The organism is Corynebacterium sp. 13CS0277 (genome assembly GCF_002994655.1).
Lineage (GTDB): Bacteria > Actinomycetota > Actinomycetes > Mycobacteriales > Mycobacteriaceae > Corynebacterium.
In genome coordinates this window covers 1-57,671 of sequence record NZ_PPDL01000012.1, presented here as the reverse complement: position 1 = coordinate 57,671, position 57,671 = coordinate 1, and the positions used below count along the sequence as shown (strand labels likewise).

The following is a 57,671-nucleotide window of genomic DNA, read 5'->3' as shown; positions in this document are numbered from 1 at the left end:
CGACCCGCGGGCGCTCACCGGGGTGACGCAGGTGCCCGATTTTTCCGAGCCGGTGCCCGTGGCGGACAACCCCTCCCCGCAGCTGCCGGTGGAGCTTGTCGACGCTGACGGCTTTGATGTGACGGTGACGGATGCGTCCCGCATCGTGGCGTTGGACATCTACGGCACGTATACGAAGACGCTCATTGGTTTGGGTCTCGGCGGCAACATTGTGGGCCGCACGGTGTCGTCGACGGAGCCGTCGCTCGCGCAACTGCCGGTGGTGACCCAGGGTGGGCACACCATCAACGTGGAATCGATTCTGCAGCTGCAGCCGACGCTGGTGCTGGTGGATCACTCCATTGGCCCGGCGGATGCGATCGATCAGATTCGTGACGCCGGTGTCACGGTCGTCGTCATGGAGCCGCGCCGCACGCTCGACTCGGTGGCCGAGGACATTGAGGCCGTCGCCGGTGTCGTGGGCCTGCCGAGCGAGGGCGAAGCCTTGGCGGCCCGCTCCGTGGCGGACCTTGAGGCCGACCAGGAGGCCATTGCGGCTCTGGTGCCGCAGGAGAATCCGTTGCGAATGGCGTTCCTCTACGCCCGCGGCAACGGCGGGGTGTTCTTCATCCTGGGCCGCGGCAGCGGTGCCACCGACCTCATTGAGGGCGTGGGTGGCGTCGATGTGGCAGCCGAGGCGGGCTTGTCGGATACCACTCCCGCCACCGCGGAGGCGTTGGCCCGACTCAACCCGGACGTGTTCATCATGATGCGCGACGGGCTGGAATCCACCGGCGGATTGGAGGGCCTGCTGCAGCGCCCCGGGATCGCGCAGACGACCGCCGGCATGAACGAGCGCGTCGTCTCCCTGCCGGACGGCCAGTCCCTGGCCTACGGGCCGCTCACGGGTGAGGTGCTGCTGCGCACGGCGCAGGCCATCTACGCCCCGGAGCAGCTCGCCGGCAGCTAGCCCGGGTACCCCGTACCCCGCGCCCCGCGCGGGGCGCGCGTGTGCCGCTGGCCGCCGCCGACTCGTTGTTGATTGTGTGTCACCCCTCGTGGAAAGAAAACCCCCTATGAGCGCACCCGCCCGCGCCGCAGGCGCACCCGCAACCCCGCACGCAGCCGTGGACACGGAGGTGTTCCGCCGCCGCGCCACCCGCCGGGTGGTGCTCTTCGTGGTGCTGGCGGTGCTGCTCGTCGGCACGTGCCTGGCCAGTATCCTGCTCGGGCAATACCAGCTGCCCGCCCGGGAACTGCTGCACCTGGTGACCATCGGGCCTGACGCACAGCTGCCCGCCGGCGCGGCGAAGATTGCGCACTCCGTGGTGTGGAACATTCGCCTGCCGCGTTTGCTGCTCGGCCTCGTTGTGGGGGCGGCACTCGGGGTGGCGGGCGCGCTCATGCAGGCGGTGTTCGCCAACCCCTTGGCGGAGCCCTCCGTCATCGGGGTGACCAGTGGCGCGGGCGTGGGCGCGGCGTTGGCGATCGTCTTCGGCTGGAGTGTGCTGGGTGCCTCCACGGTGCCGGCGGTGGCGTTCGTCTCCGCGGTGGTGGTCACCGCCGCCGTGTACCGCATGGCCCGCTTCGGTGGGCGAGTCCAAGTCGTCAACCTCATCCTCACGGGCATCGCGATCAATGCGGTGTGTGCCGCGCTCATCTCCTTCCTCGTGTACCTGGCGCCGACGACCTCCCGGGAGCAGATCATCTTCTGGCAGATGGGGTCGCTCAACGGCACCCAGTGGAAGCACGTCGCCGTCGTCGTTCCCATCGTCGTTGTCGGCTGCGCTGTGAGTTTTACTCTCGGGGGCCGGTTGGATGTGTTGGCCCTCGGGGAGCGGGCCGCCGGCCACATCGGCATCCACGTGCCCAGGCTGCGGATCCTGGCGATCGGCGCGGCCACCCTGCTCACTGCCGGTGCGGTGGCCTATGCGGGCCTCATTGGCTTCGTCGGCCTCATCGTGCCGCACCTGCTGCGGGGGATCACCGGCCCCAGCAACACGGTGCTGCTGCCGGCCAGTGCCCTGTCGGGGGCGGTGCTCATCGGGCTGGCGGATATCGCGGCACGCACGGTGATCCCGTACGCGGATCTGCCGATCGGTATTTTCACGGCCCTGGTGGGCGGCCCGACGTTCTTCGTGCTGCTGCGCCGCATGATGCGGAAAGGAACCCACGCCTGATGGTGGACCACAACTCCCACGCCCCCGCGCACCCCGCACCCGCCGGGCAGTCCGCTGCGGACGCCACCGACGTCGTCGTGGTCGACCACCTCGCCGTCCGCGCCGGGGAGCGCCTGCTGCTGCAGGACGTGAGCTTTACTGCCCGGCGGGGCCGTGTTGTGGGCCTCATCGGACCCAATGGTGCCGGCAAGTCCACCCTGTTGGCGGCGTTGGCGGGCGATAACCCGCCCGCGGCGGGGCAGGTGCGGCTCGCGGGCGTTGACCCGTACGCCACCTCCCCGAAGCAGCTGGCCCGCACCCGTGCGGTCATGCTGCAGGACGTCGGCGTGAGCTTCGCGTTCCTCGTGCGCGACGTCGTCGACATGGGCCGCCGCCCCTGGGCGGGGGATGAGCGCGCCGCCCACGACGACCAGGTCGTCGCGGCAGCCATGCACGCCACGGAGGTAGCCCACCTTGCCGACCGGGACGTGATGACCCTGTCTGGCGGGGAGCGGGCCCGCGTCGCCTTGGCCCGGGTGCTGGCGCAGCAAACGCCTGTGGTGTTCCTCGACGAGCCGACGGCGGCCCTCGACATCGGGCACCAGGAGCAAGCGCTCGGACTCATGCGCGCCATGGCGCGCGCCGGCGCCACCGTTGTGGTGGTGCTCCACGACCTCACCGCAGCGGCCAGCTACTGCGACGACATTGTGTGCCTCGGGCAGGGCGGCATCGTCGCCCAGGGGCCCGTGGCCGAGGTGTACACCTCCGAGACACTGAGCACCGTCTACGGCTGGCCCATCGAGGTCGCCACCACGACCGACGCGGATGGCACCACCCGCGTCCACGTGCTGCCGGCCCGCGGCCACGTCTCCCGGGAGCACACCGCGGGCTTGCACGCCGGCTTCGCCCCGGCAGGTCAGTAGCGCAGTGGAGCCGGTGGGGGAGGGGCCGCGGGCGCGCTCACATCGCAGATTGTGCTGAGCGCGCCGGGAAAGTCGGCGCCCTGGAGGCGCGCCGGCGCCGAAGGGTGCACACCGATGAGTGTTTTGTCACGCTCACACACAGTGGGATATGCCACTTAGGCAACGCTTGACTTTGCGGGGTGCCGTCGTGGAGACTAGGCCCACATGCCCCCGCTACGATGCGTGCTCTCATCCGCACAGCCATCCCCCGGTGGGGGTGCACCCGGCCCTTTGTGAACACATTGGAGTGTTTCTTTTATGACCTCTCGTTTGACCCGCACCCTGGCTGCCGCCAGTGTCCTCGCCCTCGCGGGCGCAGCTGCCCCGCAGGCGTTCGCCGCCGACGCTGCCACTGAGTGCTCCGGCACCGTGTCCTGGAAGGTGACGAAGTCCTACGTCGGTTACCTCACCAAGCGCGATGATGTGAAGGTCGAGACCTTCGACGGCGTCGAGGTCGGCGACACGATCACCTTCCCGATCGACGGTGAGAAGACCTTGGCTGCCACCAAGGGCGGCAAGATGACCATCGTGACCGCCGGCGGCTACCACGCCACCGGACACGGTGGCGTTATGGACACCACGGTGAAGAACCTGCGTGTCGACGTCGACAACAACCGCACCGCAGGCAAGGTCAGCATCGACTTCGCGTCCAAGCCGCGCACCGGTGCGACCACCGTCGGCGACATGGTGGAAGGCTCCGGCGAGGTTGTCTCCCTGAAGTTCGACAAGGCCTTTGACGACGCCTCTGCTGCTGCCGGGGTGAGCGCTGCAGCGACCTACGTCGAGTCTGCTGCGAAGGCTGCGCTGCCGTACCCCGCAGGCAAGGAGATGGCTCCGGTGGAGATCAAGGCCACCGGCTGCGGCTTCGGTGAGGCCAAGGGCACCAGCGACAACACTGGTGGTGGCGACGGTTCCTCCAACGGCCTGCTGCCGATCCTCGGCGTGCTGGCCATCCTCGGCGCTGTCCTGGCTGGTGCTTTCCAGTGGGCAGTCTCCCAGGGTCTGCTGCCCGCACCCCGCTAAGCAGTAGCGAGCGACCCCGCGCCAGCGCCTGGAGCTGGACGCTCAAAGCCGCTGGCTTCTCCCGGGCCCGGTGCCTTCCCCCCGTCGGGGAGGCCCGGGCCCGTTGTCGTGTGTGGGGGTGGTCCGTGGGGGTGGTTTCGGGGGCGCTGAATATTTTTCCTTGACAGGCATACCTGGGGTGCTTAGGTTGGAACCAGTCGCATACGCATCATTCGTCACTCGTGGGGCGACCTACAGTGAATTGTGAGCTTCCCGTGGTGTCACAACAGTGCAACGCCTGCCGTTCCTGGGTAAACCACCTGCTCTTCTTCATCACCCTGTGCGTCGAACACGATGCGATGTGACTGCATCGCGCACCAGCCCGCGATGCTGTGGTCTATCTCACCGTAACGCTTGCGTTGCGGCGGGCGACCATAGAGACAGTGGACGCGCGCACGCGCCCCACGCTTCACCGCCAACACCTGGTGGGCCGCACCGAATTAGTGCGGCGCGAGCCAGTGGCGATGAGGCACTTACCCAAGAACAACAAACTCTAGGAGTTTTTTCATGACTCGTCGCTTCGCACGCGTTTCTACCGCCGTTGCTGCTGCCGCTCTGGGTGGCGCACTGTTCGCCGGCCCGGCTTTCGCTGAGGACGCCTCCGCTGGCTCCTTCGACAAGCTGCAGAACCAGGTCACCGGTTCCATCGACCGCCTGACCGGCAAGGCTCCGGCCTCCTCCTCCGCTGCAAAGCCGGCCGCTCCGGCTTCCGCCGCCAACAGCGCTGACCAGGGCTCCGCTGCTGCTTCCAAGGCTCCGGGCTCCAACGACCAGGGTTCCTCCGCCAACGCTTCCAAGGCTGCTAACCCCTCCCAGGCTCCGGGCTCCTCCATCAACATCGACAACCAGTTCTCCTCCAACAAGAAGCCGGGCGTCCTGGGCATCCTCGCCATCCTGGCCGTCGTTGCTGCTGCTCTGGGTGGCCTGTACCAGTGGGCCGTCACCCAGGGTCTGGTTCCGAAGTTCCCGGCCTAAGGTTCTTCCCCGGCCGACTTCTTCGGCCACCACACCCGCCGCTGCGCGCGGCATGTGTACTCGACACCCCCGTTGTCCCCGACCGCTGTTGCGGTGGGGCGGCGGGGGTGTTCTGCATGCGGGGTGCGCGGATGTGCTGACGGGGGTGTGCTTTTCCCACTACAGTGGGAACACGACTGCTGTCGCACCCTTCTCGGGTGTGGCTCTGTCGCCGCTTGACCTTGTTTCTCTTGCTATCTTCTTCGTCCCCCGCTGGCGTGCACGCTTCGTGAAGTGTTGTGTGGTGCGCTGGTGCGTAAAGGGGCGTTGTTCAAGGAGTTTGTGCCCATGCTGTCTGTCCGTTCTCGCCGTCTGGCCCCCGCCGCCTTGGCCCTGTCTGTCTCCCTGGGGGCTGCTGCTCTGAGCGCGCCCGCCGCCGTTGCTGCGGAGGCGCCGAAGGGCTGCACGGATGCTGCCCAGATCACCACTACCCCGGTGGCGCTCAAGTGGAACATTAAGGACAGCTACATCTCCTACGTGCAGGGCCTGATCGCCCAGGGCACCGTCACCGCCGGCGAGGGTGCAACCTTTAACGCCCCGTTCGGCCCGGCCACCTACCCGGCGACCTCCGGCGCGGGCGCCTACTGGAACACCCCGGGGACGGAACTCGACTTTGGCGGCAGCCTTCACCTGCAGGGCCACGGTGGCGACATGGATGTCACCGTGAAGAACCTCAAGGTGAAGGTCACTAAGGACAACGCGGGCGAACTGCTCGGGTCCTATGTCGTCAAGGGGAAGGATGGCGCGGGCAAGGACCAGGGCGCGACCGCCACGGATGCGGTGCTGGCGAAGGTGACCTTTGATGCGCCCGTGGCCAAGGCTGCGGCCGCCCAGTCTGTCACCATGAAGACGGTCGCCACCGAGGAGATCACCAAGCTGTCCTCCGGGCAGTACAGGGCGGGCGAGGAACTTGCCGAGGCGGTCCTGCGGGTCACCAACGCGGGCGACTGCGTGCTGCCCGAGCAGTCCGAGCAGGATCCCCAGCGGGAGCCGGGCTTCTTCGACTTCTCCGCCGAGCAGCGCGCCGAGGGCTCCCTCGGCTCCGGGGAAGCACAGTCCCCGTTCAGTGGCCTGCTGCTGGGGTTGGTGGCAGCCGGTGTGGGCCTGGCAGCCCTGACGAATGCGATGGTCGCCATGGGCATTGTGAAGCCGAGCGTGCTGCCGCAGCTGCCGCCGCTGCCCGCGGAGCTGCAAAACCTCCTGCCGCGCTAAGCGCGCCCAGCCGAAAACACGCTCGTGCGCGCCGTGCGCGCACGCCATCATCCACGCCCCACCCTCGCGCGCCCGCGGCGCGCAGGGTGGGGCGTTGGCGTGCTCCTGCGGGCGGGTACGACAAAGCCCCCACGGAAGCGGGGGACGCGTGCCGATGGCTGACGAGCGTGATGCGGCTGTCGCGTGCCCCGCCCGTGGGGCAGTGCGTGAAAAACCTCTCAGAGCCGGCGGCGGTGCCTCGGATGAGGGGGAGGGGGAAGAAGAGAAAAGTCTGGGGGATTCCATGTCGCGGGGGCGGTGTGCTACCCCGCGGATGGTGGTTACTTCTTGACGGCGGAGCCTTCGATCTCGAGGGTGATGTCCTCGCTGAGCAGCAGGCCGCCGGACTCCAGCGGGGCGTTGAAGTCGACGCCGAAGTCGGTGCGGTTGAGCTTGCCGGTGGCGGTGAAGCCGAGGCGGGTTTCGCCCTCCGGGCCGGTGGCGGCGCCGTCGACGGTGACGTCGAGGGTGACCTTCTTGGTCACGCCCTTGAGGGTGAGGTCGCCGGTGACGGGGAAGGTGGTGCCGTCGAGGTCGTCGACGGAGGATGCGCCCGGCACGGAGAAGTCAGCGACGAAGGTCATGTCCGGGTACTTCTCGGAGGCGAAGAAGTCGTCGGAGCGCACGTGCTCGTCACGCTCGTCGTTGTCGGTGTCGACGGAGGCGGTCTTGATGGTGGCCTTGACGCTGCCGGAGCCGTCCTTGTCCAGGGTGAAGCCGGCGTCGAACTCGTTGAAGTGGCCGCGCACCTTGGAGACCATGGCGTGCTTGACGACGAAGCCGACCTCGGAATGGGCGTTGTCGAGGGTGTAGTCGCCGGCGACGTCGGCGGGCACCTCGCCCTGGGCGACGGCGGCCGCGCTGCTGCCGGCGGCGGCGGTGGAGCCGTCGGTGCTGGAGGCGCTGTCGCTGCCGCAGGCCACGAGTGCGAAGGCGGTGAGTGCTGCGGTGGCGGCGAGGGCGGGGCGGAGGAACGTGCGGGAGGAAGTCATGGTGGTGTCCTTCGTTGGGGAGGTCAGATTCATTGGGTGCGAGTCGCGGGGGAGTCGCGGGTGTCTCCAGCGGTGCGGCAGGGCATGGCCGTGGAGTCTGCCCACCACCGTAGCTAACGGGGACGCGTCACTTAAAATCCGTTTAGGTGTGCGCGCACCTATCCTGTGGGGCCGCTGCCGCCTTTCCTGACAGTCGCCTGGGAGCGCTTGAGCGCTGCAGGGGCGCTACCGCAGCTCAGATGGGGGACGCGTCATTCATTCACAGGTTGTCTCCAGGAAGGGGTGCTGTCGAGAAGCGTGGAAAAAAGTGCGTATGACCCTGCTCACATGCAGGTGGTGGGTTCCATGCGCTGGGTGCGGGTACCTCCCGGCATATCGGCACCCGATATTCCTGCCGCCGCCGGTGGGATCGGACGCGTGCGTCGCACAGGTGGTAGCGCCCGCCGTGGCATGCCCCGCCCTGGTGCGCGCCCCACGCACGATTCCGGGTACCTGGTAGGGGTGTCCCCGCGTGGCATTCCTGCAGCTGATGGCCCACACGCCGTGGCGGCCGCGAGCGCTACCAACTCGCCGGAATGACCGCTACCAACTACCCGGACCGGCCCTACCCGGATCGCTACCAACTACCCGGAATCGGCACGCTCCGGCACCCTGCCAACCACCTGGACAACGCGAACACTCCGCCCGCAACGCACATGCACCACGGTGGCGGGAAGCCGGGCGGGTGCGCAGCGCTGCGGACGGAGTGTGTGTCAGGAGGAGGTGGAAGAAGAGAAAAGAGAAGAGAAAGAAGAGAAAGGAGGAAGGGAGGGGCGCGTTAGCTGATGGCGTCGAAGCCGGCGCGCAGGTCGGCGAGGATGTCCTCGATGTTCTCAATGCCGATCGACAGGCGGATCGTCGACTGGTTAATGCCAGCGCGCGCCAGGCCGTGCTCATCCGACTGGGAGTGGGTCGTCGTTGCCGGGTGCACCACGAGGGAGCGCACGTCGCCGACGTTCGCCAGGTTGGAGAACAGCTTGAGGGCATCAATGAACGCCCAGGCTTCCTCCTTGCCGCCGGCAATGTCGAAGGAGAACACGCTGCCGGTGTGGGTCAGGCCCAGCTTCTCCTTGGTGGCGTACCACGGGGAGTCCGGCAGCCCGGCGTAGTTCACGCGAGTCACCTTGGGGTGGTTCGCCAAGAACTCGGCGACCTGGCGGGCGTTGGTGTTGTGGCGCTCCACGCGGAGGCTCAACGTATCCAGGCCCTGGGCGGTCACCCACGCGTTGAAGGGGGAGGGGGCGGCGCCGGTGTCGCGCAGCAAACCCACCCGGGCCTTCAGGCCGAAGGCCGCCGGGCCCAGGTCGGCGTACTTGAGGCCGTGGTACGCCGGGTCCGGGGTAACGAAGTCGGGGAACACCGGCTTGCCGTTGCGTTCCACAGTCCAGTCGAAGGAGCCGCCGTCGACGAGGATGCCGCCCAGCCCGGAGCCGTTGCCCGTGTAGAACTTCGTCACCGAGGCCACCACAATATCCGCACCCAACTCCAGGGGCCGCACCAGGGCGGCCGTGGCCAGGGTGTTGTCCACGATGAGCGGCACCTGGTTGGCGTGGGCGACCTCCGCGACGGCGGGGATATCCAGCACGTCGGCCTGCGGGTTGGCGAAGGTCTCCCCGTAGAAGGCGACCGTGTTGTCCTGCACCGCAGCCTGCCAGGAGGCCGGGTCGTCGGGGTTGTCGACGAAGGTGGTCTCAATGCCCAGGCGCGCCAACGTCACCGCGAACAGCGTCTCCGTGCCGCCGTAGAGGCGCGGGGAGGACACGATGTGATCGCCCGCCTTCGCCAGGTTGAGGATCGCGGCGGTCTCCGCAGCCATCCCGGACGCAAACAACACGGCGTGGACGCCGCCCTCGAGGGAACAAATGCGGTTCTCCACGGCCTCCACCGTCGGGTTCGTCAGGCGGGAGTACACCGGACCTAAATCCTCCAGGGCGAAGCGCTGCTTCGCGTGCTCCGCGGAGTCGAACACGTAGGAAGAAGTGAGGTAGATCGGGAGGTTGCGGGCGCCGGTGTCGGAATCGACGGGCTGGCCCGCGTGGATGGCGCGGGTCTCGAGGCCCCAGTCGGCGGCGTTGGAGTTGTCGTACTTCGGCATGGTTGCTGTCCTAATCAAAGAAGAGGGGATGTGTGAGAGAAAGACGCTGTGAAGAATCTTGAGGGGCGGATAGGGTGCGCCCCGCAGGCCTTCATGGCGTTGCTGCACGACAGTAATGGACAGCTTGGTCTAGCGCAAACCGCTTAGTCTAGAAAAATGGCATCGCCGCAGCTCAAGACATCAAAAAAATTTAGACAGCTTGGTTCATAACTCCCCCTGTGTGGGGGTAGTGGGCCCGCAACGCGTGCCGGCGCACCCGCGCCACAACAGCGCGCGCCACAAGGAAAGAGGTTGTGCTGTACGCCGGCAGGGTCCTGCTTAGCTGCGGCGGGCGTGCCGGCTGGGGCGGCGGACGTTGTACACCACCCGCGCCAGCACCCCGAGCGCGACCACGATGCCCCCGATGAGCAGCATCCCTTGCGGGGTCTGCCACAGGGCCGGCCGGGTGGCGTCCTCCACCTCGTCGGCGCAGGAGTTCAACGCGTCCCGCAGCGCAAACTGGGTGCCCTCGTATTCGGCGTGACGCTGCCGGAAGATGTCTGCCGTGATCTCATCGAGCCGCAAATGCGAGGTCCGGGCTTGGGTGTCGAGGGCATCCTGCGGGGCGTTCGCCGGATGATCGCCGATGGCGCGCGCAGCCGCCCGCGCTTCGGTCGGGGTGTAGGTCGTCTTATCGCCCGCCTGGTCGCCGATACCGTCCTCGGCCTGGGTGCGGTGGGGGATGAACATGCCCAACCCCTCAGAGGTGCCGGTGGCGGCGATGCGCTCCTGCAACTCCCCGGGCAGGCTCGCCCCCGGCCGGTCGAGGTCGTAGTCCTCAATCGCTTGCTTGAGCCCCGGGTCGGCCGCATCCATCTCGTCGAGCCTTTGGGCAACCGCATCCTGGCGCAGCTGCGTCCAGAATTGGCTCACCGCCGAGTCTTTTTGCCGCGGATCCACCCGGCACACAGCGGCATCCGCATCGGGGACAACATCGTAAGCCCAGGCGGCAGGGAGGCCCACCCCCTGAAGCAGTACACCCGACAGTGCGCAGGACAAGGCGGTGGTGCGGGCACGGCGCGAGAACATCATGCCCCACATTCTAAAAGGGCACGCCCCCACCCCGGCGGGTACGGGTACGGGCACGGGCACGGAGCGGGAGCGAGTGCTGATCCTGATGCAGGTGCTGGTGCCCAGCCCGAGCGGCGGGGCAGCGCGATGAGTGGGGCAGCGCGAGGGGCGTGCCCGCGTGCGGGGAGTGCGTGAAGAGACAGTCCCCTGTGGGGTGTGCGGGCGTACACTGTCTGCTCATGCGAGCAGTCATCATGAACCGTCCCGGCGTGGTCTCCATCGGGGAGCGCCCCATGCCCGTCCTGGAAGACCCCCGGGACGCCATCATCAAAATCATCGCCACCTGCGTGTGCGGCTCCGACCTGTGGCCCTACCGGGGGATTGGGTCCGATCCCGTGGATGCTGACATGGGCCACGAGTACGTCGGCGAAGTCGTGGAGGTCGGCGACGCGGTGCGCACCGTCGCCCCGGGCGACATCGTGGTCGGCTCGTTCTGCTACTCCTGCGGCGAGTGCGAGATCTGCCAGGCGGGGTATCAGAGCCGCTGCCCGAATGGTGGCTTTACCAGCGCTGTGGGCGGCACCCAGGCAGAATATGCCCGCATCCCGCTGGCCGACGGCACCCTGGTGGCCACCCCGGGCCGCCCCACCGAGGAACAACTCGCCTCCTTGCTGGCGGCCAGTGACGTGCTGGGCACCGGGTGGTTCGCCGCCGACGCGGCGGGCGCGAAGCCCGGGGCCACGATCGCCGTTGTCGGCGACGGCGCCGTCGGCTTGTGCGCGGTGTTGGCGGCGAAGCAGCTCGGCGCGGAGCGCATTATCGCGTTTTCCTCCCACCCCGACCGTGCCGCCCTGGCCCGCGAGTTCGGTGCCACCGACATCATCACCACCCGCGGTGACGAAGGCGTAGCAGAGCTCAAGGCCCTCACCGAGGGCTTGGGCGCGCACGGCACCGCCGAGTGCGTGGGCACCGAATCCGCTATGCAGCAGGCCATGGCTGCCACCCGCCCCGGCGGCTACGTCGGCTTCGTCGGTGTTCCCCACGGCGGCAGCCTCGACATGGGGAAGCTGTTTTTCTCCGAGCTGCACCTCCACGGCGGGCCGGCCCCGGTGCGCCGCTACCTGCCGACGCTCATCGACCTCATCTACGCGAACGCGATCAACCCGGGCAAGGTCTTCGACCTCACCGTGAGCCTTGACGATGCGGCCGAGGCCTACCGCGCCATGGATGAGCGCACCGCCATCAAGGCGATGCTGCTGCCCTAAACCCCCCGCGCACGCACACAGCGCCCCAAGCGCCCGCTGCGGCCGCTGCGCTCACAGCGTCAGGTGCAGGGATGCCCCGCCCCTGAGAGACTGGGCGGCCCGACGATCTGTCCGGCTGCTCGTGGCGGCTACCGCCGCGTCGTGCGCTGCTGCGCGCCCTTGCGAACGCCAACACCCCCGGCCCGCAGCGTGATGTGGTGCGAACCGGGGGTGTTGTCACGCCGGGGGTGTGCCCCGGCGAGTGGGGCGGATAGAAGAAGGGTTACTTCTTCAGGCCGTCGATGATCTCGTTGAACTTCGCAGACGGGCGCATCGCAGCCGCAGCCTTCGCATCGTCCGGGCTGTAGTAGCCGCCGAGGTCCACGGCGGAACCCTGCACGGCGAGCAGCTCCGCGGCAATGGCGTCGGCGTTGCTGTTGAGCTCCGCGGCGACGGGGGCAAACACGGCCGCCAGCTCCGCGTCCTCGGTCTGCTGGGCGAGCTCATCGGCCCAGTAGGTGGCGAGGTAGAAGTGGGAGCCACGGTTGTCGATCTCGCCGGCCTTGCGGGACGGGGACTTGCCGTCGTTGAGCAGGCGCTCGGTGGCGCGGTCGAGGGCGTCCGCCAGGACGGCGGCGCGGGCGTTGCCGTCGGTGTTGGCGAAGTGGCGCAGCGACTCGCCCAGGGCGAGGAACTCGCCGAGGGAATCCCAGCGGAGGTGGTTTTCCTCCACCAGCTGCTGCACGTGCTTCGGGGCGGAGCCGCCCGCACCGGTCTCGAAGAGGCCGCCGCCGGCCATGAGCGGCACGACGGAGAGCATCTTGGCAGAGGTGCCGAGCTCGAGGATCGGGAACAGGTCGGTCAGGTAGTCGCGCAGCACGTTACCGGTGACGGAGATGGTGTCCTCGCCACGGCGGATGCGGTCGATGGAGAACTGGGTGGCCTCCACCGGGGACATGATGCGGATGTCCAGGCCCTCGGTGTCGTGCTCCGGGAGGTACTTCTCCACGAGGGTGATGAGGTTGCGGTCGTGGGCGCGCTCCGGGTCGAGCCAGAACACGGCCGGCATGCCGGACAGGCGGGCGCGGGTGACGGCCAGCTTCACCCAATCGCGGATCGGGGCGTCCTTGGCCTGGCAGGCGCGCCAGATGTCGCCGGCGGCAACCTGGTGCTCCATGAGGGTCTCGCCGGCGGCGTTGGTGACCTTGACGACACCATCGGCCGGGATCTTGAAGGTCTTGTCGTGGGAGCCGTACTCCTCAGCCTTCTGCGCCATGAGGCCCACGTTCGGCACGGTGCCCATGGTGGCCGGGTCGAACGCGCCGTTGGCGCGGCAGTCCTCGATGACGGTCTGGTACACGCCAGCGTAGGAGGAGTCCGGCAGCACGGCGAGGGTGTCCTGCTCCTCACCGGCGGCGTTCCACATGTGGCCGGAGGTGCGGATCATGGCCGGCATGGAGGCGTCGACGATGACGTCGGAGGGGACGTGCAGGTTGGTGATGCCCTTGTCGGAGTTCACCATCGCCACGGCCGGGCCCTCGGCGAGAGCCTTGTCGAAAGCAGCCTTGATCTCGGCGCCGTTGTCGAGGTCCTCGAGGCCGGCGTACACGGCAGCCAGGCCGTTTTCGCCGTTGAGGCCGGCGGCGAGCAGCTGCTCACCGTACTGGGCGTAGACGTCGGCGAAGAAGGCGCGGACGACGTGGCCGAAGATGATCGGGTCGGAGACCTTCATCATGGTGGCCTTGAGGTGGGTGGAGAACAGCACACCCTCCTCCTTGGCGCGGGCCACCTGGGCGGCGAGGAACTCGTCGAGGGCTGCCGCACGCATGACGGTGGAGTCCACGACCTCGCCGGCCAGGACCTTGAGACCGTCCTTGAGGACGGTCTCGGAGCCGTCGGCACCGACCAGGGTGATGGTGAGGGTGTCGTCGGCCGGCATGATGACGGACTGCTCGTTGTGGCGGAAGTCGTCGTCCGACATGGTGGCCACGTTGGTCTTGGAATCAGCAGTCCAGGCACCCATGCGGTGCGGGTGGGCCTTCGCGAAGTTCTTCACCGCGATGGGGGCGCGGCGGTCGGAGTTACCCTCACGCAGCACCGGGTTGACGGCGGAACCCTTGACGGCGTCGTAGCGGGCGCGGATGTCGCGCTCCTCATCGGTGGCCGGCGCATCCGGGTAATCCGGCAGTGCGAAGCCCTGGGCCTGCAGCTCAGCGATCGCGGCCTTGAGCTGCGGGACGGAGGCCGAAATGTTCGGCAGCTTGATGATGTTGGCGTCCGGGGTCTTGGCCAGCTCGCCCAGCTCGGCAAGAGCGTCGGCGACCTTCTGATCCTCTGCCAGGTAGTCCGGGAACTGGCTCAGGATGCGGCCGGCCAGCGAAATGTCGCGGGTCTCGACGGCAATGCCGGCGGTGGAGGCGAAAGCCTCCACGATCGGCTTGAGCGAGTAGGTGGCGAGAAGCGGAGCCTCGTCAGTGCGGGTGTAGATAATCTTGGCCAAAACAACTCCCAAAGGTGGTTGGATATACGGCCATTCAGAATACCCGGACAGTCTCCCGCGTGCGCCATAAAGGGGTGCCATGTGACAAAGACTGCATACCGGCCGACCATGACGGCAAGCCTGACCTTGCCCGCTGACCTGCGGTTTTCTCCCTCGCCTGCCCCCGTGGTTGCCCCCGCCCTGCCGGTCGCGCGCCACCCCCGATGGGGAACTCACGCCCCTCACGGCGGCGCGTTGGCGAGCCATACCTCAACGCGTCGCGCCGTGGTGGTGCTGCCGCTGCTGCGGGGGTGCATGGCTGCCTGCGGGTGCCCACAACCGGGCATCCCCGGTTGCCGCAGGTGTGGCGTTTACGAAACCGCTGTTGGGGGAGTAGCCTGCCCGGGTGGATCATTCAGCAGTACCGCCCAACAGCACCCCCGCCCGCAGCGCGCAGACGCCCCCGCAGGGCCGCGCCCGCGTCGTCGTCGACACCCCGCCGACCGCCGGCGGCTCCGGTGACCCGGCGGGAACGGCACCCCGCCCCCGGGTGCCCCGCCAGACGGAGATCAGCGACACCCGCCGCACGATCGTCATGCTGGCGCTCGCGCTCGGCGGCTTTGGTATCGGCATTACTGAGTTCGTCTCCATGGGCCTGCTGTCGATGATCGCCGGCGACTTCCACATCTCGGAGGACCAGGCCGGCGGCATCATCGCCGCCTACGCCATGGGCGTGGTCATCGGCGCCCCGCTCGTCGCCGTCCTCACCGGCCACATTCCGCGCCGCCGGCTGCTCATCATTCTCATGGCGGCGTTCGTCGCCGGCAATGGGCTCAGTGCCCTGGCGGGCAGCTACCACCTGCTGCTGGGCGCCCGCTTCCTCGCTGGTCTGCCGCACGGCGCCTACTTCTCCGTCTCCGGGCTGGCCGCCGCCAGCATGGTTGCCGACGGCAAGCGCGGCCGCGCCATCGCCTTCCTCGGCTATGGCTTCGCCATCGCGACCGTCGCCGGCGTGCCCGCCGCCCAGGCCCTTGGCGCCGCCTTCGGGTGGCAGTGGGCCTACGTCATCGTCACCGTCATCGGTGTCGCCACGCTGGCCGCTCTGGTGCTGCTCATGCCGCACATGACCCGCATGAAGCCCACCAGCCCCATGACGGAACTCTCCGCCTTCACCCGCCCCCAGGTGCTGCTCACGCTGCTGACCGGCGTGGTGGGCTTCGGCGGCATGTTCGCCGTCTACACCTACATTTCCTGGACCATGACCGACCACGCCCACCTCCCGGAGAGCCTCATGTGGATCGTGCTCATGGCCTACGGCATCGGCATGCTCATCGGCAACGGTGTCGGCGGCCGGCTCGCCGACATCAACGTCGAACGCGCCATTATTTTTAGCCTCGCGATGATCGCCCTCATGCTCGTCGGGTTCTACTTCACCTCCAGCAACGCGATCCTCGGCACCCTCAACTTCGGGCTCATCGGCATGTTTGGCTCTACCCTCATCCCGAGCCTCCAGATCCGGCTCATGGACACCGCTGGTGACGCCCAAACACTGGCCGCAGCACTCAACCACTCGGCGCTCAACCTCGCCAACGCTGGGGGTGCCGCCCTCGGTGGCGCTGTCATCGCCCACGGCTTCGGCTACCAGGCCCCGGCCCTGGCGGGCGCCGCGATGGCCGCCACCGCGATCTGCGTGTTCGTGCCCAGCGCCCTGGTCCGCCGCCGCAGCGCCACCCGCGCCGCAGCCACCGTAGCCCCCGCCGAGGCGTAACCCCGGGGACACTGCACCGGGGCCTTGCATCGGGGCGCTGCATCGGGGCGCTGGCCCCACCATCCTGCAGGCACGGCGCATCGCCGCCCCGCGGCCTGCGCGGATGAGCCTCGCACAGCTACAATCCTGCGCACCGCACCCCGCCCACCTGGGCCGGGTGCGGTTTTTGCTGCGCGGGTGAGGCTGCGGTGGCGGCATGGGTTGCTGCTATCGCAGTCATCACGAGCTGTGTTGTCTGCTGGTGGCGGCGGGCGGTTCAGCCGGTAGCCTGGGGGACATGTCTTTTCACGTCGCGAGCGTCAATGTCAACGGGATCCGGGCTGCGGTCAAGCACCGCAGCGAGACCAACCGGGGGATGCTGCAGTGGTTGGAGGAGGACCCGCAGGACGTGGTCCTCATGCAGGAGGTGCGCGCCAACGACACCCAGACCCGTGCGGCCCTGGCCCCGCTGCTGGAGGAGGGCTGGCATTACGTCGGCGCTGAGGCGGCGGCGAAGGGGCGTGCGGGTGTTGGCATCTTGTCGCGGCACGCTCTGCGGGATGTGCGCATCGGTATTGAGGGCTTTGAGGATGCGGGCCGTTTCATCCAGGCCACCATCGATGAGGGTCCCGCGGAAGGTCTCGTCGTCGCGAGCCTCTATTTGCCCTCCGGGTCCGCAGGTACGGACAAGCAGGACGAGAAGTATGCCTTCCTCGATTCTTTTGGCCCGCACCTGGATCGCCTCGCTGAGGAGCACCCCCTCATGGTGGTGGCCGGTGACTGGAACATTTGCCACCGCCGGGAGGACCTGAAAAACGATAAGGCGAACATGAAGAAGTCCGGCTTCCTCGCCGATGAGCGGGTGTTCATGGATTCTGTCTTCGGCACCTTCCCTGAGGATGCCCCGCAGATCACCGGCGGTGAGTTCCTCGGTGCGGTGGACTATGTGCCCACGGAGATCGCCCGTGCCCGCGCGGCTGCGGTGGAGCCGAAGTGGTTCGATGTGGCGCGGAGGCTTCAGCCGGAGGGCGACGGCCCGTACACCTGGTGGACCTACCGGGGGCAGGCCTTCGACACGAACGCCGGGTGGCGGATTGACTACCAGGCGGTGACGAAGGGGTTGCTCGAGAAGGTGGAGTCCTCCCGGGTTGCCAAGGCTGAAGCCTACGACTTGCGGTGGTCGGATCACTCGCCGCTCATCGTCGCCTACGACTTCTAAGATCTCGTCGCCTCTCGTCCCTTGTTGTCTGCGCGGTTTCCCGCCTGTGGATCGTGTGGACGTGGTGTTCGCCCCCGCCCCGGCCGGTATGGTCCTGCGACCGTGCCCGTCGGGGCGGTGGTGTGTGCGGTCGGCGGCGCACGTGTGGGGGAGTTGTCGGCCGCGTGTGGCAGGGGTGGGCCCGTGCGCGGGGGTAGGCGACGGCCGCTGTGAGGCGATTCATAAGATGCGTCGTCGCGGTGAAGAGGGTGGGGGATTGCGTGGCTTGCTCTATGGCAGCAATTCGGAGAACCTCACCCGCATCGATTTCCGTTTGTGGTTTATTTGTGACCCATTTGTGACCATCCTGCGCTTAAGAATTTCCTGAGAGTCCCAGCGCATGCCCGCTGCGCGGACGGGCGAGAACTCTCACCCGTTTGGGTGAAATGTCGTGTGTGATGTATGTCGCTGCTGGTGTAGGGGTGGGGGAGTAATTTTTGGGCCCCGTTGCAGCATCTGTGCAGCGTGTCGCAGTCGGCGTCGCGCGCGGGCTGCGCGGGGCGGGGGTAGTGCAGGTCGGGGCGGTGGTTCGGGGAGAACTACCTGAGTAATATCTGTGAGGCTCATGCCGTTGGGTGCATGAACGGCTGCACATCTCGTGCATCCGGCGTCGTCACCCACAGTGCGCTAGGTCTCTTTCAGACCTGCGCTTTGCTCCACGGCACCCGCCCACAGTCCTGACGAGGGGCCGTGCGGGGGCGTGCGTCCGCGGGCATTTTATGCCCCGCCGCGCATCACGAACGCCCCGCACATCCACCCCCGTCATTCCTCACGTGCGCGGTGCGTGGTGCGCGGCATGGTGAGCGTCCTCGGCGGGAGGAGTTCCTCGTCGTCTACCCACCGCAACCCGCGGCAGCCTTCTCCGAGAAGGCGCGCGGCGCGTGTGCCGGCAGCATCCATCCTGTGTGGTGTGTGCCCTGTCCCGGTGTGTGGGTACGTGACGAGGGTCTTCACCCGGTGCCCCGGGCTGAGCGTCCCCATCAGCGTGATGCGTGGTGGTCGTGCGTCCGTGGTGCTGGAGAGCGTGTTTTCTCTTCTCGTCTCCCCGCACGAGCACCCCTCTTGTTCTGTGGCGTGCACACCTCTCGGCGTGCGCGTCCCCCGTGGGTGTGTTCGTGCGTGATGTCCCTCCCCGCCCCGCGCGGGCTCACTGTGTCCATGTCCATCTCTTCCTGTCCCCCTTGGGGCCGCGCCGACGCGCCGCCTGCGGGCGGGTGCCGGGGGATGGGTGCGGGTGGTGCGCCGCGTGGTTTTCGTGGCGGGGTTTGTCACCGACTATGGAAAGGCCTTCGATGACCTCGATGACCTCTACGGCGCAGGCGCGCGGCGCCCGCCGCCGCACGCGCGTCGCCGCCCTGGTGGCGGCGCTGGCGACTGGCGCGTCCCTGACTGCGCTGCCGGCCGCCCACCAGGCGCTGGCCGCCGACGCCCCGGGCGTGGATACCGCCCACGCGGAAGCCAACCTGGCTGCCCACAGCACTGAGCCGAAGAAGAACCAAGGCGTCGACCGCTTCATCGTCGCCGTCAAGGACGAGGCCGCACCCCGCGCCGAGACCGACCCCGAGGGCACCCTCGAGGACGTCCTCGAGGCCGCGGAGGAAAACAACAACGTCACCGCCGAGGACGTGAGCTCCACCGCGACGGGCGACATTGTGGTCTCCACCGACAAGAAGCTGTCGGAGAAGGAAGCCCGCGAGTTCATGGAAGACCTCGCCCAGGGCGACAACGTCGAGTACATCGAGCCCGACGTCACCCTCACCATCGCGGAAACCAACGACACCTACTGGGACAAGCTGTGGGGCTTCCACGCCGAGGACGGCGCCCGCGTCGACCGCGCCTGGGACTACGGGGTCAGCGGCGACGGCCAGGTCGTCGCCATCGTCGACTCCGGTATCCTGCCCCACCCGGACCTGGACGCCCACGTCCTGCCCGGCTACGACTTCATCTCCGACCCGCGGGTCTCCCGCGACGGCAGCGGCCGCGACTCCGACCCCACCGACGAGGGTGACTGGTTCCGTCGCGGCGAGTGCGGCAAGGACCAGAACGCCGACTCCTCCTGGCACGGCACCCACGTCGCCGGCACCATCGCCGCCATCGGCGACAACAACGAAGGCGTGGTCGGCGTGGCCCCCGACGCGCAGATCATCCCCGTGCGCGCCCTCGGCAAGTGCGGCGGCAGCCTCTCCGACATCGCGGACGCTGTCGTGTGGGCCGCCGGCGGCCACGTCCCCGGCGTGCCGGATAACCCGCACCCCGCCGACGTCATCAACATGAGCCTCGGCGGCCGCGGCCAGTGCTCCCGCACCTACCAGAAGGCCATCGACAAGGCCGTCGCCTACGGCGCGACCGTCGTGGCTGCCGCCGGCAACGACAACCGCAACGCCGGCGCCTACCAGCCCGCCTCCTGCAACAACGTCATCACCGTCGCCGCCACCGGCGAGACCGGCTCCAAGGCCTACTACTCCAACTACGGCGACGTCGTCGACCTGGCCGCCCCGGGCGGCGACCGCAGCGTCGGCGACACCATCCTGTCGACCCTGAACACCGGCCGCACCACCCCCGGCACCGCCTCCTACGGCACCATGCAGGGCACCTCCATGGCCACCCCGCTCGTCGCCGGTGTCGCGGCCCTCCTCCACGAGGCTGACCCGGCCCTGCGCCACGACGACATCGAACGCATCCTCACCGAGACCGCCCGCGAACTGCCCGGCCACTGCAACGGCGGCTGCGGCGCCGGCCTCATCAACGCCGAACGCGCCGTCCAGGTCGCCCTCGGCGAGGACGCCACCGTCAACCCGAAGCCCACCACCAGCGAGGCCACCCCGACCGCGGAGCCCACCCCGGCAAAGCCCACCGCAAAGCCCACCGCGGAGCCCACCCCGGATCGGCCGACCGCGCAGCCGACGCCCACGGCGGAACCCACCACCACTCCCGCCCAGCCGGAGCCCACCAAGCCGGAGACCACCACCCCGGCACCCACCACCCGGCCGGTGACGACCCCGCCGACCACGACGAGCGCCTACCGCCCGCCGTACTACTACAACCCCAGCAACCCCTACTACCCGTACTACCCGCGCCGGAACTACAACCGCCGCTACTGGGACCCGTACTGGTACCTCTACCGCTACGGCGGCAACCGCTACGTGTACACCCCCGTCCGCTACGTGTACTCCTGGTTCCGCTAAGCACCCCTACCGCCACCCGCCCCAGCGCGCCCACCCGTGACGCCGCTGGGGGCGTGGTGATACCACCGGCGCCGCACCCGTGACCTGCACCCCGTGCAGCGGGGTGCGGCGCTGCTGCATCATCGGGTGGTGGCGCAGCACAGCGCGTCCACCCCGCCCCACATGCTGAGCTCAGCGTCGGTCGCTGTTGTTCTCTTCTCTTTTCTTCTCGTCTCTTCTTCTGTTCTTTATTTCTTGCTTATTTCTTGATTCATTCCTGATTCCTCCCTTCTCGCCCCACCCCAAGGAGCGCCCACGATGACCACCACCATCCGTTTACGCACCACCGCCCAGCGTCGTGCGGCCGCCCTGGCCGGCACCGGCCTGCTGCTGGCCACGGTGGCCTGCAGTCCGAACGATGCCCCGAGCACCCCGACCAGCACCCCCGCCGCCACTGCGACGGCCGCGGCTACGAGCGCGGTGGCCGCTGTGACCAGCAGCAGCACGAGCACCAGCGCCGTGGCGCCCACCCCTGGAGAGACCTCTGCCGCGCCGGCAGCCCCGGAGACCACCATGACCCAGCCTGCATCTGACACTCCCGCGACTACGGCACCTGCGGGCGATGCTGCGGCGCCTGCGGGCGCGGCGGCTGACGCCCAGCCCGGTGCGGACACCGCCCACGTCCGCGAGGACGCCCCCGGCCCCCTACCCGACGATGGGCTGGGCGCCCCGGCCACCTCGTTCATCGTCTACCCCAGTGACGAGGACAATCCCCAGCCCACCGTGGACGCCGTCCGCCAGGCCGCCGCCACCGCCGGCATTACCTTGAGTGACGTCCGGATCAACGGGGTGGGGGATGTCGTCGCCCACGCCGACCAGCAGCTCACCCGCGCCCAAGCAGACGCCTTCATGGGTGCCCTGCGGGGCGTGCCGGCGGTCGCCGACGTCGCCCCGGATGGGCTGCTGGGCACCGCGGGCTAGCCCGGGCAGCCCCGGCCGGGGTGGGGTGCGCGCGGTGGGCGGCGGCTATGCTTATCCCTCATGAGCGACCAAGCCAGCACCCCGACGACCGCCACCGACACCTCTGCCGCGCACACCACCCGCGCGAAGCAGCGTGTGGTCAGTGGCCTGCAGCCCACCAGCGACTCCTACCACCTGGGCAACTACCTGGGTGCGGTGCGGCAGTTCATCGGCCTGCAGGACGACTACGACGCGTTCTACTTCATCCCGGACCTCCACGCCATCACGGTCGACCAGGACCCCAAGGAGCTGCGCCACCGCACCCTGGCGGGCGTGGCCCAGCTGCTTGCGCTGGGTATCGACCCGGAGAAGTCCACCCTGTTCGTGCAGTCGCACGTCCCGGAGCACGCCGAACTCGGCTGGGTGCTCACCTGCATGACGGGTTTCGGTGAGGCCTCCCGCATGACCCAGTTCAAAGACAAGTCCGCCAAGCGTGGTGCCGACCGCACCGGCGCGGGCCTGTTCGCCTACCCCATGCTCATGGCGGCGGATATTTTGCTCTACCGCCCGCAGCTCGTGCCGGTGGGGGAGGACCAGCGGCAGCACATTGAGCTGACCCGCAACCTCGCGGAGCGTTTCAACTCCCGCTACAAGAAGACCTTCGTCGTCCCCGAGGGGTTCATCCCGCAGGGCGCGGCGAAGATTTACGACCTGCAGGACCCGACGTCGAAGATGAGCAAGTCGGGCTCGAACCCGAAGGGCATCATTAACCTGCTCGATGACCCGAAGGTGTCCGCGAAGCGCATCAAGTCCGCCGTCACCGACAACGATGGGGTCATCGCCTACGACAAGGACGCCAAGCCGGGTGTGTCGAATCTGCTGGTGATCCAGTCGGCGCTCACCGGCACCTCCATCGATGAGCTGGTCGCCGGCTACGAGGGCCAGGGCTACGGTGCCCTGAAGACGGATACCGCCGACGCGCTCGAGGCGTTCACCACCCCGCTGAAGTCCGCCTTCGACGAGTACATGGCGGACACCGCGGAGCTGGAGCGAGTGCTGGCCCGGGGCGCCGAGCGCGCCCGCGAGATCGCCTCCCGCACCCTGGCGGACGTGTACGACCGGGTCGGTTTCTTGCCGCGCCCCACCGTGTAAGCACACCGCACAGTTCCCGGACAGTTCCCGCACTGTGCCCGGACAGCTCCCACATTGTCACGGCACTGCCACCGCAGTGTGATGGCTGCGTCAGGGGAGTATCCCTGCGCGCGGGCCGCATCCTCCTCGATGCGTCCCGCGCGCAGCCATCTTTTGGGGTGGTGTGGCGGCAGGGTGAGGCGAGTCGTTACTCTGTGAGTCGACCGACAACACCCCGCCACACCTCCACCCGCGCACCTCATGCGCCGTGGGCGGCAGCGCCTGCTGCCTTGACCGCCCATGCGGTGGAGGGTGTGGTGTTTGTTTCCAAGGAGTTCTGATCCCGCGTATGTCCCGCACCGACGAGTACGGCATTGAACGAGCACGCTCCGACGAGCCGGGCTTCATCGAGAAGTACCGCCAGAAGTGGGGCTGGTTCGACCACCTCATGCTGATGCAGGAACGCTACGCCACCATGGGCGGCAACCAATACTCCGCCGGCATCACCTACTTCTCCGTGCTGTCGATGTTCCCCATCCTCATGCTGCTGTTCGCGGCCGCCGGTTTCGTGCTGGCCGCCCGCCCCGAAGCGCTCGCCGACCTCCAGCAGCTCGTCACCGAGCACATCGACGGCGACATTGGCACCCAAGTCAACGCCGTCATCGACACCGCCATCCACCAGCGTGGCGCGGTGGCCGGCATCGGTGCCCTCACCGCGCTGTGGTCGGGACTCAACTGGATGAACCACCTGCGCTACGGGGTGTCGAAAATCTGGAAATATGACCCCACCGGCGGCAACTTCGTCATGAACAAGCTGCGCGACCTGCTGGCACTGCTCAGCCTCCTCGTCGCGATGATCATCGCCTTCGGTGTCACCGCCGTCGGTTCCTCCGGGCTCACCGACAACCTCATCGCCTGGGCGCACCTGGACGACGTGCCCGGCATCGAGTGGCTCACCCGCCTCGTGGCGATCGCTGTCGGTCTGCTGGCGAACTACATCGTGTTCTTTTGGCTCATTGTGTCCCTGCCGCGCGGGGTCGTGCCGAAGAAGTCTGCCGCCCAGGCCGCCATCATCGGTGCCGTCGCCTTCGAAGCTTTCAAACAGCTGGGTAGCATGTTTTTCTCCTCCGCGGTGAAAAACCCTGCGGGCGCGACCTTCGGCCCCATCATCGGCGTCATGGTGCTGTTGTACTTCATCTGGCGGATCCTGTTGTACTGCTCCGCGTGGGCGGCCACCACGAAGCAGTCCCTGGCGGAAGCACAGCTGCCGGCCCCGGAGCCGGCCGTCATCCAGATCCGCGCCGACGTCACCCCGGCACCGACGAAACGCGTCGCGGGGGCCGCGATGGGCATCGGTGCCGCCGCGGGTGCCGTGGCCGCACTTGTGGGCCGCAAGCTCAGCAAGTAGCCCCGCAGGGGTCCCCACCACCACACACCGCCGCCGCAGGCCTGCACAGCTCATCTGTGCGCGCCTGCGGCGGTGGTGTGTGTGGGGTTCACCGACACACTGGGTGCCTGGTAGGGGTGGCCCGGGGGAGGGGCCGTCGGCGTCGGGCCCTTTTTAGGCTTCGTAGGAACCGCGCTCCGCGCGGCGGCGACGGGCATGCCGCAGATTCACCACCGCCGCCGGCACGGCGACCACCACAATGAGCACCGGCAGCAGCCAGGCGAACACCGGAATCCGGTGGGCGGGCTCCGGGTCGCGGGCGACCGCCACCCCGGGGGCGCGCCGAGCGGAGGCCTCAGCATCGCCTGCCACCGCCAGCGGCTCGACCACGCCGACACTGGCGCCGGGGCGGGTCGCGAAGCCGGCGTCGATGAGGCGGCCCGCCTGCTCCCAGGCGCGCCCCCGATCAATAGTCGTGTCGAGCACCACCGCCGCCAGGCGGCGGCCCCCACGATCCACCGCCCCGACGAAGGTGTGCTTCGCATCATCGGTGTAGCCCGTCTTGCCGCCGATGGAATCCGGGTAGTTCATCAACAGGCCATTGTCGTTCCACAGCTCATAGCCGGGCAGGTCGTCGTAGCCGGGGAAGTCGTATTTCTCCGTGGCGACGATGCGGGCAAACGTCGGGTTCATCCAGGCGTGGCGGTAGATGAGCGCCATATCAAACGCAGAGGTCGACATCCCCGGGGCGTCGAGGCCCGAATAGGAGGCCGCCCGGGTGTCCTGCGTGCCGAGCGACTGGGCGAGCTCGTTGACTTTCTTCACGGTGGCCTCATCCCCGCCGAGGAGTTGCGCCAGCGCGTGGGCCGCGTCGTTACCGCTGGCCAACAGCAGGCCGTGCAGCAGATCCGTGACCGTGTACTCGCCGCCCGCACCTAAGCCCACCGCGGAGCCTTCCTGCCCGGCGGATTCCGCAGACACCCGCACAACGCGGGCGGGGTCGAGTTCCTCGATCGCGGTGAGCGCGAGCAGCACCTTGATGATGGAGGCCGGCCGGTAGCGGCCGTGCGGATCCTTCGCGGCGATGATGTCGCCGGAGTCGATGTCGAACACGATGAACGACGACGCGGTGTATTCCTCCGGGGTGTGAAAACCGGGGGCGGCGATGATGCCGCAGGCGTTTTGCAGCTGCGGGCCGCCGGTGCGCACCTGCGGGATCGGCAGCGGCGCGGGGCTCGTGGAGCCAGGCCGCGGCACCTCGGAGGTGTCCACCGGTGCCGGCGGCAGGAGCGACTGGGGGCAGTCGCGGGTATCCGGCGCCTCCGAGCGGGGTGCCGGATCCAGTGCCGCCGCCCGCGGCAACGCCCACACCCCACTGCCCGTGGCGCTGCCGCCGTGCGTGTCGAGCACCGCCGGTGCGGCTTGCAGGGCCAGGCCCGCGCACAGTGCCCACCCGGCCAGCCGGCGCGCGGCGGGGCGCGCCGCAGTCAGCGTCGGCGGGGTCGGGGCGTGGGGCAGAGTGTGCATGGGCGGTAAGTCTACTCCCCATACGAATGTCAATTGTGATGAATTCGCAATCTTTCCGCGTCAGCTTCTCTGGGCACCCACAGGGCGCGCCGGTGGGGTGGGCGGGGCGGGGTATTCTGTGAGCCATCATGAGCACCACGGACAGCCCCCAGCACGCCACCGACGATCACACCCACGCCGACCACGGACACGCCCACGCCCACCACGGACACACCCATGCTGACCACGTGGAGACCCGTGAGCAGGAAGTCGCCCACGTCACCAGCCACCTGACCCCGGGCGCGCCCCTGGACGAGGCCATCGTGCACGCCCTGCCGAAGGTGGTGCTCCACGACCACCTCGACGGCGGGCTGCGGCCCGCCACCATCGTGGAACTCGCCGCTGCCTGCGGCTACGAGGGGCTCCCCACCACCGACCCGGAGGAACTCGGCCGCTGGTTCGTCGAGGCCGCGAACTCGGGCTCGCTGCCCAGCTACCTGGAGTGCTTCGACCACACCACCGCCGTCATGCAGACCGCCGACGCCCTGGAGCGGGTCGCCCGCGAAGCGGTGGCCGACCTGGCCGCCGACAACGTCGTCTACGCGGAACTCCGCTTCGCCCCGGAGCAGCACCAAGCCCAGGGTATGTCCCTGCAGGAGGTTATGGACGCCGTCATCCGGGGCCTGGCCGCCGGCGAGGAGGCCGCCGCCGCGGCCGGCCGGCCCATCGTGGCTCGGCTCATTGTGTGCGGCATGCGGCACGCCGACCGCACGAAGGAGATCGCGCAGCTCACCATCGATAATTACGGTGCCGATTCCCCGGGCCGCGGCTACGTCGTCGCCTTTGATATCGCCGGCGCGGAAGACGGCTTCCCCGCCACCCGCCACAAGGAGGCCTTCGACCTGCTGCGGGCCGCCTATGTGCCCTTCACCGTCCACGCCGGCGAAGCCGCCGGCATCGACTCCCTGGCCGGTGCCCTTGAGGTCGGGGCGGCGCGCCTCGGGCACGGCGCCCGGCTCTACGAGGACTTCTCGGCCTCCCTCGACGGCATTGACCCCGGCCGCCTGTCCTCCTACGTGCGCGACCGCCGCCTCGCCCTGGAACTCTGCCCGACCTCCAACACGCAGACCGGCGTCGTCGACGACATGGCCGACCACCCGTTGCCGCTGTTGCACCAGCTGGGCTTCGCCGTCACCGTCAACACCGACAACCGGCTGTTGGGCGACACCACCATGACCGGGGAAATGATGGTGCTGGTGCGCTACTTCGACTACACCCTCGGCTCCTTGTACACGCTCACGCTCAACGCGATCAGCCAGGCCTTCATCAGCGAGCTGCAGCGCGAAGAGATCAGCGCCACCCTCATCGAACCGACCTACGCCCGCATCGGTGCCGCCCTCCAGGGGGACCTCAGCGACGACACCCAGGACACCCCCACCGGGCCCGAGCTGGCGCAACAGATGCAGCTGAGCGAGGAAGAACTCGCCGGCATTGACCCCGCCATCCTCGAGGAGCTCGGCATCAGCCTGGACGACCTTGGCATCACCGGCGGCACCACCCCGGAGAACTCCTAGCTGGACCTCCGCGCGCGGTTGTGCGTGTTGCGCGAAGGACGAATAAGAACACAACACAGCACTGCACCGCGCTGAAGCACACAGACACAAACGCAGCCCACCTTCCATCGGCACCTAAGGCCGGCGGGCGGTGGGCTGCGTTGCATCCAGCACGTGCGTGCTGCAAGGAGCATCGGGGGACACCCCGTGCACAGCACTGCCCCGGGCCGAGGCCCAGGGCAGGGGAGAGGCAGGCGCGCGGTTGGGGCTACTTGGTGTTTTGCTCCGGGAGGAAGTACCAGGCCACGCCGTAGAGGATCAGCGTCGCCATCGAGATGTTCGTCAGCAGGGCCAGGGCCACCACACCGAAACGCACGAGCGCGGGATCCAGGCCATAGCGGTGGGCGATGCCGCCGCACACGCCGGCGATCATCTTGTCATCCGAGGAGCGGTACCAGGTGTCGAACGGGGAGGGCAGGGAAGAGGAAGACATGAGGGGTTCTCCTTAAGAAGAAAAATGAGGTGCCGGCACACTCCGTTCCCGCTGTGCCCCGCGTGTACCCGGTGCCACGGGCACCACAGGGGCGGGGGAGAAGGATCGGGTCTGCGTCGGCAGATGGATGAAGAGGAAGAGAAGAAAAGAAAGGTGAGAAGGGATGAGAAGGGAAAGGACGCGGGCGGCTTCTGTGTGCCGCTGCGCCGGTGGCGGTGCCTAGTAGCGCGGCTCGCGGGGCATGACCATCGCGGCCACGAGGTACAGGAAGGGGCTGACGACGTTGAAGACGAACGCCAGAAGGACGGTGACGATGCGGACCATCGCCGGATCCCAACCGAAGTACTGGGCGACACCGCCGCACACGCCGAGCAGCATTTTGTCGGTGGAGGAGCGGTAGAGGCGACGCTGGGGAAGATTCATGTTGTTGTAGGTCATGGTTTCTACAGTAGGCCCGGACGCAGTGGCCCACATCGGGGAGCGCCCTGATCTTTCCCCTGATTCGCGCCCGCCTGCAGGCCCCACGCCACACGCGTGGCCGCGGTGGTGGTGTGTGCGCTGGTGGTGGGGCTGCGGGCACGGTGGCGGTGCATGGTGGCGCAGCTTCACGGGCACGTGTGGGCGTTTCAGGGGCGCTGGCGAACCCTGTCAGGGCACCTGGGGAAACCCGCGGGGAAGCGCAGACGGCGCCCTCCTGCTGTGCACCAGCCCCACAGACGACGACACCCACGCCGGCGCAGATGCGCGCAGGGCGTGGGTGTCGGGCAGGCGGTGACCCACCGGAAGATGCGGCGGGACTTTCGCCGGGGTGAGGTGGCGGTTTAGAACTTGGTGAACCGGGCGATGAGAGTGTTCTCCAGGTCCTTCCAGCCCTCCACCTCAGAGGTGTACGGGGCGGACGGCACATAGCCAGACGGCGCACCACCGACGTAGGCGATGAACTCCTGGATGGAGGGGTTCGCCACCAGGATGGAGGACACCGAGTCGTCCTTCGCCCAGTCAGCCGCATCCGCCAGCACGCTGTAGGCCTGCAGCAGCTGCTCCTTGTCGACCTTCGCCGGGCCCGAGTTGATGGCCTCCGCCAGGCCGGTGAACACGTAGGTGTTGTCCGGGTGGACGGTGATCTCCAGGGTGCCGCCGTTGGCAGCGTCCATGATCTCCGGCCAGGTCGACAGGTTCGCCATGTTGTGGTCCTTGTGCTCCACGAGCCAGCGGACAAACGCCTTGCGGTTGTTGAAGGACGTGATCTGGCCGTAGGAGCCCAGGAACACCGGCTGGTCGTTCAAGTAGGTGCGCAGGGTGTACAGGGTGCGGCCATCGATGACGATCTTCACCGGGTCGATGCCGGCCTGGCCCCACACCGACAGGTCGTAGGGGTCGGCCGCCTGCAGGGTCTTCTTGGCGTCCTCTTCCTCCTGCTTCGCGCGCTGCTCAGCGGCAGCCTGCGCGGCGGCGATCGCCTCGGTGGCGGCCTTCTCCGCGTCGGCATCCACGTCCTGCAGCACGATGGCGGCGTCCATGGACTCCACCACGGCACGCCAGCCGCCCAGCACGATGCGGCCCACGCCACTCCACTCGGAGGAACCACCCTCGCCGGCGTAGTGATCGCTGCCGCGATCCACGTTCGCCAGCAGCGAGTGGGAGGAGAAGAACGACTGCACCGGCAGCTCCTGTGCCACATCACCCAAGGAGCGGGCGAAACGGAACGCGCGCGCCACGGAGGTGACGTTGCTGTGGCTGGGGCGCTCCGCCAACCAGGCGGGCAGCTCCACCATGTCGAACTGCTCACGGGCAGCCGGCACGACGCGCAGCGGGGAGGAATCCGCGGCAAACGCACCCCACTTGGGGTGGTCGGTCAGATCGTGCGGTGCGCCGGAGTCCAGGAAGGCCAGCAGCGCGCCGGGGGTGGCGAAACCGTAGACGTCATCGCCGTAACCGAGAAGTGCCTGCCACTCGGAGCCGTGCTCACGAAACAGGGGTGCCCAGAGGGTATAAACGTCGCCCTGGGGCAGAGAAATCTTGACGGGAACAATGCCGTTGGTAGCCATGGCGGCTCATTCTACCCTGTGGGACGAAAGTAGCCCTGAAAAGGCATCCCCAGGTTCGTCACGCGCAGCGGGGAGACAGACACCGGATTGCCGGCTTCCACGATCTGGCCATCGCCGATATACATCGCCACGTGTCCGTCCCACACCAGCAAGTCGCCCTCGGCGAGCTCGCTGGCGGAGATCTGCCGGCCGATGCTCTGGTGCTCCGCGAGGCGGGGCAACTCCACCCCGGCCTGCCGCCACGCCCACTGGGTGAGCCCCGAGCAGTCGAAGCCGACGCCCGGGGTGGTGCCACCCCACACGTACGGCGTGCCCACCTGGGACAGTGCCGCCGCGACGGCCTTCTTGCCCGCCTCCGTCGGCGCGCCCCCGCCGGTGGCGCCGGGGACCGGCGTGGTCTGCTGGATGGGCTGCATCCCAGCGCCCCCGCCCCGCGGGGAGGGCCCCTTGGGCACGCTGCGCGCCACCGCGCCACCCAGGCGCGAGGTGCCACTCATCCCGCGCGGCGTGGTCGGCAGCGGATGCGGCTCCTGCGCCACCGCCACAAGACTGCGCGTCGCCGGCAGCAACTCCACGGCGAGTTGTTCCGCGCGGGCCTGCGCGGCCGCCAGGGTGCGCGCCCCCAGCACCTCCAATTCGAGGCGGGCCGGCAACCCAATCGCCGGGTCGGGGCTCAGCGCCAAGGGCAGCAGCCCGGCGGCCTCCGTCAGCGCCTGCTGCAGCAGCCGCCCCACGTCCACCGCCGCCCGCAGCAGCGGGCCTTCGGCCGCGTGAAACGCCTCCACCAGCTGCTGCTGTTGGCGGTCAAGAACCTCCAGGTGCTCCACCGGCACCTCCGTCGCCGCACCCGTGGCGGCGGCCACCGCCTCCACCAGGTGCAGGGTGTCGGCCACCCCGCCGGCGAACGCCGCATCCAGCTGCGGCGGGCCACCCGGGATGAGGGCCGCGGCGGTGGCAATGATGCGGGGCAGATCAAACACGGCCGACTCCTCCCTCGTCGGTCACCGACAATGCCTGCGACAACTCCTCGTCGGCGCGCTCGTAGGCATCAATGGTGTCGAAGGCGGCAGCCGCCAACTGGCGGGTGTACTCGCGCATCGCCTCCCCGCGCAGCGCCACCGCGGCAGTGGCGTCACTCAACGCGGCGAGGAAGTCAGCCGCCACAGAGCCCGCGCCATCAACACCACCGAGGAAAGGAATCTCGATGGCGGCGGCGCTGCGCTCCAGGCGGCCGGCGCGCCGGCGGGCCTCGTCGATGTCGAATTCGACGCGGACGCCAGCTGCCGTGTTCGCCGCCGCGGCAGACGAGGACGGGGAAGGGGACCAAGGATCGGGAGAATGCGTAGTGCTCATGCCCGTCGAGATACGCCCGCGCCCACAAATGGTGCGCCCCGGTGCCGCGGCGGCTTCACCTACCCCCGCTGGCGCGCCCGACAGGCGGCGCCCAGCACCCCGACGACGGCTGCGCGCCGGGCGTCGACGGCACGGGGCGGCAGGCACCGATGCCCCCAAGGTGCGCCCCCTGCCGCCTGCGCCGTGGCCAGCGCCCGTGCAGGCCACAGTCATTTTTTCAGGCCCGGAGTACGTGTTGCGCCGGGGCGCGTGCCGCGGCTGGCGGGGTGGGTGCCTGCCGCTGTCGGCCCGTGATTCGGGCCGGATGTGCGGCCACTGTGAAACTGGTGACATGAGGCCCCGGGGGTACGTCCTGCGGGTGAGGATCGGGTGCCGCGCGGGTGGGCGTGTGGCGGGGTCGTGTGGGGCGCGGCACTGCTGTTGGCTCCGCCGGGTTGGGCGGACCTAGGATGAGACACATGGACATCACCGTCGTTGATCACCCCTTGGCCGCCTCCCGACTGACCATCATGCGCGACGCACGCAGCGATAACGCCGCCTTCCGCGCCGCGCTGAAGGACCTCGGCGCGATGCTCATCTACGAAGCATCCCGCGACCTGCCGGTCGAAAACTTTGACGTGGCCACCCCGGTGGCCACCGCCGAAGGCACCCGCCTGGAGAACCCGCCGATCATCGTGCCCGTCATCCGCGCAGGCCTCGGCATGATCGACCCGGCGCTGTCGATGATCCCCGACGCCCAGGTGGGCTTCATCGGCCTGGCCCGCAATGAGGAAACCCACGAGCCGGTGCCCTACCTTGAGGCCCTCCCGGAGGACCTCACTGGCCAGCCGGTGTTCGTCGTCGACCCGATGCTCGCCACTGGTGGTTCCCTGCTCTACGCCATCCGTCTCCTCGCGGAGCGTGGCGCCACCGACATCACTGCGGTGTGCATGGTCTCCGCGCAGCCGGGCGTGGACGCCCTGGCGAACTCTGGCCTGCCGGTCCGTCTCGTGACGGCCACCATCGATCCGGAGCTCAACGACGACGCCTACATCGTCCCCGGCCTGGGCGATGCGGGCGACCGCCTCTACGGCCCCCGCAACATCGACTTCTAAACCCCTTGCGTGTGGCGGGCGCTGCCCGCACGCGAGAGGAACACTTACAGCCAGGCTTCGGCCTGGCTGTTGTCGTTGGGGCACTGTGGGGCGATGGTGCCGCGGGCGGTGGCAGCGGATGTGGTGCCGGGCGCGACTAGTGATTATGACAGTCGGATAGGTAGCAAATGTGCATGTCATGTGTGTTGTGCTTTTGCCCAACGTGTTGTGCAGACAGTGCCGTAGTCCTCCGCCACAGTGGAGGCCATGAGTGTTTCAGACAAGGGACTTGACCTTCACCTCGACAGCTACGGGCTGGCGTTCTCCGCACGGCTCCGACTACTGCGCAGCATGCGCAACCTCACCCAAGAGGAACTGGCCCACCTCGCGGGAGTCCACCGCAATCAGATCGTCAACCTGGAGCGCAACGAAACCCGCCCGGGAAAACCTGCGAACCCGACCTTCTACACGATTTACAGCCTGGCGCGGGCACTCAATGTGCCGGTGGCGGTGCTGCTGCCGGGGGCGACGACAGCGGTGACAACAACCTGCGACTATCACGTGGCCGCAGACCTGCATATCGACGTGGTGTGGCCCGTTGCGGAGGAGGACACCGCCCCCTTCGGCCCCGCGGAAGTCCGCGGGGAGCGACGCATCGACGAACACCTCCTGCCAGGCCACAGCATGGTGGACCGCACGGCCCGCGCGGCACATCTGCCGCAGGCGGAAGAGGTGGTGGAGTTGCTGCGGCGCACCCGGGATGCCCTCCACGAGCAGGTGGCCGCACTCCCGGAAGGTCAGGTGCCCGAGGATCTGCGGGCGGCGCTGGACGATCTCGACGCCCAATTGGACGCGCACGACACTGCGCAGGCCCCGGCCGACGAGCCGGAGGCATCCCCGGAAGTAGTGGATGCAGTGGATGCTGCCGCCGAGGAGGCCACCCCGGCGGCAGCCCAGTAGCGGGCGGCTGTAGCCCCCACGCCCACACAGGGGCCTGGGGTGTCGGGGGTGACTGCTACATGTGGTCGAGGAGTTCCTCGAGTTCCACGAGCACCCGGGCCAGCAGGGCTTCCGCTTCCTGGGTGCTGCTGGTGCGGGAGATCTCCACATAGAACTTGGCCTTCGGCTCCGTGCCGGAGGCGCGGCCAATGATCCGGCAGCGCGGGCCCGCCGCCGTGTCTTCTGTCGTGTCTGCCGGCTGCAGCCGCAGCACCACACCCTGGTTGCTGCGCAGCGGGGAGGAGGTGATCTCCATGCCCGCGAGCGTGGCCGGCGCGTGGTGCGCGAGCGCATCCACGAGGTCGGCGGCATCCGCGGTGCGGATGGAGACCTGCGCGCCGCTGAAGTAGCCGTGGGTGCGGTAGATGGCATCCAGCTCGTCGAGCAGCCCCCGGCCCTGGGCTTTGAGCTCCGCAGCCCACGCGCACACCAGCAGGGCGGTGGCGATGCCATCCTTATCCGGCACGAGGTCGGGCAGCGGGCAGGTGCCGATGGCTTCCTCGTAGGCGTAGACCAACTCGCCGGGCGCATCATCGGCGGCCCGGGCGAGGTTTTTGAACCCGGTGAGGGTTTCCCGGTAGTCCCAGCCCTTGTCGGCGGCGATGAGCCCCAGCAGTTCCGAGGACACCACCGTCGTGGCGACGACCGGTGCCGGGGTGGTGGCGTGCGCCGGGTGGGCGGGCACGACCCGCGTCGCCAGCAGCGGGCCGAGCTCGTCGCCGCGCAGCATCCGAAACTGCGTCTGATCGGTGGTGGGGTCGTGGTAGGGCACGCCCACCGCGCAGCGGTCGGCATCCGGGTCGAGAGCGATGAGCAGGTCCGCCCCCTGGGCGGCGCCCTCAGCGAGGAGCAGGTCCGTCGCCCCGGGTTCCTCCGGGTTGGGGAAACTCACCGTGGGGAACGTGGGGTCGGGGTACTGCTGGGCGGCGACCGGTTGGCTGCGGGCAAAGCCGGCGGCCTGGAGGACCTGGTTGAGGGCGCGACCGCCCACACCGTGCATGGCGGTAAACGTCACCGCGAGGGCGGCGCGTTCCCCGACGACGCGGAGCTTGTCGCCCTCCGGCGGGGCGACGCGTTCCACAATGTCGTCGATGTAGCGGCGCAGCGGGTCCGCGCCCGGTCGCACCGGCACCCGGGGCACTGCGAGCGGATCGGTGACGTGGGCGATGTGCGCCTCAATGGCCCGGTCGTCGGGGCTGACGAGCTGGGCGCCGCCGGCCAGGAAGACTTTGTAGCCGTTGTCGGAGGCCGGGTTGTGGGAGGCCGTGATCTGCACGCCGGCGTCCAGCCCGCGGCTGCGGACCAGCCACGGCATCACGGGCGTCGGCGTCGGGGTCGGCAGGAGGAACACCTCAAAGCCAGCGCCGGCGAAGACTTCCGCCGCGCAGGCGGCGAAGGTGTGGGAGCCGTAGCGGGCGTCGTAGCCGACGGCGACCCGCAGCGGCCCGTTCTGCCCGTACATGGTGGCCCCGATGTGGCCGGCGGTTTCCTCGTCGAGGACCGCCGGGTGGGGGATGTGCAGGGAGGCGGAGCGCTCCACCAGCCACGCCGCCAGCCCCGCGGTGGCGCGGGTGACCTGGGTGACGTTCATGTGGTCGGCCCCGGGGCCGACGGGGGCGCGCAGCCCGGCGGTACCAAACGTCAGCGTCACAGCCCACGCACCACCTTCGCCAGCAGGGCCCCGCAGTCGGCGGCCGCGGCGGCGCCCGCCGCGAGCACCTCCTCGTGGTTGAGCGGCTCGCCGGTTACCCCGGCGGCGAGGTTCGTCACCAGCGACAGGCCGAGGACCTCCAGGCCGGCGGCGCGGGCCGCGATCGTTTCGTACACCGTCGACATGCCCACCAGGCCCGCCCCCATGATCGACAGCATGCGGATCTCCGCGGGGGTTTCGTATTGCGGACCCGGCATCATTGCGTAGACCGCTTCCCGGGTGCCCGGGCGCAGCTGCTGCACCCGCTGCCGCAGCCGCGGCGAGTAGGCGTCCACCAGGTTGACGAACGTCGCCCCGACGAGCGGGGTTTTCCCAGTGCAGTTGATGTGGTCGGCGATGAGCACCGGCTCGCCGACGCGCATGCCGTCGACGATGCCGCCGGCCGCGTTCGTGAGCACCACCGTGTGGGCGCCCGCCGCCGCGAGGGTGCGCACGCCGTGCACCGTGCGCCACATCGGCACGCCCTCGTAGGCGTGGGTACGCCCCGTAAGCAAGGCCACGATGACCCGCCCATCGGCTGCGCCTGCGGCAGGTGCCTCCCCGTCCGCGAGGTGCTGCTCATCCGCGGCGAGCTCCACGACGAGGATGTCGCTGCCGTGCCCCTCGGCCGTCGGCGGCAGGAACCCCGGCAGGCTGGCCGCGGGGATCCGGGCCCGCAGCTCACCTGCCGTGCACAGGTGCTCCGCCGCGGGCTTCCATCCCGAGCCCAGCACCACGCCCACGTCGATGCGCGGCACGCCGGCCGCCTGGCAGAGTGCGGCGGCCGCCGCGGAGGCGACCTCCTCCGGGGTGTGCGGCTCGGCGGGGTGCGTGTGCCCGTCCTGCGGCTGCGCCCCCTGCGGGAGGGGGACGGTGAGCACCGGCTGCCGCGGGGAGGTGGCAGCAGTCGTGGGTTCCTGCGCGGGCAGCGGGAAGATGCTGGGGTAGGTGGGGTCCGACATAGTGCCCCAGCGTACTAGCGAAGACCGACACCAGGACGGCGAAAAGTACCCCCTGTGTTCGAACGCCGCAGCCGGCGCACCCCACGCGGCCTGCAACAAGAGCAGGCGCCGCTCGCACCTGGCCGCGCGGGCCGGCCACGCACCCCAGCAGCTACCACAGTCGCCCAGCAGGTGAATCACCGACCTGAGCAGCACAAAGGCCAACACAGTGGCCGCCGTGAGCGCCCGCAGCCTGTCCGCATCGTGGGGCGCGTGCGCGGTGGTGCGCGTCGAGGGGCTGCCCTGTGGATAATCCGCAGGTGCTGGGGTGGTGTGTGGATGCGCCGTCTGGGCTTGGTGGGGCGGGGATGGGCCTTTCGCCAAGCGCCGCACCCGCGGCGCGCTATCGTGTGGAGAGGTCCTACCTCTGGCGGGGTGCGCTGCAGCAGCGGGGTGCCTCGCACAGATGCGAACCGCGCTACTTCCTGCCGCCCGGGCCAGCAGGCTCTCTGCCATCCGGCCCGGAGTGGCCGGATCAGGACCACCATGCCCACCCCAGGGGAGAAGTAAAGGACACACCGTGAAGCTCGCCGCCGCTGTCGACGCTTGGCTCCTCGACCACCGCGAAGAGGTGCTCGAGTGGTTTACCCACCTGCACTCCCACCCGGAGCTCTCCCACGCCGAGCACGGCACCACCGCGTTCCTGGCGGAGGTGCTGTCCGCGCACGGGATGCAGCCGCACCTGTTCGCGGAAACCGGCCTCATGGTGGACATTGGTCCGCAGCCGGCGGGCGCGACCGCGCTGCCGCGCACCCCCGGGGCGCCGGATGTGGCGGCGGTGCCGACGGCCGCGCCGCACATTGTGGCGTTTCGGGGCGATATTGATGCCCTGCCGATGCAGGAGCAGTCCGGGGTGGAGTACGCCTCCGAAGTCCCCGGTGTCATGCACGCCTGCGGGCACGACGCCCACGCCACGATCGTCACCGCACTGGCGTGCGCACTCAAAGCCAACGAGAAACTGTTGGCGTCCCCGGTGCGCTGCATCCTGCAGCCGGCGGAGGAAGTCATGGTCGGTGGCGCGCCCGACATGATTGCCCAGGGGGCGTTGGAGGGCGTGGCGAGCATTTTTGCCGTGCACGCGGAGCCGAAGCTGCGCACCGGGCAGATCGGTGTGAAAGCCGGGGCGATTACCTCGGCGGCGGATGTGCTCACCATCCGGGTGCAGGGCCCGGGCGGGCACTCGAGCCGCCCCCACATGACCGCCGATGTGGTCTACGCCCTGGGGCTGCTCACCACCCAGCTGCCGGGGTTGTTGTCCCGCCGGGTGGATCCCCGCACCGGCACGGTGCTGGTGTTCGGGCAGGTCTCCGCGGGGCACGCCCCGAATGCCATCCCGGAGGAAGGCATGGTGGCGGGCACGATCCGCACCGCCGACATGAACGTGTGGCGCGGCATCCGCCCCCTGCTGGAAGAACTCATCGAGCAGGTCATTGCGCCGACCGGGTGCACGGCCACCGTGGAGTACCTGCGGGGCGTGCCGCCGGTCATCAACGATGATGCTGCGACGGCGCTGCTCGTGGAGGCGGCGCGCTCTATTGACCCGCACTGCCTGGTGGAGGCCTCCCAGTCCTCCGGTGGGGAGGACTTCTCCTGGTACTTGGAGCACGTGCCGGGGACGATGGCGCGCCTGGGCTGCTGGGATGGGCAGGGCACCCCGCATGATCTGCACCGCGCAGATCTGGTGGTCGATCCCCGCGCCATCGGGGTCGGCGTGCGGCTGTTCGGCGCGATCGCTGAACGCCTCGCCGGGGTGCAGGACGCCGCCGACCGCCACACACTCTAGATAGAGGCGCGTGTGGCGCGCGCCGTCGATCTGCCCGCGCAGGTCACGTATCCCCCGGGTGTGGGCAGCGCGGGTGTCGGTTGGGCACGGGTATAGCGGGGGTGTCTTCTTCGCGGGGGTAGCGGGGTGAGTGTGGGCTAGGTAGGCCTTCGCCTGGGGTGGCCGATAAGCTGGGCGTGCACGACTGTGGGTACCTCCCCGCGCGGGCCAGCGGTTTTCGCGTCTGTGCCCGCAGGGTGCGCCCAGTGGTTTTTCTCTTCGCTTTGTCTTCTTCGTTTTCTTGTCGGCTTATTCGTCTTTTTCTTTCCTCGGAGGACCTGTGACCAAACGCATTGTCATCATCGGCGGTGGCCCCGCCGGCTACGAAGCTGCCCTCGCGGGCGCCAAGTACGGCGCCGAGATCACCCTGGTTGAGGATCAGGGCCTGGGTGGCTCCGCAGTGCTGTACGACTGCGTGCCCAGCAAGTCCTTCATCGCGGCGACCGGCATTAAGACCGACCTGCGCCGCGCGGACGACATGGGTTTCGCCGACACCGCGGACACGAAGGTGCTGCGCCTGGCGGAGCTCAACGAGCGCGTGAAGACGCTGGCGGAAAACCAGTCACGTGACGTGCGCGGCCAGATGGCGCGCGCCGGCATCCGGGTCATCGATGGCCGCGGTGCCTTCGACGACTACCAGTCGAAGCAGTCGATTCACTACGTGAAGGTCACCCACTCCTCCGGCGAGGAGGAGACCATCGAGTGCGATCTCGTGCTCGTCGCCACGGGCGCCTCCCCGCGCATTCTGCCGGGCGCACAGCCCGACGGGGAGCGCATCCTCACCTGGCGTCAGGTGTACGACATTGATTCCCTCCCGGAGCACCTCATCGTCGTCGGCTCCGGTGTGACGGGCGCGGAGTTCGTCTCCGCGTTCGCGGAGCTGGGCGTGAAGGTCACGATGGTGGCCTCCCGGGACCGTATCCTCCCGCACGATGATGCCGATGCGGCCGACGTGCTGGAGACCGTCCTGGAGGAGCGCGGCGTGTCCCTGGAGAAGCACGCCCGCGTCGATTCGGTGTTCCGCACCGAGGACGGCGGGGTGTGCGTGCGCACCGCTGACGGCCGGGAGATTTTCGGCTCCCACGCCCTGATGACGGTGGGTTCGGTGCCGAACACCAAGGACCTTGGACTGGAAAAAGTCGGCGTGGAGACCACCGACTCCGGCCACATCAAGGTTGACCGGGTGTCCCGCACCTCCGTGTCGGGCGTGTACGCCGCCGGCGACTGCACCGACCTGTTCCCCCTCGCCTCCGTGGCGGCGATGCAGGGCCGTATCGCCATGTACCACGCCCTCGGTGAGGGTGTGAGCCCGCTGCGTTTGAAGACTGTGGCGACGGCCGTGTTCACCCGCCCCGAGATCGCCGCCGTGGGTGTCACCCACAAGGAAATCGAATCCGGTGAGGTCTCCGCCCGTGTCATCGTGCTGCCGCTGGCTACCAATGCGCGTGCGAAGATGCGCTCCCTGCGCCACGGTTTCGTCAAGCTGTTCTGCCGGAAGAACTCCGGCCTCGTCATCGGTGGCGTCGTCGTCGCCCCGACAGCCTCTGAGCTGATTCTCCCGATCGCCGTCGCTGTCGATAAGGGGCTCACGGTGACGGACCTGGCGAACACGTTCAGCGTGTACCCGACCCTGTCGGGGTCCATCACGGAGGCTGCCCGCCAGCTCGTCCAGCACGACGACCTCGGCTAAACCTGGCGCAGCCACCCACCCTCGTTACCACCGCCGTCACGGCTGGGTTGTCACACCCGGCCCGTGGCGGCGGTGGTTTGTGTGGGGTGGGGGAGGGTGCCTGGCCGGGAAGCGCGTGGGGAGGGCGACGGGTCGCGGAGGAGTGGACGTGGCGCGCAGGCAAAGGAGCCGCCGGGCGTCGTGGCTTATCGCGCGCGTCGGGGGTTAGTGGATGACCTCGGGTTGTGTCCGCCCGCGCAACCAGGCGTCCATGACAGGCAGCGTGAAGACCAGCAGCCCGCGGGCGGGGGCGGCAATGAGGTCGCGGGCGAGGAGCCGCGCCCGGATGCCGGAGAGATCGGTGACCTGTGCGCCGAGGTGCGCGGCGATGTCCGTGATGCGGGCCCCGGCTAGCGGGTAGGTCTGCTCAGGCAGCGTCTGTGCCGTCGCGATGTCGGCCATGGCGTGGAGGAAGCGCTGCTGTTGCTGCGGCAGCCGGTGGATATCGAGGCTGTACGCACTGTCCCCCAGCGTGGTGGCGGCGGAGAGGGTGACCGCGCGGGCGAGTGCAGCGTCGATGGTTGTGGCCCCCTCCTCCGCGGCCGCATCCCACGCGAGCTGGCCTGCCAGCTGCAGGAAGCGCGGGTGCCCCTGCGCCAGCTCGGCCACGATGCGGGCGGCGTCCTCGGTGAAGGGGATGGGGGAGTCGGCGGCCACCTGCTGTAGGAGGGTGCGGGCATCGTCCTCGGTGAGCGGGCCCAGGCGGTAGCGGCGTGTACCCCGCAGTAGGAGTGAGTCATTCTGGGTGCGGAGCGTGTCGATGGTGCCACTGCGGCCGGCGAAGACGAGCACGCTGGGGGTGCCGCTGAGGCGCAGCGCGTGTGCTGCAGCGAGGATCTCGTCGCGTGCGCGGCGTCGGAGGTGGTGCACGTCGTCGACGGTGAGGAGGACGCCGCGCCCGGTGCCTGCGCCTGGGGTGGGGTTGAGCGCAGTGTGGAGTGCATCCGCCGTCGCCGGCAGGTCCGATCCGGGCGTGTGGGGTCCGGCAGGGGTGCACGCGTGGACGGCCCAGCCTGCGTCCTTGGCGCGTCGGTGGAGCTCGCCCAGCAGGCTACTGAGTCCGGAGCCGCGCGGGCCGGAGACTGCCAGGATGGGCCCTTGGTCGTGCCCGCGGAATGCGTCCTCACAGACCTTGAGGGCCGCGGTGCGGCCGAGGAAGGTGTGCGGCGGCGTCATGTGTGTCGCGCGGAAGGGGTTGGCGGCGGCATCCATGGGGGCGAGTGTATCCCATCACAGCTGCGTATAAACATCTAAACCCTAGCCCGCGGATAGACGTATAAAACCCGCGTTGTGTGCGCGGCCGACTGATGGCGCTGCGTCTCGGCGCGCCGGTGGCCGGTGGTGGGGGTGGGGCGCGTCCTGCGGGGGCGGCGGCGGGGGTAGTCCGTGGGGGTGATAATGACTATGAAGCAGGTCTGCTACAGCTGTGATGCTGTGATACAGTCCCCGTGCAAGTGACCTGAGTCATAAGTACTTAGCTTGAAGGAAAGGCCCTAATCGCGCCCATGAGTACGCCTCGCGTAGCCAGCTTTAAAAAAATCCTCGTCGCCAACCGTGGCGAGATCGCCGTCCGCGCGTTCCGCGCCGCCTACGAGATCGGTGCCGAGACCGTGGCGGTGTATCCGCGGGAGGACCGGAACTCCTTCCACCGCTCCCACGCCTCCGAGGCGTACCGCATCGGCACGGAGGGCTCCCCGGTCAAGGCCTACCTGGATATTGATGAGATTCTGCGCGCGGCGAAGGAATCCCACGCGGACGCGGTGTACCCGGGCTACGGCTTCCTCAGCGAGAACGCGCAGCTGGCGCGGGAGTGCGCCGAGAATGGCGTGACCTTCATTGGTCCCTCCCCGGAGGTGCTGGACCTCACGGGCGATAAGGCGCGCGCGGTGAAAGCTGCCCGGGAGGCGGGCCTGCCCACGCTGAACGAGTCGGAACCCACCGACGACATTGATACCCTCGTCGCCCAGGCCGAGGGCCAGGCCTACCCGCTGTTCGTCAAGGCGGTGGCCGGTGGCGGCGGGCGCGGCATGCGTTTCATCCCCGAGGAAAAAGACCTGCGCCACCTCGCGGCGGAGGCGTCCCGGGAGGCGTTGAGCGCCTTCGGTGATGCGCGCGTCTACATTGAGCGCGCGGTCATTAACCCCCAGCACATTGAGGTGCAGATCCTGGGCGACCACACCGGCGATGTGGTGCACCTGTTTGAGCGCGACTGCTCCCTGCAGCGCCGCCACCAGAAGGTCGTGGAGATCGCCCCCGCCCAGCACATCTCGCCGGAGCTGCGGGAGAAGATCTGCGCGGACGCGGTGCGCTTCTGCAAGCACATCGGCTACTCCGGTGCCGGCACCGTGGAGTTCCTCGTCGACGAGGCGGGCGAGTACGTCTTCATCGAGATGAACCCCCGCATCCAGGTGGAGCACACCGTCACCGAGGAAGTCACCCAGGTGGACTTGGTGAAGGCACAGATGCAGATCGCCGCCGGCGCGACCTTGAAGGAACTGGGGCTCACCCAGGACGCTATTGCGGTGCACGGCGCGGCCCTGCAGTGCCGCATCACCACCGAGGACCCGGCCAACGGTTTCCGCCCCGACACGGGCACCATCACCTCCTACCGCTCCCCGGGCGGTGCGGGCGTGCGCCTCGATGGCGCGATCCAGCTGGGCGGCGAAATCACCGCCCACTTCGATTCGATGCTGGTGAAGATGACCTGCCGCGGCAGCGACTTCGCCACCGCCGTGGCCCGCGCGCAGCGCGCCCTGGCCGAGTTCCACGTGTCCGGGGTGGCGACCAACATTGGGTTCCTGCGGGCCCTGCTGCGGGAGAAGGACTTCACCACCCAGCGGGTGGCGACGAGCTTCATCGCGGAGCACCCCTGGCTGCTGTCCGCCCCGCCGGCCGACGACGAGCCGGGCCGCATCCTCGACTACCTGGCGGACATCACCGTCAACCGCCCGCACGGCCTGCCGCCGGCGCAGGTCCGCGCCGTCGACAAGCTCCCGGAGCTGCCCCACACCCCGCGCCCGCGCGGCTCCCGGGACAAGCTGCGCGACCTGGGCCCCGCCGAGTTCGCCCGGCAGCTGCGCCAGCAGGATGCGCTCGCGGTGACGGATACGACGTTCCGCGACGCCCACCAGTCGCTGCTGGCGACCCGCGTGCGCTCCTCCGCGCTGGTGGATGCGGCCCGCCACATCTCCTACCTCACCCCCGATTTGCTCTCCGTGGAGGCCTGGGGCGGGGCGACCTACGATGTGGCGCTGCGCTTCCTGCACGAGGACCCGTGGGCGCGCCTCGACGAGCTGCGGGCGGCGATGCCGAACGTGAACATCCAGATGCTGCTGCGCGGCCGCAACGCCGTCGGCTACACCCCCTACCCGGATTCGGTGTGCGCCACCTTCGTCGCGGAGGCGGCCCGCTCCGGGGTGGACATCTTCCGCATTTTCGACGCGCTCAACGATGTGTCCCAGATGCGGCCCGCCATCGACGCCGTCCTGGAGACCGGCACCGCCGTCGCGGAGGTCGCCATGGCGTACTCCGGCAACCTGGCCGACCCGAAGGAAAACCTCTACACCCTCGACTACTACCTGCGGCTCGCCGAGGAGATCGTCAACTCGGGTGCCCACGTGTTGGCCATTAAGGACATGGCGGGCCTGCTGCGGCCGGCGGCCGCGACGAAGCTCGTCACCGCCCTGCGGAAAGAATTCGACCTGCCGGTGCACGTCCACACCCACGACACCGCCGGCGGGCAGCTCGCCACCTACCTGGCGGCCGCGAACGCCGGCGCCGACGCCGTCGACGGTGCCAGCGCGCCCCTGTCCGGCACCACCAGCCAGCCGAGCCTGTCGGCGATCGTCGCCGCCTTCGCCGACACCTACCGCGACACCGGCTTGAGCCTCGCCGCGGTCAGTGACATGGAGCCCTACTGGGAGGCCGTGCGCACCATGTACGCCCCCTTCGAGTCCGGCACCCCCGGCCCCACGGGACGGGTGTACCGCCACGAAATCCCCGGCGGGCAGCTGTCGAACCTCCGTGCCCAGGCCGTCGCCCTCGGCCTGGCGGACCAATTCGAACTCATCGAAGACAACTACGCCGCCGTCAACGAGATGCTCGGCCGCCCGACGAAGGTCACGCCCTCGTCGAAGGTGGTCGGCGATCTGGCGCTGCACCTCGTGGGCGCGCACGTCACCCCCGCCGAGTTTGTCGCCGACCCCCACAAGTACGACATCCCCGACAGCGTCATCGCGTTCCTCCGCGGGGAGCTCGGCACCCCGCCCGGCGGCTGGCCGGAGCCGCTGCGCAGCCGCATCCTCGAAGGCCGCGCGGAAACCTCCACCGCCCTCGTCGAGGTTCCCGCCGAGGAGCAGGACAACCTTGACTCCGATGACGTGGCCACCCGCCGCGCCGCACTCGACCGGCTGATGTTCCCCAAGCCGGCCGCCGAGTTCGTCGAACACCGCCGCCGCTTCGGCAACACCGCCATCCTCGACGACCGGGAATTCTTCTACGGGCTCGTCGAAGGCGAAGAAACCGTCATCGACTTGGGTGATTCCACCGCCCTGGTGGTGCGCCTCGATGCGATCTCCGAGCCGGACGACAAGGGCATGCGCACCGTCGTGTTCAACGTCAACGGCCAGATCCGCCCCCTGCGGGTCCGCGACCACTCGGTGGAATCCACCACCCAGGCCGCCGAAAAGGCCGACCCGAGCCAGCCCGGCCACGTCGCCGCCCCCTTCGCGGGCGTCGTCACTGTCACCGTCATCGACGGCGACGAGGTCAAGGCCGGCGACCCGGTCGCCATCATCGAGGCCATGAAGATGGAGGCGACGATCACCGCGCCGACCAGCGGTCGCGTCAGCCGCGTCGTCCTCACCCAGGCCGCCAAGGTCGAAGGCGGCGACCTGCTCCTCGTCATCGAGTAACGCGCAGCCGCACGCCACGGCAGTGGCCCCCGCCCGCCCGCAGGCACCGAGTCAGCACGACCGGTGCCTGCGGGCGTTGTGTGTGGTGGTCGGGCGGCGGTCGTACTGTGCCGCGTTAGTCACATCCGTCACATCTGTTTCGGTGCCTGTGTTAAGCTGGCTTGCCTATTGCCCGGTGCATGCCGGGTGCTTCCCTTCCCCAACATCAGGTACTCGAGGTACTCATGCGTTTCACGAAGACTGTCGCCGCCACCCTGGCGCTCGCCACCGCTGTGGCCGTTGCCCCGCAGGCTAGCGCTCTGACGCCGAAGCAGCAGGGCTACATCAACAAGATCAACTCCGCCTCCTGCACGGAGGTGCGACTCGGTCTCGCCAGCCAGGGCGTGAGCAACCAGGCCCAGCTCGCCGGCGCTGCCCAAGCCTACGCCCAGGGCCAGGCCGGTGGCCAGCTCACCGCCTCCCAGCAGCAGTTCGTCAACGCCGCCGTCGCCGCCGGTACCGCGAAGGCCGCGTCCTGCGGCATCAACCTCGGTGGCGCTCCCGCACCCGCCCCGGCAGCGGCACCCGCTCCGGCTGCGGCCCCCGCGCCCGCAGCTGCTGGCGCCCCCGCAGCCGCCCCGGCGCCGGCCCCCGCTGGTGCTCCTGCCGCTGGCGTCCCGGCCAACTCCGTCCTCAACGCCCTGCCGCCGCTGCCGCAGCCGATCGCTGACGCGATCCGCGGTGCGGAGTTCAACTGGCAGCAGTTCATCACCTGGCTGCTCGACCAGCTGAACAAGGCCCTCGGCCGCTAAAAGCGCAACGCGCCTAACAGACACACGCAGGCCTTCCTCCCCGGGGTGACCCCGGCGGCGGAAGGCCTGCGTGTTTTTGTGTGTCTTTGGTGGTGGGCCGGTGCGGCAGGGCATCGTGCCGCAGATCCCGCGCCCTGAGCGTTTAGGCCTCGGCGTCGACGACGCGGACGCCGAGATAACCCTCTGCCCAGCGGCGGACGGTGCCGAGGCCCTCCTCGGTGGCGTCGCCCACCGTCTTCCTGGTGAGGACAGGATCGTTCGGCAGGACGCGTGCGGGGTCGCCGACGCTGATGGTGCGCACCGTGGCGGGGGTAGTCGGCGGGGGAGTGTTCGCCGTGCGCTCCTCAGGCGCGACGAAGTCCGGGGGGAGGACGAGTTCGGCCAGTGCCAGCATGTCGACATTGGTTTGTTCTGCCACCGCCCACGTGAGTCGGCGGTTGGCGTGCCAGTCGTCCCGCGCGGTGGCCACGAAGGTGGCGACGGCGTCCTCGGTGGTGTTGAGCGCCTCGGCGAGGGCGGGTCGATCGTCGATGCGGTCGTCGTCGTGGAGCGGCCGGACGTAGAAGCGGCCGCCGTTGATCTCCATCGGTTCCATGCGGACAATCTTATGGCCAAACAGGCGGGCTTGGACCTGGTTCAAGGCCTTCCCGTGGTGAATGTGGCGTATCTCGCTGTGGCAATTTTTGCCCCTGCCCGACCGGCCCCCACCCCGCCGCAGTAGCGGCGTCCGGCAGTGGTGCGGTGGTCGCAGGTGTCATGCGCCGGGGTGGATGTAACCACGTTCAGGTGGAGTGCTGGGTGAGTTCCCATCGTCCGCGGCCCGGCATCATCGGCGGCCGGCGCGCTGCCGCGCCCCTCAGCGCGCCCTGCGTGGGGCTCTGCGCGGGGCCTGTGGCGGGCTTGTCTGAGGGGTGCTCTGCGGCGTGAAGCGCCCACGGCCTGACACCTCCGGCGGGGTGTGAACGATGCCCCGCTCTTGGGGGTTGAGCACACTGAACCGCTGGTGGTTCTCCCTTTCCGGGGGAGTGTGCGCGTGCGGTCGCTGTTGGCGTGGCGTGTGTGTGGCTGCCGCGGCCCGACGCTGTCGAGGGTCGTGGGCTGCGCCGCGCTGGGGGTGTGCGGATGCCGCGAGGTGGCGTGGCCGGTGGCGGCGCTAGGTGGGTGGTGTGGCGGGCTCGTGGCGGGGTGTCGTGTGTGGCCGTTGGGCCCTTTGTGCGCGGGGGTCAGTGGCGGGGGAGGGGGATGGGGGAGAGGCAGTGTTTCTTTTTTGATTGTGTTTGTCCAGACGTGCGCGTTCGGACAAACGCAAGCCCGCTTCAGTGGGATGGCGAGTGTGGTGTGGAAGCGGGCCGCCCATCCGGAAAAACTGTGTCGCAGGGCACAGTTTCGTGTTGACGTGACATGCAAGCGTTTTTCGGCGTTGTTGTGGTGGGTTACTATCGGAACCACACGAGGATGATGGGGCAAAAAATCGACAGGCACCCCCGCAGTGCCCACCCCGCGCCCCACCGCCCGTGGCTCTCTTCTTCCGCCCGCGTGGCACAGTGCGCGCCACGAATTTTTCTAGTTGTCTCCCCGGAGGAAACGTTGACCCCCCAGCGCAGCTTTGCTGACAAGGTTATCTACCAGATCTATCCTAAGTCCTTCTATGACAGCAACGGCGACGGCGTCGGCGACCTGCGCGGCATCATCGCCAAGATCCCTTACCTGTCGACCCTGGGGATCGACATGATCTGGTTCAACCCCTTCTTCCCCTCCCCGGGCAACGACAACGGCTATGACGTCGCCGACTACTGCGCCATCGACCCGGCCATGGGCACCATGGAGGACTTCGAGGAACTCATCGCGGGCCTCAAAGAACACAACATCGGCGTCATGCTCGACATGGTGCTCAACCACGTCTCCACCGAACACGAGTGGTTCCAGAAGGCGCTGGCCGGTGACGAGAAGTACCAGGACTACTTCATCATCCGCGACAAGGAAGACACCACGAACTGGGTGTCCAAGTTCGGCGGCTCCGCCTGGGCCCCCTTCGGCGACACCGGCAAGTACTACCTCCACCTCTACGACGTCACCCAGGCCGACCTCAACTGGCACAACCCCGCCGTGCGGGAGGAAGCCGCGAAGGTCATCAACTTCTGGCGCGACAAGGGCGTCTACGGCTTCCGCTTCGACGTCATCAACGTCATCGGCAAGGACAAGGTGCTCGTCTCCGCGCCGGAGGGCGTCGACGACCGCACCATGTACACCGACGGCCCCCTGGTCGACCAGTGGCTGCAGGAACTCGCAGCCCGCAGCTTCGGCCAGGACGAGCGCCACGTCACCGTCGGCGAGATGAGCTCGACCTCCATTGAGCGCTGCATCGGGTACACCAACCCGAACAACCGCGAGCTCGACATGTCCTTCAACTTCCACCACCTCAAGGTCGACTACGTCGACGGGGAGAAGTGGAGCAACGGCGAGTTCGAACCCGCGAAGCTCATCGCGATGCTCCACACCTGGGGCGAGGGCATGCAGGAAGGCGACGGCTGGAACGCCTGGTTCTTCAACAACCACGACCAGCCGCGCGCCCTCGACCGCTTCGGCGACGTGGAGAACTACCGCCGCGAATCCGCCACCCTCCTGGCCGCCGCCGTGCACCTCAACCGCGGTACCCCCTTTACCTACATGGGTGAAGAGATCGGCATGTCCGACCCGGAGTACACCAGCATCGACGACTACGTCGACGTCGAAGCGAAGAACGCCTACGCCGCCCTCGTGGAGGCCGGCCACGCGGCAGACGAGGCGTTTGCCATCGTGCACTCCAAGGCCCGCGACAACGCCCGCACCCCGATGCAGTGGGATGCCAGCGCCACCGCCGGCTTCACCACCGGCACCCCGTGGCTGCGGCCCACCAACCAGGCGACCGTCAACGTGGAAGCCGCCCTGGCGGAGGCGGACGCCCACACCGCAGGCGAGCCGATGCCGGTGCTGAGCTTCTACCGCCGCCTCCACGAGCTGCGCCACACCACCCCGGTCATCGCCCACGGCTCCTACGTCGCCTATCTCGCCGACCACGAGGCCGTCTACGCCTTCATCCGCGAGTACGAGGGCACCCGCATGCTGGTGGCCTGCAACTTCACCGCCACCCCGCAGACGATCCCCCTGCCGGAGGAGTTCCTTGGCGCAGCCGAGCTCATCAACAACGCCGCCCCGGTGCCCGCCGCAGCCGAGGTGACCTTGAGCCCCTACCAGGCGGTCGCCTACCTCCTCGAGGGCTAGGACGCCCCGCCGTCGCCGGGGAGGGCCAGCCGTGGCATCTCCCCGGCGGGGGACGACCACCGGCCACGCGCACCACCCCGGCGTGGTGTCGGCTGGTGTCTCTTCTTCGTTGTTTTCGTTTTCTTCTTTGCTCTTTTTCAAGACCCGCCACGAGCAGCATGCCCGCTCGTGGAGTGCAACTCCATAGCGACTCTTCTTCACCACTTCTTCACCCCGCACCACCACAGATCTCTGTGCGTCCCGTGCGAGCCCCATCGAAATCCTGCACCTTCAACCCCCACAGCGGCCGCTTCGCGCCGCTCACGGGGCGCGTGTGCGGGCGGGGGTTCCTGCGGGCGTGTGGGACGGGATGTTGTCCACCAGCACATTGTGAAAATACAAGGGAAGTAAAACAAGGCCATGACCACTCCTTCGGCCCCGGCACCGATCCAGGTGCACTCGCCCATCCCGGGCGTCATCGTGCCCTTGGCTGATGTTGAAGACCAGGTGTTCGCCTCTGGCGCCGCCGGCGACGGCTTCGGTATCACCAACACCCCCGGCGGCACTGTTGTTGCCCCTGTCTCCGGCACCGTCATGATGGTGGCGAAAACCAAGCACGCCGTCGGCATCAAAACCGAATCCGGCCTGCAGTTCCTCGTCCACCTGGGCCTGGATACCGTGGAGCTTGAGGGCGCGCCGTTTAGCGTCACCGTCGCCAAGGGCGACCGTGTCGCCGCCGGCGATGTCATCGCCACCATGGATGTCGACAAGGTGACCGCGGGCGGCAAGTCCACCACCACGGTGGTCGTCATGCCGAACTCCAAGAAGAAGCTCGACACCCTCGAGGTGCACTTCGGCGACGCCACCATCGGCCAGGTCGTGGCGGAAGCCACCCCGAAGGTCGCCGCCCCCGCCGAGGCCACCGCCCCCGCCGCTGCCGCTGCCGCGGCACCGGCGCCGGCCGCAGCGTCTGCGCGCCCCGCCGACCTCAGCGGTTTTGATGCGCTCGCCTACGACATTCTCGAAGGCATCGGTGGCAAGGACAACATCCGCAACGTCACCCACTGCATCACCCGCGTGCGTTTCTACCTGCAGGACGAGTCCCGCGCGAACGACGACTTCGTCAAGAACCTCGACGGCGTCGTCGATGTCGTCAAGGCCGGCGGCCAGTACCAGGTCGTCATCGGCCCCGACGTGGAAGACGTCTACGATGCGATCACCAAGCAGGCCGGCACCGGCGACGCCGATGCTGCGGCGGCCGCCCCGAAGGCGGAGCGCCCCACCAGCCTTGTCGGCTGGGCGAAGCTCGGCTTCTCTTCGCTCATCGGTGTGATCACCGGCTCCATGATCCCGGTCATCGGCCTGCTGGCCGCATCCGGCATCATCAAGGGTATTCTTTCGCTGCTGACCACCTTCAACCTGGTGGACACCGGCACGGATACCTACACCCTCATCAACGCGATGAGTGACGCGGTGTTCTACTTCCTGCCGATCTTCGTCGGCTTCACCGCGGCGAAACGCCTGGGCTCCGACCCGATCATCATCGCCATCGTCGGTGGTGTGCTCACCTACCCGGCCCTCGTGGAGATGGGCAAGGTGGAGGAAGGCGCCGAAATCTTCGGGCTGTACATCAACTCGAACTTCTTCGGCCTGCCCTTCCACATGCACAACTACACCTACTCGATCTTCCCGATCATCGTTGCCGCCTGGCTGGGTGCCGTCATTGAACCGACGCTGAAGAAGATCATCCCGAACATGGTCCGCACCATCTTCCTCCCCCTCGTGGAGGTCGTGGTCCTCTCCCTGGCCATCATCCTCGTGTTCGGCCCGATCGTGTCCGTCATCTCCGGCCTGATCTCCGCCGGCATCCAGGGCCTGTACGACCTGTCGCCGGCCATCTCCGGCCTGCTCATCGGTGGCTTCTACCAGTGCCTGGTGATCTTCGGCCTGCACTGGGCCGTCATCCCCGTCGTCGCCCAGGACATTGCGGCCTCCGGCCACTCCTACCTCAACGCCATCATCTCCGCGACGATGGTCGCCCAGGGTGGCGGCGCCCTGGCCGTGTTCGTCAAGACCCGCCAGCTGAAGATCAAGGAGCTCTCCGGCTCCGCAGCGATCGCCGCCATGTGTGGCATCACCGAGCCCGCCATGTACGGCATCAACCTGAAGTACGGCCGCGTGTTCATCACCGCCTCCCTCGGTGGCGCCGTCGGTGGTTTCCTCACCGGCCTGTTCAACGTGAACATGTGGGGCTTCACCGGCTCCCTCATCGGCTTCAGCTCCTTCGTCAACCCTGAGGGCCTGGACTTCAGCTTCTGGGGCTTCCTCATCGCCTCCGCGGCAACCCTGGTGGTGTCCTTCCTGTGCACCTACTTCTTCGGCTTCAAGGACTCCGACATTGAAGGGGAACGCGAAGTCAAGAAGGTCCGCCTCGGTAACCGCGAGCCGGTTCACAAGTAAAGCCCGCCCCTTTTCCACGGCAGAGCTTTTCCCTTTGAAGACTCGCCGCCGGGAATCCCCACCACACCCCACCACCGTAGGGTGAGACGCGGGGAAGCCAACCCCCGGCGGCACGCACACGCCCGCGCCAGCGCACAGCTGCCGCGGGCGTTGGCGTCTCTCCACGAGCGGTGCGCGCGATTCCAGCCCCTGGGGCGGCACCACCAGGCGCGGGGGACCGTGGCTGAGGCGCCCACAGCGCACGGTGGGGCACGAAGCAGGCCCCGCACGGCGGGCAGCGGCACGCACTGCGGCCAGTCACCCACACTGAGGCGCGTGCCGTGGGGCGGCGGCGCAGACGGGGCAGGGGGCGTGCCCAGGACCCGCGCACGCCGCCGCAGGGGCGGCCCCGTCACTCACCCTTCACATGCGACCACCCGCCGACACGAGCGCCATGGCGGGGGTGTCGGCGGGTGGTGGGGGAGTTGTTGTGCTGCTGTGGCTGCTACTTCTGGCCGAAGCGCTGCCGTGCCTGGCGCAGCATCTGGGTCATCGCGTCGGTCACCTCGGTGGTGAACTGCTGCTGGCTCAGCCGCGCCTGCTCCTGCAGGAGGCGGTTTTGCTCGGCGGCGAGTTCGCGTTCCACGCGGGTTTGCTCCGTGCGCATCTGCAGCTGCAGGTGGTGTTGGCGCTCCATGAGCTGCTTCTGGGAGGGCGCGTACCAGCGGGCGGGGCCCACCTTGAACACCCACAGTGCGAGCAGCACCCCGACGATCATCACGGCCTGCAGCCCATCGGGCGTAAACGGCAGGTTCGAGATAATCACCAGGGCCAGCAGTGTGAGCCCGCCGCGGATGGCGGCGCCGCTGACCCGTTGGTTGCCGGGCGCCATGGTGGCCTGGTTGTAGCTGGCGGGCTGGACGCCACCGGCGACTGCCGCCGGGGTCTGTGCGGGGTGCTGGAGGGCACCTGGGGGAATGTCCCGGAAGAGTTCGTCGAGGTCGGCGCGGGTGGTGGCTGCGGCGGCACGGGAGGAGCGTTCCTCGAATTCGGCGATGGTGAGAAAACCACGGCCGGTGAGTGCGGTGAGCGTGTCGAGCGCGATAGCGCGGTCGGCGTCGCAGACCCGCAGTTCGTGAGCATCGTAGGCGTCCATGCTGTTAAGCATACGTCGCCATGAGCGCGGTGGTCATCGGGGTGAACCCCCATTTTTCCCCTGAAGCGAAAGCCCCAGTCGACGGTGTCCGTGACGCAACCACCGGATGCGCCCACGGCCGCGCGCCCGCGGCGGCCGGGCTTCCGCACTCGCCGGGTACGCGCGCGGCGGTGGGGGAGGGCAGACAAAAAAAAGGGGCGCGCCCCGGCCCGGCAGCGGTGCTGCGGGCGCGGGGCGCGCGGGGTGGAAGAAGAGAGGGGGCCTTGAAGGCCCGTGGGGCTTACTTGAGCTCCATGAGGACGTGGCCCTTGTTGACGCCTTCGCCGGCGGCAGCGGCCAGGCCGGTGACGACACCGGACTTGTGGGCCTTGACGGGGTTCTCCATCTTCATGGCCTCGAGGACGACGACGGTGTCACCCTCGTTGACTTCCTGGCCTTCCTCGACGTTGACCTTGATGACGGTGCCCTGCATCGGGGCGGCGACAGCGTCACCGGAGACGGCCTTCTTGCCGGCGCCACCGCGGCGCTTCTTGGCCTTCTTCTTCGCAGCGCCAGCGGCACCGCCACCAAGAGCCAGGTCGCCGGGGAGGGCAACCTCGACGCGGCGGCCGTCGACCTCGACGACGACCTTCTGCTTCGGGGTGGCTTCCTCGTCCTCGTCGGCGTCGGCCGGATCGACGTAGGCCGGGATGGGGTTATCCCACTCTTCCTCGATCCACTTGGTGTAGACGTCGAACTTGGTGCCGTCACCGACGAAGGCGGGGTTCTCCACGATGTGGGCGTGGAACGGCAGGACGGTCGGCATGCCCTCGATGACGTACTCGGACAGGGCGCGGCGGGCGCGCTGCAGGGCCTCGTCACGGGTCTCGCCGAAGACGATGAGCTTGGCGAGCATGGAGTCGAACTGGCCGCCGATGACGGAGCCTTCGACGATGCCGGAGTCCATGCGCACGCCCGGGCCGGCGGGCTCGATGTACTTGGTGATCTTGCCCGGTGCCGGCATGAAGTTGGAGCCGGCGTCCTCGCCGTTGATGCGGAACTCGAAGGCGTGGCCGCGCGGGGTCGGGTCCTCGGTGATGTGCAGCTCGCGGCCCTCGGCGATGCGGAACTGCTCGCGGACCAGGTCGAGACCGGTGGTGACCTCGGTGACGGGGTGCTCCACCTGGAGTCGGGTGTTGACCTCGAGGAAGGAGATCAGGCCGTCGGAGCCGACGAGGTACTCGACGGTGCCGGCACCGTAGTAGCCAGCCTCCTTACAGATGGCCTTCGCGGACTCGTGCAGGCGGGTGCGCTGCTCGTCGGTGAGGAACGGGGCCGGGGCCTCCTCCACCAGCTTCTGGAAGCGGCGCTGCAGGGAGCAGTCACGGGTACCGGCAACGACCACGTTGCCGTGCATGTCGGCGACGACCTGGCACTCGACGTGGCGGGCCTTGTCGAGGTAGCGCTCCACGAAGCACTCGCCGCGGCCGAAGGCGGCGACAGCCTCACGGGTAGCGGACTCGTAGAGGTCCTCCACCTCGTCCATCTCGTAGGCGACCTTCATGCCGCGGCCACCGCCACCGAAGGCGGCCTTAATGGCGATCGGCAGGCCGTGCTCCTCAGCGAAGGCGCGCACCTCAGCGGCGTCCTTCACCGGCTCCTTGGAGCCCGGGGCCATCGGCGCGTTGGCGCGCAGTGCAATGTGGCGGGCGGTGACCTTGTCGCCAAGGTCGCGGATGGACTGCGGGGACGGGCCGATCCAAATCAGCCCGGCATCGATGACAGCCTGGGCGAAGTCGCCGTTCTCGGACAGGAAGCCGTAGCCCGGGTGGATGGCGTCCGCGCCGGACTTCTTCGCCGCATCCAGGATCTTGTCGAACACGAGGTAGGACTCGGCGGAGTTCTGTCCGCCAAGAGCAAAGGCCTCATCCGCCATGGAGACGAACGGGGCATCCGCGTCCGGCTCCGCGTACACAGCGACGGAAGCGATGCCTGCGTCGCGGGCTGCGCGGATGACGCGGACAGCGATCTCGCCACGGTTGGCCACAAGGACCTTGGTGATCTTCTTGGTCTCGACGGTCACTCGACCCCTCCTGAGAGTTGAAGTGTTTCTACGTGTGAATGTTTGTGTTCTACAAGACATTGTGCGGCACCGCCACCGGGGAAGGGGTGGCACCAGGGGTGCGGCCTGCGCGCAGGGCCCACGTGGGCACGTGGGCGGCGTGAGTGTGCGCGCGGCGGCCGCGCAGTTGCCCGCAGCCTTGCGGCCGTGGCGTGCGGCACCCCCGGGGTTGAAGGGTGGGGGCGCTGCGGCTCACAGCGAGGGCGCTGCGGTGCAACAGACAACACTGATTCTTGCACACGAACGCGGAAGGGGTGGGGGGAATTTGTGAGCTTTGTGGCTCTTTACCCCTCCTATCTACCCTCATCTGGGGGTGGATTGTGCCCTGTCCTGCACTCTTGACCGACGTTTAAATTGTGGCGGGGGTGGGAATTTTTTCAGCGAATTACCGCCACATGTCGGCATCCGTGCATAAAAACTCCTCCGATCGCACCCCCTCGCACCCGCAGTCCCCTCCACCGCACGGGTGAGACGCGGGTGAGGCACGGGCGAGGTGCGGGCATGGGTGGCGGGGTGTGGGATGGGATGAGGTCGGCGGTGGCGCCGCCCGCCACCCGCACACACCACCGCCCCGCGGCGGCACTGGGGGCGCGGCGGGGCGGGAAGGGGAGATGGGTGTGGCGATACGCGCTGCGCGGTCGCGTGCGGGCTTAGACGGTGCCGGGCTCGTCGCCGACGGCGATCGGCTGGCGGATCATGTTGCCCCACTCGACCCAGGAGCCGTCGTAGTTGCGGACCTTCTCAAAGCCCAGCAGGTATTTGAGCACGAACCACGTGTGGGCAGAGCGATCGCCGATGCGGCAGTAGACGATGGTGTCGGCTGCCGGGTCGAAGTCGGCGTAGAGCTTCTCCAGCTCGTCCCGGGAGCGGAACTGGCCGCCGACGTGCACCGTCTGGTTCCACGGCACGTTGACGGCGGTGGGGATGTGGCCGGCGCGGATGCAGCCCTCTTCGGGGTAGTTCTCCATGTTGGTCGCCAAGCCCTGGTACTCCTCCGGGGTGCGCACGTCGATGAGCGGCACGGAACCCAGGCCGGCGACCACATCCGCGTGCAGTGCCCGCAGCGGCACCTCGTTGCGCTCCGGGACGGGGTAGTTGGTGCGCGGGTACTCCGGCACCGCGAAGGAGGTTTCGCGCTCCTCGGCCATCCACACGTCGCGGCCGCCGTTGAGCAGGCGGACGTCCTTGTGGCCGAAGAGTTCAAACACCCACAGGGTAAACGCCGCCCACCAGTTGGACTTGTCGCCGTAGACGACGACGGTGTCGTCCGGGCCGATGCCCTTGGCGCTCATGAGCTCCGCGAAGTCCTCGGCGCTGATGTAGTCGCGCACCACCGGGTCGTTGAGGTCGTTGCGCCAGTCGATGCGCACCGAGCCGGGGATGTGTCCAATGTCGTAGAGCAGCGAATCCTCGTCGGATTCAACGACTTTCAGTCCCGGGGTGCCCAGCCGGGCGGACAGCCAGGAGGCGCTGACGAGGCGCTCCGGGTGCGCGTAGTCGGCGAAGGGGGCAAAAGGATCAGCGGGGATCGGCATGGGAAGCGTCCTTTCCATCTGTGCGCCCGCACGTCACGGCGGGCGGAATGTGGTGTGTCGTGGCGGGCCTTGGTGCCAAGGCGACCGCCGGGGGAGGGGAAATGGGAACTATCGGTGTGTCGGGCGCGGAAGGGCGCGCGGCGACATCAAGGTCGGGCGAAGAGGAGAGCGGCGAAGAAGAGTGAAGGAGAGACCTCGCCACGAGTGGCGGCGCCGGATGGAGGGCGCGCAGTGTGTCCGGCGTCGCCCACACTGCGCGAAGGAACCACTATGTCATATCGGCCCCAGACGATGCGATGCGGCACCCTGCATGCCGCGCTGTGACACGCCCAGGTAGAACACCTGCAGCGAACCGCGCCGTGACTGCGGCATCCCGCGGCCGGGCGTCCGGGCGCCACTCCGCGCGGGCGCGGGTGTGTGGGGCCGGGGTGCGGGTGCGCTGGGACGTTGGGGTCCGCCGTGCCGGTGGCGTGCGCGTGCCGCGCAGGTGTCCGATGCTTCCCCAGTGTATTCGCGCGGAAGCAATCCAGGTCACGTGCGCTGCCCTTTTGTGTCATTCAGCACGTCTGATGTCTGGAAGGCAGTAACTTCACACTCGGGGCGCTAACCTGGACATTGGTTGCCCCATTTACCCCCGGCAACCAGCCCGAAGTCACCCCGAACCCCACACTCGGCGCTCGGACACTGTGACAGTCGGGGACATATTTTCACCAACCCAGCCAGGTGGTGTGACATCCCTCTCTCGCGTGCGTGGGACGGGGCTGGCGAGCCCAGCCGCGTCGCGGCGGTACCCGCCCCCGCGCACGGTTCGGCGGGGGAGACACCCCACGCGATCCGCGCCCCTGGCTGAGAATCAAGGAGAACTTTTCGTGCACAAGGCAATCGTCGTTTTCGAGGTCGAAGGCGGCAACGACAAGCAGTTCAACGGCCACCGCAAGGACACCATGCCGATCGTCGAGGCCATCCGCGCCAAGGGCTGGGATGCTGAGGTCGTCTACTACCGTCCCGAGTGGGCCGAGCAGCTCTTCGAGTACGTGTCCCACAACTTCGACGCCTACATCTCCCGCGTCAACCCGGGCAACATCCCCGGCGGCGAAAAGGGCTACTTCGACCTGCTGACCCGCCTGTCGAAGGACGCCGGCCTCGTCGGCATGTCCACCCCGGAGGAGATGATGGCCTACGGCGCGAAGGACGCCCTGGTCAAGCTCGCCGACACCGACCTGGTGCCCTCCGACACCTACGCCTACTACGACGTCGAGTCCTTCCACAAGACCTTCCCGACCTCCCTGTCCTACGGCGAGCGCGTCCTCAAGCAGAACCGCGGCTCCACCGGCTCCGGCATCTGGCGCGTCCAGCTGGAAGACAAGGACCTGGCCGCCTCCGTCGAGCCGGGCACCGCCCTGCCGCTCGACACCAAGCTGCGCTGCACCGAGGCCGTCGACAACCACACCGAGATCCGCGAACTCGGCGAGTTCATGGACTTCTGCGACCAGTACATCGTCGGCGACAACGGCATGCTCGTCGACATGCGCTTCATGCCCCGCATCGTCGAAGGCGAGATCCGCATTCTGCTCGTCGGCCCCCACCCGGTGTTCGTCGTCCACAAGAAGCCGGCCGCCGGCGGCGACAACTTCTCCGCCACCCTGTTCTCCGGCGCGACCTACACCTACGACAAGCCGGAAGACTGGCAGGAGCTCGTCGACATGTTCGCCGCAGCCCGCCCCGTCATCGCCGAGAAGCTCGGCGGCGACAACATCCCGCTGATCTGGACCGCCGACTTCATGCTCGACGACGCCAAGGACGGCGGCGATACCTACGTCCTCGGCGAGATCAACTGCTCCTGCGTGGGCTTCACCTCTGAGCTCAACATGGGCATCCAGGAAATGGTCGCCGACGAGGCCATCTCCCGCGTCGAGAAGAAGCACGCCTAAGCACCTCCACTCCCACGCGCGCCCTCTCAGTGCCGCGTGACGCGCAGGGAGACCTCTGCGCAGGAGAACTGCATGCACCCCGTCACGCCCAGCCACTCACAGTGGCGAGGGCGTGGCGGGGTGTTGTCATGCGCCCGCAGGGGGCACGCAGGCTACGAAAAACCCCTGCTCGTGCGGGGCGAGTACCCCCGGCTACCCCCGCCGGATTCGGGGTCGCCGCTAGGCCGTGTTAGGAAAGTCGCTTCAGTGCCTGGCGGATGCCTGCGATGATCACCGTGGACTCAAAATGCACCGCGAGCTTGTCGACACGTAACGCCACAGCCCG

Annotated in this window: 40 protein-coding genes (1 of these 40 running past the window's edge); 23 read left to right on the top strand and 17 right to left on the bottom strand. The window is 68.5% G+C overall.

What is annotated here, in order from left to right; genetic code table 11:
* From C1Y63_RS06585 to C1Y63_RS06560, 6 genes are all read left to right on the top strand, one after another.
* Positions 1-949 carry the 3' portion of a hemin ABC transporter substrate-binding protein gene (locus C1Y63_RS06585; protein WP_369831029.1) on the top strand. 185 nt of this gene lie to the left of the window's left edge, so only the last 949 of its 1,134 coding nucleotides appear in the window; its start codon lies beyond the left edge, outside the window; the stop codon is at positions 947-949.
* 106 nt (positions 950-1,055) lie between these two features.
* Positions 1,056-2,159 (top strand): iron ABC transporter permease, encoded by a 1,104-nt coding sequence (locus C1Y63_RS06580; RefSeq protein ID WP_106015677.1) that lies wholly within the window; start codon positions 1,056-1,058, stop codon positions 2,157-2,159.
* Entirely contained in the window at positions 2,159-3,061 is a 903-nt protein-coding gene (locus tag C1Y63_RS06575; RefSeq protein WP_106015676.1) for a heme ABC transporter ATP-binding protein, read from the top strand. The genes C1Y63_RS06580 and C1Y63_RS06575 overlap by 1 nt, the downstream gene beginning before the upstream one ends.
* Before the next feature lie 297 nt (positions 3,062-3,358).
* A complete protein-coding gene (locus C1Y63_RS06570) occupies positions 3,359-4,123 on the top strand; it encodes an HtaA domain-containing protein (protein WP_106015675.1) in 765 nt (254 codons plus the stop codon).
* Between the two features lie 546 nt (positions 4,124-4,669).
* The gene (locus tag C1Y63_RS06565) at positions 4,670-5,137 is read left to right on the top strand and encodes a hypothetical protein (protein WP_106015674.1); all 468 of its coding nucleotides are present in this window, start codon (positions 4,670-4,672) and stop codon (positions 5,135-5,137) included.
* A 327-nt stretch (positions 5,138-5,464) separates the two neighbouring features.
* Positions 5,465-6,388, top strand: a complete 924-nt coding sequence (locus tag C1Y63_RS06560; RefSeq protein WP_106015673.1) for an HtaA domain-containing protein — start codon at positions 5,465-5,467, stop codon at positions 6,386-6,388.
* Between the two features lie 320 nt (positions 6,389-6,708).
* Here the strand turns inward: C1Y63_RS06560 and C1Y63_RS06555 are convergent, their stop codons facing one another.
* The 3 genes from C1Y63_RS06555 to C1Y63_RS06545 all read right to left on the bottom strand — a co-directional run bounded on the left by C1Y63_RS06555 (position 6,709) and on the right by C1Y63_RS06545 (position 10,624).
* The gene (locus tag C1Y63_RS06555; protein ID WP_233195620.1) at positions 6,709-7,263 is read right to left on the bottom strand and encodes a YceI family protein; all 555 of its coding nucleotides are present in this window, start codon (positions 7,261-7,263) and stop codon (positions 6,709-6,711) included.
* Positions 7,264-8,236: 973 nt separating this feature from the next.
* Positions 8,237-9,553, bottom strand: a complete 1,317-nt coding sequence (locus C1Y63_RS06550; RefSeq protein WP_106015671.1) for an O-acetylhomoserine/O-acetylserine sulfhydrylase — start codon at positions 9,551-9,553, stop codon at positions 8,237-8,239.
* A gap of 318 nt (positions 9,554-9,871) precedes the next feature.
* Entirely contained in the window at positions 9,872-10,624 is a 753-nt protein-coding gene (locus tag C1Y63_RS06545; protein WP_106015670.1) for a hypothetical protein, read from the bottom strand.
* A gap of 218 nt (positions 10,625-10,842) precedes the next feature.
* Between C1Y63_RS06545 and C1Y63_RS06540 the strand changes: the two genes are divergently transcribed.
* Positions 10,843-11,868: a zinc-dependent alcohol dehydrogenase family protein gene (locus C1Y63_RS06540; protein ID WP_106015669.1), complete on the top strand. Its 1,026-nt coding sequence runs from the start codon at positions 10,843-10,845 to the stop codon at positions 11,866-11,868.
* A gap of 262 nt (positions 11,869-12,130) precedes the next feature.
* Here the strand turns inward: C1Y63_RS06540 and C1Y63_RS06535 are convergent, their stop codons facing one another.
* Entirely contained in the window at positions 12,131-14,347 is a 2,217-nt protein-coding gene (locus C1Y63_RS06535) for an NADP-dependent isocitrate dehydrogenase (protein ID WP_106015668.1), read from the bottom strand.
* 529 nt (positions 14,348-14,876) lie between these two features.
* Here C1Y63_RS06535 and C1Y63_RS06530 point away from each other — a divergent pair.
* From C1Y63_RS06530 to C1Y63_RS06505, 6 genes are all read left to right on the top strand, one after another.
* Positions 14,877-16,094, top strand: a complete 1,218-nt coding sequence (locus C1Y63_RS06530; RefSeq protein ID WP_233195619.1) for an MFS transporter — start codon at positions 14,877-14,879, stop codon at positions 16,092-16,094.
* Between the two features lie 277 nt (positions 16,095-16,371).
* Positions 16,372-17,292 carry an exodeoxyribonuclease III gene (locus C1Y63_RS06525; protein ID WP_106015667.1) on the top strand — a complete coding sequence of 307 codons (921 nt, stop codon included), beginning with the start codon at positions 16,372-16,374 and terminating at the stop codon, positions 17,290-17,292.
* 1,331 nt (positions 17,293-18,623) lie between these two features.
* Entirely contained in the window at positions 18,624-20,516 is a 1,893-nt protein-coding gene (locus C1Y63_RS06520; protein WP_158256105.1) for a S8 family peptidase, read from the top strand.
* Between the two features lie 297 nt (positions 20,517-20,813).
* Positions 20,814-21,476, top strand: a complete 663-nt coding sequence (locus tag C1Y63_RS06515; RefSeq protein WP_106015665.1) for a hypothetical protein — start codon at positions 20,814-20,816, stop codon at positions 21,474-21,476.
* A 60-nt stretch (positions 21,477-21,536) separates the two neighbouring features.
* On the top strand, positions 21,537-22,607 hold the full coding sequence (gene trpS / locus C1Y63_RS06510) for a tryptophan--tRNA ligase (RefSeq protein WP_106015664.1): 1,071 nt from the start codon (positions 21,537-21,539) through the stop codon (positions 22,605-22,607).
* A gap of 328 nt (positions 22,608-22,935) precedes the next feature.
* On the top strand, positions 22,936-23,994 hold the full coding sequence (locus C1Y63_RS06505) for a YhjD/YihY/BrkB family envelope integrity protein (protein ID WP_106015663.1): 1,059 nt from the start codon (positions 22,936-22,938) through the stop codon (positions 23,992-23,994).
* A 153-nt stretch (positions 23,995-24,147) separates the two neighbouring features.
* Here C1Y63_RS06505 and C1Y63_RS06500 read toward each other — a convergent pair whose 3' ends face one another.
* Complete coding sequence (locus tag C1Y63_RS06500; RefSeq protein ID WP_106015662.1) at positions 24,148-25,500, bottom strand: D-alanyl-D-alanine carboxypeptidase family protein; 1,353 nt, start codon at positions 25,498-25,500, stop codon at positions 24,148-24,150.
* Between the two features lie 128 nt (positions 25,501-25,628).
* On the opposite strand from C1Y63_RS06500, the gene C1Y63_RS06495 reads away from it, so the two are divergent.
* Entirely contained in the window at positions 25,629-27,053 is a 1,425-nt protein-coding gene (locus C1Y63_RS06495; RefSeq protein WP_106015661.1) for an adenosine deaminase, read from the top strand.
* A 247-nt stretch (positions 27,054-27,300) separates the two neighbouring features.
* Here the strand turns inward: C1Y63_RS06495 and C1Y63_RS06490 are convergent, their stop codons facing one another.
* The 5 genes from C1Y63_RS06490 to C1Y63_RS06470 all read right to left on the bottom strand — a co-directional run bounded on the left by C1Y63_RS06490 (position 27,301) and on the right by C1Y63_RS06470 (position 30,926).
* Positions 27,301-27,525, bottom strand: a complete 225-nt coding sequence (locus C1Y63_RS06490) for a PspC domain-containing protein (RefSeq protein ID WP_106015660.1) — start codon at positions 27,523-27,525, stop codon at positions 27,301-27,303.
* A 219-nt stretch (positions 27,526-27,744) separates the two neighbouring features.
* Entirely contained in the window at positions 27,745-27,963 is a 219-nt protein-coding gene (locus tag C1Y63_RS06485; protein ID WP_158256104.1) for a PspC domain-containing protein, read from the bottom strand.
* Positions 27,964-28,346: 383 nt separating this feature from the next.
* A complete protein-coding gene (locus C1Y63_RS06480) occupies positions 28,347-29,573 on the bottom strand; it encodes a hypothetical protein (RefSeq protein WP_106015658.1) in 1,227 nt (408 codons plus the stop codon).
* Positions 29,574-29,584: 11 nt separating this feature from the next.
* Complete coding sequence (locus C1Y63_RS13020) at positions 29,585-30,553, bottom strand: C40 family peptidase (protein ID WP_233195614.1); 969 nt, start codon at positions 30,551-30,553, stop codon at positions 29,585-29,587.
* Positions 30,546-30,926 carry a hypothetical protein gene (locus C1Y63_RS06470; RefSeq protein WP_106015657.1) on the bottom strand — a complete coding sequence of 127 codons (381 nt, stop codon included), beginning with the start codon at positions 30,924-30,926 and terminating at the stop codon, positions 30,546-30,548. The genes C1Y63_RS13020 and C1Y63_RS06470 overlap by 8 nt, the downstream gene beginning before the upstream one ends.
* A gap of 458 nt (positions 30,927-31,384) precedes the next feature.
* Here C1Y63_RS06470 and upp point away from each other — a divergent pair, with 458 nt between their 5' ends.
* Positions 31,385-32,020 (top strand): uracil phosphoribosyltransferase, encoded by a 636-nt coding sequence (gene upp, locus C1Y63_RS06465; protein WP_106015656.1) that lies wholly within the window; start codon positions 31,385-31,387, stop codon positions 32,018-32,020.
* A 246-nt stretch (positions 32,021-32,266) separates the two neighbouring features.
* Positions 32,267-32,959, top strand: a complete 693-nt coding sequence (locus C1Y63_RS06460; RefSeq protein WP_106015655.1) for a helix-turn-helix transcriptional regulator — start codon at positions 32,267-32,269, stop codon at positions 32,957-32,959.
* Positions 32,960-33,014: 55 nt separating this feature from the next.
* Here the strand turns inward: C1Y63_RS06460 and C1Y63_RS06455 are convergent, their stop codons facing one another.
* Together C1Y63_RS06455 and C1Y63_RS06450 are read right to left on the bottom strand one after the other, a co-directional pair.
* Complete coding sequence (locus tag C1Y63_RS06455) at positions 33,015-34,649, bottom strand: phospho-sugar mutase (RefSeq protein WP_233195613.1); 1,635 nt, start codon at positions 34,647-34,649, stop codon at positions 33,015-33,017.
* Positions 34,646-35,650 carry a purine-nucleoside phosphorylase gene (locus C1Y63_RS06450; protein WP_106015654.1) on the bottom strand — a complete coding sequence of 335 codons (1,005 nt, stop codon included), beginning with the start codon at positions 35,648-35,650 and terminating at the stop codon, positions 34,646-34,648. The genes C1Y63_RS06455 and C1Y63_RS06450 overlap by 4 nt, the downstream gene beginning before the upstream one ends.
* Positions 35,651-36,209: 559 nt before the next feature.
* Between C1Y63_RS06450 and C1Y63_RS06445 the strand changes: the two genes are divergently transcribed.
* Both C1Y63_RS06445 and C1Y63_RS06440 read left to right on the top strand, forming a co-directional pair.
* Positions 36,210-37,472: an amidohydrolase gene (locus tag C1Y63_RS06445; RefSeq protein ID WP_199189071.1), complete on the top strand. Its 1,263-nt coding sequence runs from the start codon at positions 36,210-36,212 to the stop codon at positions 37,470-37,472.
* 319 nt (positions 37,473-37,791) lie between these two features.
* Positions 37,792-39,201: an NAD(P)H-quinone dehydrogenase gene (locus tag C1Y63_RS06440; RefSeq protein WP_106015652.1), complete on the top strand. Its 1,410-nt coding sequence runs from the start codon at positions 37,792-37,794 to the stop codon at positions 39,199-39,201.
* 204 nt (positions 39,202-39,405) lie between these two features.
* Here the strand turns inward: C1Y63_RS06440 and C1Y63_RS06435 are convergent, their stop codons facing one another.
* The gene (locus C1Y63_RS06435; protein ID WP_106015651.1) at positions 39,406-40,452 is read right to left on the bottom strand and encodes a hypothetical protein; all 1,047 of its coding nucleotides are present in this window, start codon (positions 40,450-40,452) and stop codon (positions 39,406-39,408) included.
* A gap of 293 nt (positions 40,453-40,745) precedes the next feature.
* Between C1Y63_RS06435 and C1Y63_RS06430 the strand changes: the two genes are divergently transcribed.
* Positions 40,746-44,153: a pyruvate carboxylase gene (locus C1Y63_RS06430; RefSeq protein WP_199189070.1), complete on the top strand. Its 3,408-nt coding sequence runs from the start codon at positions 40,746-40,748 to the stop codon at positions 44,151-44,153.
* A 224-nt stretch (positions 44,154-44,377) separates the two neighbouring features.
* Positions 44,378-44,944 carry a hypothetical protein gene (locus C1Y63_RS12685; protein WP_158256103.1) on the top strand — a complete coding sequence of 189 codons (567 nt, stop codon included), beginning with the start codon at positions 44,378-44,380 and terminating at the stop codon, positions 44,942-44,944.
* Between the two features lie 142 nt (positions 44,945-45,086).
* On the opposite strand, the gene C1Y63_RS06420 is transcribed toward C1Y63_RS12685, so the two are convergent.
* Positions 45,087-45,539: a hypothetical protein gene (locus tag C1Y63_RS06420; protein ID WP_106015649.1), complete on the bottom strand. Its 453-nt coding sequence runs from the start codon at positions 45,537-45,539 to the stop codon at positions 45,087-45,089.
* A gap of 992 nt (positions 45,540-46,531) precedes the next feature.
* On the opposite strand from C1Y63_RS06420, the gene C1Y63_RS06415 reads away from it, so the two are divergent.
* On the top strand, positions 46,532-48,205 hold the full coding sequence (locus C1Y63_RS06415) for an alpha,alpha-phosphotrehalase (RefSeq protein WP_233195612.1): 1,674 nt from the start codon (positions 46,532-46,534) through the stop codon (positions 48,203-48,205).
* A 399-nt stretch (positions 48,206-48,604) separates the two neighbouring features.
* Positions 48,605-50,644, top strand: coding sequence for a PTS glucose transporter subunit IIABC (locus C1Y63_RS06410; protein ID WP_106015647.1), 2,040 nt, complete (start codon positions 48,605-48,607; stop codon positions 50,642-50,644).
* A 484-nt stretch (positions 50,645-51,128) separates the two neighbouring features.
* On the opposite strand, the gene C1Y63_RS06405 is transcribed toward C1Y63_RS06410, so the two are convergent.
* From C1Y63_RS06405 to C1Y63_RS06395, 3 genes are all read right to left on the bottom strand, one after another.
* Positions 51,129-51,779 carry a DUF1707 domain-containing protein gene (locus C1Y63_RS06405; protein ID WP_158256102.1) on the bottom strand — a complete coding sequence of 217 codons (651 nt, stop codon included), beginning with the start codon at positions 51,777-51,779 and terminating at the stop codon, positions 51,129-51,131.
* 280 nt (positions 51,780-52,059) lie between these two features.
* On the bottom strand, positions 52,060-53,841 hold the full coding sequence (locus C1Y63_RS06400) for an acetyl/propionyl/methylcrotonyl-CoA carboxylase subunit alpha (RefSeq protein WP_106015645.1): 1,782 nt from the start codon (positions 53,839-53,841) through the stop codon (positions 52,060-52,062).
* Between the two features lie 689 nt (positions 53,842-54,530).
* Entirely contained in the window at positions 54,531-55,415 is an 885-nt protein-coding gene (locus C1Y63_RS06395; protein WP_106015644.1) for a sulfurtransferase, read from the bottom strand.
* A gap of 869 nt (positions 55,416-56,284) precedes the next feature.
* Here C1Y63_RS06395 and C1Y63_RS06390 point away from each other — a divergent pair.
* Positions 56,285-57,346: a Cj0069 family protein gene (locus C1Y63_RS06390; protein WP_106015643.1), complete on the top strand. Its 1,062-nt coding sequence runs from the start codon at positions 56,285-56,287 to the stop codon at positions 57,344-57,346.
* Positions 57,347-57,671: the final 325 nt, after the last annotated feature.

Bases quoted from the DNA above. Each gene is read 5' to 3' on its own strand.
- C1Y63_RS06565 (WP_106015674.1), top strand. From the start codon at position 4,670: ATGACTCGTCGCTTCGCACGCGTTTCTACCGCCGTTGCTGCTGCCGCT.
- upp (WP_106015656.1), top strand. From the start codon at position 31,385: ATGGACATCACCGTCGTTGATCACCCCTTGGCCGCCTCCCGACTGACC.
- C1Y63_RS06470 (WP_106015657.1), bottom strand. From the start codon at position 30,926: ATGAGCACTACGCATTCTCCCGATCCTTGGTCCCCTTCCCCGTCCTCG.
- C1Y63_RS06480 (WP_106015658.1), bottom strand. From the start codon at position 29,573: ATGGCTACCAACGGCATTGTTCCCGTCAAGATTTCTCTGCCCCAGGGC.
- C1Y63_RS06395 (WP_106015644.1), bottom strand. From the start codon at position 55,415: ATGCCGATCCCCGCTGATCCTTTTGCCCCCTTCGCCGACTACGCGCAC.
- C1Y63_RS06410 (WP_106015647.1), top strand. From the start codon at position 48,605: ATGACCACTCCTTCGGCCCCGGCACCGATCCAGGTGCACTCGCCCATC.
- C1Y63_RS06495 (WP_106015661.1), top strand. From the start codon at position 25,629: ATGAGCACCACGGACAGCCCCCAGCACGCCACCGACGATCACACCCAC.
- C1Y63_RS06405 (WP_158256102.1), bottom strand. From the start codon at position 51,779: ATGGACGCCTACGATGCTCACGAACTGCGGGTCTGCGACGCCGACCGC.
- C1Y63_RS06570 (WP_106015675.1), top strand. From the start codon at position 3,359: ATGACCTCTCGTTTGACCCGCACCCTGGCTGCCGCCAGTGTCCTCGCC.
- C1Y63_RS06460 (WP_106015655.1), top strand. From the start codon at position 32,267: ATGAGTGTTTCAGACAAGGGACTTGACCTTCACCTCGACAGCTACGGG.
- C1Y63_RS06430 (WP_199189070.1), top strand. From the start codon at position 40,746: ATGAGTACGCCTCGCGTAGCCAGCTTTAAAAAAATCCTCGTCGCCAAC.
- C1Y63_RS06450 (WP_106015654.1), bottom strand. From the start codon at position 35,650: ATGTCGGACCCCACCTACCCCAGCATCTTCCCGCTGCCCGCGCAGGAA.
- C1Y63_RS06505 (WP_106015663.1), top strand. From the start codon at position 22,936: ATGTCCCGCACCGACGAGTACGGCATTGAACGAGCACGCTCCGACGAG.
- C1Y63_RS06500 (WP_106015662.1), bottom strand. From the start codon at position 25,500: ATGCACACTCTGCCCCACGCCCCGACCCCGCCGACGCTGACTGCGGCG.
- C1Y63_RS06515 (WP_106015665.1), top strand. From the start codon at position 20,814: ATGACCACCACCATCCGTTTACGCACCACCGCCCAGCGTCGTGCGGCC.
- C1Y63_RS06485 (WP_158256104.1), bottom strand. From the start codon at position 27,963: ATGACCTACAACAACATGAATCTTCCCCAGCGTCGCCTCTACCGCTCC.
- C1Y63_RS06580 (WP_106015677.1), top strand. From the start codon at position 1,056: ATGAGCGCACCCGCCCGCGCCGCAGGCGCACCCGCAACCCCGCACGCA.
- C1Y63_RS06550 (WP_106015671.1), bottom strand. From the start codon at position 9,553: ATGCCGAAGTACGACAACTCCAACGCCGCCGACTGGGGCCTCGAGACC.
- C1Y63_RS06545 (WP_106015670.1), bottom strand. From the start codon at position 10,624: ATGATGTTCTCGCGCCGTGCCCGCACCACCGCCTTGTCCTGCGCACTG.
- C1Y63_RS06525 (WP_106015667.1), top strand. From the start codon at position 16,372: ATGTCTTTTCACGTCGCGAGCGTCAATGTCAACGGGATCCGGGCTGCG.
- C1Y63_RS06575 (WP_106015676.1), top strand. From the start codon at position 2,159: ATGGTGGACCACAACTCCCACGCCCCCGCGCACCCCGCACCCGCCGGG.
- trpS (WP_106015664.1), top strand. From the start codon at position 21,537: ATGAGCGACCAAGCCAGCACCCCGACGACCGCCACCGACACCTCTGCC.
- C1Y63_RS06520 (WP_158256105.1), top strand. From the start codon at position 18,624: ATGACCTCGATGACCTCTACGGCGCAGGCGCGCGGCGCCCGCCGCCGC.
- C1Y63_RS12685 (WP_158256103.1), top strand. From the start codon at position 44,378: ATGCGTTTCACGAAGACTGTCGCCGCCACCCTGGCGCTCGCCACCGCT.
- C1Y63_RS06420 (WP_106015649.1), bottom strand. From the start codon at position 45,539: ATGGAACCGATGGAGATCAACGGCGGCCGCTTCTACGTCCGGCCGCTC.
- C1Y63_RS06490 (WP_106015660.1), bottom strand. From the start codon at position 27,525: ATGTCTTCCTCTTCCCTGCCCTCCCCGTTCGACACCTGGTACCGCTCC.
- C1Y63_RS06540 (WP_106015669.1), top strand. From the start codon at position 10,843: ATGCGAGCAGTCATCATGAACCGTCCCGGCGTGGTCTCCATCGGGGAG.
- C1Y63_RS06435 (WP_106015651.1), bottom strand. From the start codon at position 40,452: ATGGATGCCGCCGCCAACCCCTTCCGCGCGACACACATGACGCCGCCG.
- C1Y63_RS06560 (WP_106015673.1), top strand. From the start codon at position 5,465: ATGCTGTCTGTCCGTTCTCGCCGTCTGGCCCCCGCCGCCTTGGCCCTG.